Below are 57,319 nucleotides of genomic sequence, written 5' to 3' on the forward strand. Positions count from 1 at the left end.
AGCGAGGGCGGGGGTGGGCCACGGGGGTGGGATTGGCGGTGTCGGGGTGGGGGTGGGGGTGGCTAGCGTCGGTGGCATGGAGCTGGAGCAGGCGCAGAAGTTGTGGCAGCCGGAACCGGGCTGGTTGAACACCGCCACCTACGGGCTGCCGCCCGAGCCGGTGTGGGACGCCGTGCAGCAGGTGCTCGCCGATTGGCGGACCGGGCGGGTGTCGTTCGAGGTGTGGGACGAGTCGGTGGACCGGTCCCGGGCCGCGTTCGCCCGGCTGACCGGTGTGGACGTCGCCGACGTGAGCATCGGTTCCGCCGTGTCGCAGCTGGTCGCGCCGATCGCGGCGAGCCTGCCGGAGGGCGCGACGGTGGTGGTGCCCGAGAGCGAGTTCACCTCGATCCTGTTCCCCTGGCTGGTGCAGCGGGAGCGGGGCGTGCGGGTCCGCACCGTGCCGCTGGACGGCCTGGTCGACGCGATCGACGCCGACACCGACCTGGTGGCGTTCAGCGTGGTGCAGTCCGCCGACGGCACAGTGACCCCGTACGACGAGATCGTCGCGGCGGCCCGGGCGCACGGCGCCGTCGTGGTGGTCGACGCCACGCAGGCGTGCGGGTGGCTGCCGTTCGCCGCGGACCGCGCGGACGCGGTGGTGGTGGGGGCGTACAAGTGGTTGATGGCGCCGCGCGGCTCGGCGTTCGCCTACCTGGCGCCGGAACTGCGCGAGCGGATTCGCCCGGACGCGGCCGGGTGGTACGCCGGCCAGGACCCGCACGCCTCCTACTACGGGACGCCGCTGCGCCTGGCCGACGACGCCCGGCGGTTCGACATCTCCCCGTCCTGGCTGTGCTACGTCGGGGCGGCGCCCGCACTGGAACTGCTCGCCGACCTCGACCCGGAGACGGTGCGCGCGTACGACGTGGGGCTGGCCAACCGGTTCCTGACCGGGCTGGGCCGGCCGCCGGGGGACAGTGCGATCGTCAGCGTGGACGTGCCGGACGCGCAGGAGCGGCTGGCCCGCGCCGGGGTTCGCGCGGCGGTCCGGGCGGGCCGGGTCCGCGCCTCGTTCCACCTCTACACGACCGAGGAGGACGTGGACCGGGCGGTCGAGGCGCTGACCGGCTGACCGCTCAGGCCAGGTGGCCGCCGATCTTCGTATAGCCGCGCAGCAGATCCCGGGAGATGATCAGCCGCTGCATCTCGTCGGTGCCCTCGAAGATCCGGTACAGCCGGACCTGCCGGTACCAGCGTTCGATCGGCAGCTCCCGGGTGTAGCCCATGCCGCCGTGGATCTGGAGCACCCGGTCGACCACCCGGTTGACCATGCCGGCGCCGTAGAGCTTGCCCATCGAGGAGGCATGCCGGGGGTCGAGGCCCTGGTCGACGGTCCAGGCCGAGCGCAGGATCAGCCAGCGGGCCGCCTCCAGCTCGGTCTCCGAGTCGGCGATCATCCACTGGATGGCCTGGTTGGTGGCGATCGGCGCGCCGAACGTCTCGCGCGTGTTGGCGTGGTCGATCGCCATCTGCAGGGCACGCTCGGCGATGCCGATGGCGTGCGACGGGATGGTGTAGCGGCCCTTGCCGATCCACTCCATGCCGAGCATGAAACCCTGCCCGATCTCGCCGAGGATGTTGCGGTGCGGCACCCGTACGCCGTCGAAGATCAGTGAGGCGGGGCCGCCCTCGCCCATGGTCTGGATGAACTCGGAGCGCCAGCCCATCGCGCGGTCCACCAGGAAGGCTGTCGCGCCACCACGGCGGGCGCCCTTCTCCGGGTCGGTCACCGCGACCACGATGGCGAAGTCGGCGTCGTTGCCGTTGGTGATGAACGTCTTCTCGCCGTCGAGGATCCAGTCGTCGCCGTCGCGGCGGGCCCGCAGCTTGATGTTCGCCGCGTCGGAGCCCGCTCCGGGCTCGGTGATGGCGAAGCAGGAGATGCGTTCGCCCTCGATGGTGGGGATCAGGAACTCACGTTTCTGCTCCTCGGTGGCGTGGAACAGGATGTTGTCGGCCTCGCCGCCGAAGCGGAACGGCACGAAGCTGCGGCCCAGCTCGGTCCAGATCAGCGACTGCATGACCGCCGGCAGGTCCATCCCGCCGTACTCCTCCGGCGTGGCCAGCCCCCAGAAGCCGAACTTCTTCGCCTTGAGCTGGAGTTCGCGCAGCTCGGAGCGGTCCAGGCCGGGCTGGTGGGCGCGCTCGCGGCGCAGCACCTCCGCCTCCAGCGGCATCACCTCGCGGGTGACGAACGTGCGGACGGTGTCCCGGATCGCGCGTTCCTCGTCGGACAGTGCGAAGTCCACGGTGCCCCCTCAGGTCGACTGGCTCTAAACTAGCGCTGTAAGTTTTACCGCGTCCAGACCCGATGTCGAAGGGAGGATGATGACCAGGTGCCCCGACCCCGACAGGCCCTGCTCACCCGCGACCGGATCGTCGAGACCGCGCTGGCGCTGATCGACGCCGACGGGCTGGACGCGCTCTCGACCCGGCGGCTCGCCGCCGCGCTCGGTGTCCGCGGCCCGTCGCTCTACAACCACTTCGCCACCAAGGATGAGATCCTCGACGCGGTGGCCGACGGCGTCGCGGCGACAGTCGACATCAGCGTCTTCGACGAGTACGAGTGGCGGGACGCGCTCGGCCGCTGGGCGCGCTCGTACCGGGCCGCGCTGGCCGCGCACCCGAACATCGTGCCGTACCTGGCGCAGGGGCCGGGCCGCCGTCCGGCCGCGCTCGCCATGGCCGACGCGGTCTACGGCGCGCTGGTCCGGGCCGGCTGGCCGCCCGCGCGGGCCACCCACATCGGCGCCGCGATGCGCTACTTCGTGGCCGGGTCCGCGCTCGGCTCGTTCGCCCGCGGCTTCGTCGAGGACCCCTCGCTCTACGCCGCGCACCCGCACCTCAACCAGGCGCACCGGCTCGCCGGGCACCAGCGCAGCGTGGACGAGGGCGCGTTCGCGCTCGGCCTGGACGCGCTGCTGCACGGGCTCGCCGCCGAGTACGCCGCCACCGTCGCCCCGCTGGAACGGGTCGGCGGTCCGGAGTAGCGTCAAAACTCCCACCGCTAGTTTCCGCCGCCCCCGAAGGACGCCATGGATCTCGCCGCCGCCCCTCCCGCCCTGCTGACGCGCCGCCACCTGCACGTCGCCGGTGACTGGGCCGACCCGACCTCGGGCGACACCATCCCGGTGGAGAACCCGGCCACCGAGAGCATCGTCGGCGAGGTGCCCGCCGGCACACCGGCCGACGTGGACCGCGCGGTCGCCGCCGCCCGCGCCGCGTTCCCCGGCTGGGCCGCCACCGCCCCTGCCGAGCGGGCCGCGCACCTGGACCGGCTGCACACCGCGCTCGCCGCCCGCGCCGACGAGATCGCCCGCACCGTGGCGACCGAACTGGGCACGCCGCTCAAGCTCGCCACCCGCGTCCAGGCCGGCCTGCCGCTGACAGTGCTGCGCAGCATGGTCGAGCTGGCCGCCCGCCCCGCCGCCGAGCACACCGTCGGCAACTCCCTCGTCGTCCGGGAGCCGGTCGGCGTGGTCGGCGCGATCACCCCGTGGAACTATCCGCTGCACCAGGTGGTCGCCAAGGTGGCGCCCGCGCTCGCCGCCGGGTGCACAGTGGTGCTCAAGCCCAGCGAGCTGACGCCGCTGACCGCGTACCTCCTGTTCGACGCGATCACCGACGCCGGCCTGCCACCCGGCGTGGTGAACCTGGTGCCCGGCACCGGCTCGGTGGTCGGCGAGGCGCTCGCCGCGCACCCCGGCGTCGACCTGGTCTCGTTCACCGGCTCCACCGCCACCGGCCGCCGCATCGCCCACCTCGCCGCCGAGCGGATCGCCCGGGTGTCGCTGGAACTCGGCGGCAAGTCGGCGAACGTCATCCTGGCCGACGCCGACCTGCCCACCGCGGTCAAGGTCGGCGTCGGCAACGCGCTGCTCAACTCCGGGCAGACCTGCACCGCCTGGACCCGGATGCTCGTGCACCGCGACCGCTACGCCGAGGCGCTGGACCTGGTCGCGGCGGCGGTGGCCGGCTACCGGCTCGGCGACCCCTTCGACCCGGCCACCCGGCTCGGCCCGCTGGCCTCCGCCGCGCAGGCCCAGCGGGTACGCGACCACGTCCACCGGGCGCTCGCCGACGGCGCCCGGCTCGTCGCCGGTGGCCCGGACGCGCCACTGCCGCAGCGGGGGCACTTCGTCGCGCCCACCGTCTTCGCCGACGTGCACCCGGACAGCGCGCTCGCCCAGGAGGAGGTGTTCGGCCCGGTGCTCGCGGTGATCCCGTTCGCCGACACCGACGAGGCGGTCGCCATCGCCAACAACTCCCGGTACGGGCTGGCCGGCGCGGTCTGGTCCGCCGACTCCGACGCGGCGCTGGCAGTGGCCCGGCGGATGCGTACCGGCCAGGTGGACGTCAACGGCGGCGCGTTCAACCCGCTCGCCCCGTTCGGCGGCTACAAGCAGTCCGGCCTCGGCCGGGAACTCGGCGCGTACGGCGTGGAGGAGTTCACCGAGCTGAAGGCGATCCAGCGATGAGGGCGCTCGTGGTACGCGGACGGGGCGCCACCCCGGCGGTCGAGGACGTACGCCTGCCCGCGCCCGGCCCGGGTGAGCTGCGGGTACGCATCCGCGCCGCCGGCATCTGCCACTCCGACCTGGCCATGGTGGACGGCACGCTGGCGCCCGCGTACCCGCTGGTGCTCGGGCACGAGGCGACCGGCGTGGTGGCCGAGGCCGGGCCCGGCACCACGATCGCGGCCGGCACACCCGTGGTGCTGAACTGGGCGCCCGCCTGCCGGGACTGCTGGCACTGCCGGCACGGCGAGCCGTGGCTCTGCGCCGCAAACCCCAACCCGTCCACTCCGCGGGGCGAGACGGCCGCCGGTGAGCCGCTGGAGGTCACGCTCGGGCTCGGGGCGCTCGCCGAGGAGGTGGTGGTGCCGCAGCGCGCCGCCGTACCGGTGCCCGCCGGACTGCCGCCGGAGCAGGCCGCGGTGCTGGGCTGCGCGGTGCTCACCGGCGTCGGCGCGGTCCGCAACACCGCGCGGGTCGCGCCCGGCGAGTCGGTCGCGGTGATCGGGCTCGGCGGGGTGGGCCTGGCCGTGCTGACCGCCGCGCGGCGGGCCGGCGCGTCGCCGATCCTCGCCGTGGACGTGGTGGAGGCCAAGCGGGATCTCGCACTCGCCGCCGGGGCCACCGGCTTCCTGCGCTCCGACGACCGGCTGGGCAAGGAGATCCGGGCCCGCACCGACGGGCGCGGCGTGGACCACGCGTTCGAGTGCGTCGGCCGGTCCGCCACCATCCGCGCCGCCTGGCGGGCGACGCGGCGCGGGGGAGCGGTCACTGTGGTCGGCATGGGCGCCCGCGACGACATGCTCAGCCTCTCCGCGCTGGACATCTTCCACTCCGCGCGCACGCTGCGCTCCTCGGTGTACGGCTCGACCGACCCGGACCGGGAGGTGCCGGAACTGGCCGGCGCGCTCGCCGCCGGTGATTTGGACCTGGGTCCGCTGGTGAGCGGCACGGTGCCGCTGACCGAGGCGCCCGCGGCGCTGGAACGGCTGGCCCGCGGCGAGGGCGCCCGCTGGGTGGTCACGTTCCCGGACTGACGTCCCCCTCGATCCGGGCGGCGGCGCCGGGCAGCCGCCGCCCGGCGTCGAGGACGTCGGTCTTCTCCCACGCGGACGGACCCGACCTGCCGGAGTGCGCCGCCGGCCGGTGACGGTGCCGTGCCACATGTCGACGGCCATCGATCGGACCGGACCCGGTCGGGGGTGACCGACATCTATGGAGGCCAGGTCCGTACCGGCCGGGGTGAATGTGTGGTGGGCCGACATGGCTCGACCACTTCGACTCCTCATAGGTTTCCTGCACGCGACGCCCCTGTGACCCCGGTCACCGACCGGGCCGTCGCGTACGGACCTGCGAAGGGTGAGGCGATGGCCGGGCAAGCGATCCTGTCGGCCCGAGGGCTGACCCGGGACTTCCGGGGCTTCCGGGCCGTCGATCGCGTCGACCTCGACGTGGCGCCGGAGACCGTGCATGCCCTCGTCGGCCCGAACGGCGCCGGCAAGACCACACTGTTCAACCTGCTCACCGGCTTCCTGCCGCCCAGCGAAGGGCGGATCGAGCTGGACGGCCGCGACGTGACCGGGATGCCACCGGAGCGGGTGGCCCGGCTCGGGGTGGCCCGGTCGTTCCAGATCACCAGCCTCTTTCCGCAGCTCGGGGCGCGGGAGCACGTCGAGCTGGCCCTCCAGTCGCATAGCGGGCTGGGCTGGCGGTTCTGGCGGTCGGCGAAGCTGATGCGCCGCTACCGGGACCGGGCCGACGAGCTGCTGGCCATGGTCGGCCTGGCCGACCTCGCCGAGGCGCCGGCCGAGGCACTCGCGTACGGGCGCAAGCGGGCCCTGGAGCTGGCCATCGCGCTCGCCCTCGACCCGAAGGTGCTGCTGCTGGACGAGCCGACGGCCGGGATGGGCCTGGAGGACGTCGACCGCACCGTCGACCTGATCGCCGCTGTCCGCACCGGACGGACCGTGGTCATGGTGGAGCACAACATGAGTGTGGTGGGCCGGCTCGCCGACACGGTCACCGTCCTGCAGGCCGGCAGGGTGCTGGTCGAGGGGCCGTACGAGCAGGTCCGCGCCGACGAGCGGGTCATCACCGCCTACCTGGGAGCCGCGGATGCTGCGCATTGAGAACCTCTCCGCCTGGTACGGCGAGGCCCAGGTGCTGCGGGAGGTGAGCCTGGAGGTGGCCGCCGGCGAGGTGGTCACCCTGGTCGGGCGCAACGGCGCCGGCAAGTCGACGCTGCTGCGCTCGGTGATGGGGCTGCACCCCGGCCAGCGCGGCGCGATCCACCTCGACGGCCGGGACATCACCCGGCTGCCGGCGTACCGGCGGGCGCGGGCCGGGCTCGGCTGGGTTCCCGACGACCGGGGCGCGTACGCCACGCTCACGGTCACCGAGAATCTGACCCTACCGCCCCGGGTCGGCCCCGACCCGTGGCCGCTGGAGCGGGTGTACGAGGCATTCCCGGCCCTGTACGAGCGGCGCGACTCGGCCGCGACCATGCTCTCCGGCGGCGAGCAGCAGATGCTCGCGCTGGCCCGGGTGCTGCGCATGGGCGCCCGGCTGCTGCTCTGCGACGAGCCCACCGAAGGGTTGTCGCCGCTGCTCGTGCAGCAGGTCGGTGACCTGCTGCGGGAGGCCAAGAAGCACGGCGTGACAGTGCTGCTGGTGGAACAGAACCTGCACTTCGCCACCGGCGTCGCCGACCGGCACTACCTGCTGGCCGAGGGACGGATCGCGGAGGCGATGGAGAACGCCGAGGTGCGCTCGCGGGAACGCGAGCTGCTGGCTTATCTCGGCATCTGAATCCGGACGGCTGACCCGCGCGGACCGCGCGGTACGAAGGGGATGAACATGCGCAGGAGCGTGGGTGTGGCCGCCGCCTCGGCGGTGGCGCTGATGGTGGCCGGCTGCGGCGGGGGTGGTCCGCAGTCCGGCGGCGAGGAGAAGCTGACCGGCGACAAGATCGTGCTGGGCGTGCTCAACGACCAGTCGGGCGCCTACTCGGAGCTGTCCGGGCGCAACTCGGTCAAGGCCGTGGAGATGGCCATCGCCGACTTCAAGGCCAAGCACGGCGACGACGCGGTGACCAGGAACATCACCGTGGAGACCGCGGACCACCAGAACAAGCCGGACGTGGCCAACAGCAAGGCCCAGGAGATGGTCGACCGCAAGGGTGTCGACGCCATCCTGGACGTGCCGACCTCCTCGGCCGCCCTGAAGGTCGCCGACGTGGCCAAGGAGAAGAAGAAGCTCTACTTCAACATCGGCGCGGCGACCACCGACCTGACCGGCAAGAGCTGCAACAGGTACACGTTCCACTACGCGTACGACACCTACATGCTGGCCCACGGCACCGGCACGGTGACCACCGAGCAGGTCGGCAAGAACTGGTACATCCTCTACCCGAACTACGCGTTCGGGCAGGACATGGAGAAGAGCTTCACCGCCGCCATCACCGCGGCCGGCGGGCAGGTCGTCGGCTCCGACGGTGCGCCGTTCCCGAACACCAGCGGCGACTACTCGTCGTTCCTGCTCAAGGCGCCGACGCTGAACCCGAAGCCGCAGGTGCTGGGCACCATGCAGGCCGGCGCGGAGCTGGTCAACGTGGTGAAGCAGTACAACGAGTTCAAGCTGCGGGACAAGGGCGTCGGGCTGGCCGTCGGCCTGATGTTCATCACCGACATCCACTCGCTCACCCCGGCCGCGCTGGCCGGCACCACCTACACCGACGCCTGGTACTGGAACTTCGACAAGCAGAACCGGGAGTGGGCCGACCGGTTCCAGTCCGAGACCGGAACCCGTCCGTCGTTCGCTCACGCGGCGAACTACTCCGCCGCCATGCAGTACCTGGAGGCGGTGCAGGCCGCCGGCACCGACGACGCGGACGCCGTGGTCGAGGAGCTGGAGGGTAAGGAGGTCAACGACCTCTTCCTCCGCAACGGCAAGATCCGCGCGGAGGACCACCGGGTCGTGCACGACGCGTACCTGGCCCAGGTGAAGCCGCAGGCCGAGGTCAAGGAGCCGTGGGACTACGTGAAGATCCTCAAGACCATCCCGGCGGCGGAGGCCTTCCGCACCCCGTCCCCGGACTGCAAGCTCTGACATGTCCGGGTTCCTGCAGAACACGTTCAACGGGCTGGTGGGCGGGGCGTTCTACGCCCTGCTCGCCCTCGGGCTCGCGGTCATCTTCGGCATGCTCCGGGTGGTGAACTTCGCCCACGGCGCGTTCTACATGCTCGGCGCGTTCGGGGCGTACGTGCTGCTCGCCGAGGCGGGCGTGCCGTTCTGGGCCGCATTGGTGATCATGCCGCTGGCGCTGGGTCTGCTCGGCATGGTGCTGGAGCGGGCGGTGATCCACCGGCTGACCCGGCTCGACCCGCTCTACAACTTCCTGCTCACCTTCGGCCTGACGCTGATCCTGCAGGACCTGGTCAAGTCCCGGTACGGCGTGCAGTCCAGCCCGTACGCCACCCCCGACGAGCTGAGCGGGACCATCGACTTCGGACTCTTCGACTTCCCGACGTACCGGGTCTTCATCCTCGGCTTCACCGTGCTGCTGTGCGTGGCGGTCTGGTGGGTGCTCGGGCGGACCCGGATCGGCGTGGTGGTCCGGGCCGCCACCGAGCGGCCGGAGCTGACCCGGGCGTTCGGCATCGACGTGGGGAAGTGGGTCACCCCGGTGTTCGGCTTCGGCATCGCCCTGGCCGGGCTGGCCGGGGTGCTCGCCGCCCCGATGCGGGCGGTCAACCCGCTGATGGGCGCCGACCTGATCATCGTGGTCTTCGCGGTGGTGGTGATCGGCGGCCTCGGCTCGATCTTCGGCTCGGTCGCCGCCGGCTTCGGCATCGGCCTGATCCAGGCGTGGGGCGAGGCGTACCTGTCCGACTATCCGCTCGTGTCGCAGACCGTCGTGTTCGTGGTGATGGCCGCCGTCCTGCTCTGGCGGCCGGCCGGCCTGTTCGGCCGAGAGGAGGCACCTGCGTGAACGCGAGGAGTGAGCCGGGCCTGCGAGCCCCGCAGTCGCGAGCCGAGGCGGCGGAGACCACCCCTGTGGACACGGACACCACGCCCGCCCGGCGGCCCGCGCCGCCGTCCGGACTGCTCGCCGTCGCGCGGGCGCCCGGCTGGGTCCGGTACGCGCTGCTCGCCGCCGGCCTGCTCGTCGCGCTGTGGCTGCCGAACGGGCTCTACCCGGCGGTCGCGGTGGACATTCTGTGCTGGGCGCTCTTCGCCGTCTCGGTGGACCTGCTGCTCGGCTTCACCGGGTTGATGTCCTTCGGGCATGCCGCGTTCTGGGGCACCTCGGCGTACCTGACCGGGCTGGTCGCGATCCATGCCGGCCTGCCGTTCCCGGCCGCCGTGCTGGCCGGGGCGCTGGGCGCGGCGCTGCTCGCGCTGCCGATCGGCTACCTGGCGGTGAAGCGCACCGGGATCTACTTCGCCATGGTCACCCTGGCTTTCGCGCAGATGGTCTACTACGTGGCCAACGAGTGGCGTTCGGTCACCCAGGGTGAGAACGGCCTGCAGGGCGTGCCGCGCGAATTCTTCGGCGTCGATCTCACCGACGACTACTACTTCTACTACGCGATCCTGCCGATCGTGCTGCTCGGGCTGCTCGTCGCCTGGCGGATCGTGCACTCGCCGTTCGGCCGGGTGCTGGTCGGCATCCGGGACAACCCGGCCCGGGCCCGCGCGCTCGGCTACCCGGTGCACCGCTACAAGCTGACCGCGTTCGTGCTCTCCGGCTTCCTGGCCGGGCTCGGCGGCGGGCTCTTCGCGGTCGGCCACCGATTCGTCTCGCTGGACGTGCTGCACTGGACCACCTCCGGCAAGGCGGTCATCGTGGTGGTGCTCGGCGGCATCGGCACGCTGTGGGGCGGGGTGCTCGGCGCGGCCCTGGTGGTCCGCCTGGAGGACTGGCTGTCGTTCTCCGGGTTCGAGGCGATCGGGCTGGTCACCGGCGGCATCTTCGTCCTCGTCGTGCTGCTGTTCCGCCGGGGTGTCTGGGGCACTGTCGCCGACCTGGCCCGGCGCCGGGCGGCGACTCGCCGGGACCGGTCCGGCTGATCCGGCGTACGACGGCGTCCGCGGTCGGCTGCCGCCGGGACGCCCCACCGGACCGCGCGCCGGTGTGAGCCGCCCCACCGGCAGGGCCTAGCCGGCGCGTCCCGTCCGGACCGGTCCGCCCCGGGCGCATCCAGGCCGCCCTCTTCCGACGAACCCCCCGGTAGTGACCGTCTACCGAGGGGTGCGTCCGGTGGTGACCGATCCGATCCCGGCCGATGTCGTCGAGTCCGCCCGCAAGCACCTCACGCTCGCGGCCGAGGACCTGGACGGCAACCGGGTCGCCGCGCTGATCGTCGAGGCCGCGGGCCAGTGGGGGGTGGCGCCGGTATGGGAGGCCGTGTGCGCGCCGATGCTGGCCGCGCTGCCCGGCCGCAGCGCCGCCGAGGTGGCCGTGGAGCACGCCTTCTCGGAGGGCCTGCGGTCCGGACTGGACGTGCTGCTGCGTGGGCCGGGGACCCCACCCCCGGCCGGTGGCATCCTGCTCGCCGGGGCGGAGCAGGAGCTGCACTGCCTCGGCCTGCACGCCCTCGCCGCTGCCCTGCGTGAGGCGGGCCTGGGCAGCCTGCTGCTCGGTGCCGCGCTGCCCTGGCCGGCGCTGGCCAGCGCGGTGCGCCGAACCCGCCCGCACACGGTGGTGGTGTGGTCGCAGACGCCGATGACCGGGCGGGCATACCGGGTGGTCCGCTTCGCGCGGGAGTTCCCCTCGGTGCGGGTGCACGGCGCCGGGCCGGGCTGGATCACGCCACCGGCCACGCCGGCCGGACACCTGACCACGCTGTCGGACGCGCTCGCCGTGTGCCGCGAGGCCGCCGGCCACCGGAACGGGGAGCGGTAGGCGGGATCCGTCCGGCCGGGGCACGCGCGGCAGCCGACGGACGGCCGGTCAGCCGGCCCGGAAGCCGCGCAGCAGGGCGGCGACGGCGGACTCCGGATCGAAGTGGTCGTCGGGAGCGGCGAGCTGGTTGCCGAGGAGCCCGTCGACGAGCGCGAGCAGCGCCCGGAAGTGGGCGGGCGGATCGGTCGAGCCGAGCGCGGCGAGCAGCGGCACCCCCCACTCGGCCAGCCGCGCCCGCCCGGCCTCGATGGCGGGGCGCAGCTCGGGCCGCACGGCCGACTCCACGAACAGCGCGTATCGGGCCAGCGTGACCACCCGTTCCTCGTCGGTGAAGCGCCGGATCAGCCGGCCGAGCACGCGGGTGAAGCCGTCGACGTCGCCCGGCGCCAGGTCCGCGGCGAGCCGTTGCCAGGCCGCCGTCTCCACCTCGACCAGCCGGTCGAAGACGCCGGTGACCAGCGCCTCCCGGGTGCGGAACCGGTTGGAGGCGGAGCCCTCGGGCAGGCCCGCCTCGGCATCCACGGCCCGGTGGGTGAGCTGTCGCGGCCCGCCGGTGCCGAGCACCCGGATGGCGGCGTCGAGCAGGAGTCGCCGGCGATCGGTCACCCGGCCAGACTACAGGCGTAGTGCGGGCGACTACATCTGTAGTACGGTGACGGCATGGGCGGACGGGCGGTCGTGGTCGGGGGCGGGATCGGCGGGCTCGCGGCGGGCGTCGGCCTGCGGGCGGCGGGCTGGGACGTGAGCGTCCTGGAACGCTCGGCCGCACTGCCGGATACCGGCACCGGGCTCGGCATCTGGCCCGCCGCGATGCGCGCCCTGGACGCCCTCGGCGTCGGCGACGAGGTGCGCCGCCGGGGCAGCCGTCAGGCCGGCGGGTCGATCCGGCGCCCGGACGGCAGCCGGATCGCCACCATCGACGTCGACCGGCTGGAACGCCGGCACGGCGAGCCGGTGCACCTGGTCACCCGGCCGGTGCTGCTCGCCGTCCTGGCCGGCGCGCTGCCCGGACCGGCACTGCGCCTCGGCGCCCCGGTGACCGACCCGGGGTCGCTGCGCGACGCGTACGACCTGGTGGTCGGCGCGGACGGGATCAACAGCGTGGTGCGCGCGCAGATGTACGGGCGGCGGTACCCGCTGCGGTACGCGGGTGCGGTGGCCTGGCGCGGCGTGGCCGACCTGGATCTGACCGAGGGCGGCGAGACCTGGGGCCGGGGGCGCAAGTTCGGGCTGACCCCGGCCGGGCCGGGCCGCACCAACTGGTACGCCGCCGTGCGGCTGCCCGAGGGGCACCCGGCGCCGGCGGACGACCGTGCCGAGCTGCGCCGCCTCTTCGGCGACTGGCATCCGCCGGTGCCGCGGGTGCTCGACGCGCTCACCCCGGACGGCATCCTGCGGCACGAGATCCACGACCTGACGCCGCTGCCGTCGTACGTGGCCGGCCGGACCGCGCTGCTCGGCGACGCCGCGCACGCGATGACCCCGGACCTCGGGCAGGGCGCCTGCCAGGCACTCATCGACGCGGTCGCGCTCGCGGACTGCGTACGCGAGGCGGGCGATCTGCCGGCCGCGCTGCGCGCGTACGACGGGAGGCGCCGGCGGCCGACGCAGCGGATCGCGGCCGGCGCGCGGTGGGCGGGGCGGCTGTCCGGCGTGCGGCGGCTGCTGCCGGTGCGGGACGCGGTGCTGCGGCTGGCGCTGGCCGCCGGGCCGCCCGCGTGACCTGAGACACATTCGATACGAACCGGTTCCGTATCGAAACCCGCTCACCTACGCTCGGCTCCGTTACGAGTCTGACCCGTATCGTATTCCGACGCGGGGAAACCGGGGGGAGCACGGACGTGGAACCACACGAGAACACCGGACACCCGAGGAGGTGGGCGATCCTCGGGGTGCTGGTGATCAGCCTCCTCGTGGTCGTCCTCGACAACACCATCCTCAACGTCGCGCTGCGCACGCTGGCCGACCCGGTGCACGGCCTCGGCGCCACCCAGGGCGAGCTGGAATGGGCGATCAACTCCTACACGCTCGTCTTCGCCGGGCTGCTGTTCACCTTCGGCGTGCTCGGTGACCGGCTCGGCCGCCGTCGTTTCCTGATCCTCGGGCTGGCGCTGTTCGGCCTGTCCTCACTGCTGTCCGCGTACGCGCAGGACCCGGGCCAGCTGATCGCGGCCCGCGCGCTGATGGGCGTCGGCGGCGCGGCCATCATGCCGGTGACGCTCTCGATCATCTCCAACGTCTTCGACCCGCGCGAGCGCGCCAAGGCGATCGGCGTCTGGGCCGGCGCGGTCGGCCTCGCGGTGGCGATCGGCCCGGTGCTCGGCGGCGCGCTGCTGGAGCACTTCTGGTGGGGCTCGGTCTTCCTGATCAACGTGCCGGTGGTGGTGCTCGGCGTGGTGCTCGTCGCGGCCCTGGTCCCCGAGTCCCGCGACCCCAAGCCCGGCCGGGTCGACCTGCTCGGCGTGCTGCTCTCGGTGGTCGGCCTGGTCGCGCTCACCTACGGCATCATCGACGGCGGCGAGCACGGCTTCGGCCGCCCGCAGGTGTGGGTCGCGGTGCTCGGCGGCCTCGCGGTGCTCGGCTGGTTCGTCGCCCACGAGCTGCGCAGCGACCACCCGTCGCTCGACGTCCGGCTGTTCCGGGTGCCCCGGTTCGCCGCGCCGGTGGCCCTGGTCGGGCTGGTCTTCTTCGCCGCCATGGGCGTGATGTTCTTCGGGGCGTTCTATCTGCAGCTCGTGCGGGGCTACAGCCCGCTGGAGAGCGGCCTGCTGTTCCTGCCGTTCGCCGCGGCCCAGCTGATCTTCGCGCCGCGCAGTGCGGCGATGGTCCGCCGCTACGGCGGCCGGGCGGTCGCGGCCGCCGGGCTGCTGCTCACCACTGTGGCGCTCGCCGCGTTCGTCTTCATCGACGCGGACACCCCGATCTGGATCTTCTCGGCGCTGGGCTTCCTCCAGGGCGCCGGAATGGCGAACATCATGCCGCCGGCCACCGAGTCGATCATGTCGTCGCTGCCCCGGGAGAAGGCCGGCGTCGGTTCCGCGGTGAGCAACACCGTGCGGCAGGTGGCCGGCGCGCTCGGCGTGGCGGTGCTCGGCTCGGTGCTCTCCGCCGTCTACCGCGACCAGGTCGGCCCGGCGGTGGCCGCCCTGCCCGCCCCGGTACGCGACGCGGCCCGCGAGTCGGTGTCCGGGGCGTACGCGGTCGCCGGCCGGCTCGGCCCCGACGGGCCGCGACTGATCGACGCGGCGAACGACTCGTTCGTCTCGGCCATGCACTGGGCGGCGGGCGCCTCCGCGGTGGTGGCCGCGCTCGGCATCGTGATCGTGCTGCGGTGGATGCCGGGCCGGCCGGTCGTCGCCCCCGACGCGCCGCCGGTCACGGACAGGGAGTTGGCCGGTACCGCATAGGTTCGTGGACAATGTCTGACATGACTTCCACGGCGGATGCTCCGCGGTCGCCCGGGCGACCGCGGAGCACCCGCGCGGACGAGGCGATCGTCGACGCCACGCTCGACCTGCTGGCCGAGGGCAGCACCGTCGAGTCGCTGTCCATCGAGGCGATCGCGAACCGCGCCGGAGTCGGCAAGGCCACCATCTATCGCCGCTGGCCGGGCAAGGACGCGCTGCTGCTGGACGCGTTGCGCACGCTCAAGGGGCCCGCGCCGCGCACCGACGGGCGCTCCGTCCGCGACGACCTGGTGGTGCTCGTCGGCGCGGTGGGCCAGCACGCCGACCCCCGCGTCCGCAAGATCATGCCCTGCCTGGTGCCGGAGGTGAACCGCAGTTCGGCGCACCGGCAGGCGTACGAGGCGATCATCGAGCCCCGGCGGGCGGCGATGCGCGAGGTGCTGCTCGGCGCGATCGACCGGGGCGAGCTGCGCGCCGACCTCGACATCGAGGTGGCGATGGCGCTGCTCACCGCGCCGATGCTCACCCAGCGGATGCTGCGCTGGCACCCCGAGCGCGACGAGCGGCTGCTGCCCGAGCGGATCGTGGACGCGGTCCTGGACGGCCTGCGCGTCCGCTGACCCGGGCCGCCTGCCCGGCCGGTCCGCCGCCCGCCGCTCAGCGGGCGGGTGTGCGCAGCCGGTGCAGGCGCAACGCGAGCTGCACCTCCAGCGCCCGCTCCGGCCGCTGCCAGTCCGCGCCGAGCAGGTGACCGACCCGCTCCAGCCGCTGGGTGACCGTGTTGACGTGCACGTGCAGCTGTTCGGCGGCCCGGGCCAGGCTGCCGCCCACCCCGAAGTACGCCTCCAGCGTCTTCACCAGCGCGGTGCCCCGCCGGGCGTCGTAGTCCAGCACCGGTCCCACAGTGGTGGCGAGGAACCGCGCCACGTCCCGGTCCCCGGCGTCACCGACCGCGCCCAGCAGCAGCCCGACGAAACCCAGCTCGGTGGTGCTCGCTCCCTGCCCGGCCCGGCCCAGCGCACCCAGCGCGGACAGGCAGCGCTCCGCCTCGGCGAACGTGACCGCGAGCGACGCCGGGCCGGTGGACGGCCCGCTCGCCCCGGCGGTCACCGGGCGGCCGGTCACCCGGGACAGATCCCGGGCCACCGCGCGGGCCGCGCCGCCCGCGTCCCGGCCGGGCAGCATCAGCACCACCCGCCCGTCACGCGCCGCGGCCAGGCCACCCCGGGTCGAGGCGTACGTGGTGGCCCAGGACAGCACCCGCTGCCGGGCCGAGCCGGTCTCGGCGAACGCGTCGTCACCGACCGCCACCAGCACGTGCGGCGCGTCCAGGTCCACCCCGATGCGGCGGGCCCGAGCCCGGAGCGCGTCGGCGTCGCGCAGCGGGCGGGCGATCAGGTCGTCCAGCAGCTCACCGCGGACCCGTCCCTCCGCCTCGGCCACGGTCCGGCGGAACAGCAGCAGCAACGCGGTCACCAGCGCGGCCCGCTCCAGGATGCGCTGGTCGGCGTCGACCAGCTCGTCGTCCGGGCGCAGCACCAGCGCGCCCAGGTTCTCCGCGCCGGCCACCACCGCGGCGTACCAGAGCGGACCCCGGCGCACGCTGCGCCCCTCGGTACGGGACGCGGCCACCGCCTCCACGATGTCCGCCCGGTCCGGCTCCTCGATCTCACCGACCCGGGCCAGCCGACGGCCCTCGGCGTCCAGCGCCAGCAGCGCGCCGCCGAGCACCTCGGTGACCGCCGCCGCCACGTCCTCCATCCCACCGCCGCGTACCACCAGCGCGGTCATCCGGTCGTGCGCCGCGGCGGCGCGCTCCACCGAGCTGCTGTGCGCCCGGATGGTGCTGTTCGCCGCCGACAGCTCCGCCAGCGCCGCCCGGGTCTCGGCGAGCAGCCGCGCGGTGTCGATCGCCACCGCCGCGTGCGCCGCCAGCGACACCAGCAGCGACACCTCCTCGCGGGCGAACGGCCGGGCCGAGCGGTTGGCCGCGTACAGCACGCCGATCACGCTGGACCCGAGCCGCAGCGGCACGCCGAGGATGGCCACCAGGCCCTCCTCGCCCACGCCGCCGTCGATCTCCCCGGTGTGCCGGAACCGCTCGTCCTCCTGGTAGTTCGAGGTGACGTACGGCGTGCCGGTCTGCGCGACCAGCCCGCCCAGCCCGTCGCCCAGCTCCAGCCGCAGCCGCTGGAACCGGGCCGAGATCGAGCCGTCGGTGACCCGCATGTACGTGTCGCCGCGCTCGTCGTCGTTGAGCGTCATGTACGCCACGTCGGTGCCGAGCAGGATCCGCGCCCGGTGCACGATCGCCCGCAGCACGTCGTCCAGGTCGCGCAGCCCGGCCAGGTCGCTCGCGGTGTCGTACAGGCCGGACAGCTCGGTCTCCCGGCGCCGGCGGCGGGCCAGCAGCGCCCGTACCCGCAGCGCCACCACCTTCGCCTGCTCCAGCTCGGCGAGCCGTTCGGCGGGCAGGCCGGCGGCGCGCGCGGCCACCAGCGGGCCCTCGAACTCGACCGCGGCGGCCTCGCGCGCCAGCAGCTCCAGGAACTCCACCGGCGACGACATGACCGACATTGTGCGCGGGCCCACTAGTTCGCCGTCCAGCCCCCGTCGAGGGCGATCGAGGTGCCGGTGAGGAACGCGGCGGGCGGGGAGCACAGGTACGCCACCAGTTCGGCCACCTCGTCCGGCTCGATCAGCCGCTTGATCGCCGCCCGGGCCAGCATGATCTTCTCGACCACCTCGTCCTCGCCGATGCCGTGGGTGGCCGCCTGGTCGGCGATCTGGCTCTCCACCAGCGCGGTGCGCACGTACGCCGGGTTGATGCAGTTGGCCGTGACGCCGTGCGCGGCGCCCTCCAGCGCGACCACCTTGGACAGGCCCTCCAGCGCGTGCTTGGCCGAGACGTACGCGGCCTTGAACGGCGAGGCGCGCAGCCCGTGCACCGAGGAGATGTTCACGATCCGGCCCCAGCCGTTCGCGTACATCCGGGGCAGCGCGCGGCGGATCAGCAGGAACGGCGCCTCCACCATCACCCGCTGGATGTACTCGAAGCGCTCCACCGGGAAGTCCTGCACCGGCGCGACGTGCTGCAGCCCGGCGTTGTTGACCACGATGTCGGCGTCGACGCCGAGCCGGTCCACCGCCGCCGGGTCGGCCAGGTCGATCCCGACCGCCCGGCCGCCGGCCTCGGCGGCCACCGCCTCGGCCGCCGTCACGTCGCGGTCCAGCACCACGACCGTCGCGCCGGCCGCCGCCAGGCGCAGGGCACAGGCCCGTCCGATGCCGCCGCCACCACCTGTGACCAGCGCGGTGCGACCGGTCAGGTCGACGTGTACGACGTGGGGGACCGCCACGGGTTCTGCCGTCATGGCGCATGAACGTACGAGCCGGTTGCCCCCTGGCACATGGGGCGGCGACACATACTCCACCGCCCGCCTGTGTGGTGCGCCGCGTCACCGCCCGCACCCGGCGTGTCCGGCGGTCCCGGCGTCGGCGGGCACCAGTAGGGTGTGTCGAACACACGTACTGCTGGCGGCTCGGGGAGGAGGCGGCGTGCGCGTGCTGGGCGTCGACCCGGGGCTGACCCGGTGCGGGGTCGGCGTGGTCGAGGGCGTGCCGGGGCGCCCCTGCACGCTCGTGGCCTACTACGTGGTCTACACCGACCCGGAGGACGACCTCGCGCTGCGCCTGCTGCACCTGGACCGCTCGCTCACCGACCTGGTCGCCGAGCACCGGCCGGACGCGGTCGCGGTGGAGCGTGTGTTCAGCCAGCACAACGTCCGCACCGTGATGGGCACCGCGCAGGCCAGCGGTGTCGCGGTGCTCGCCGGGGCCCGGGCCGGGTTGCCGGTGACGACCTACACGCCGAGCGAGGTCAAGGCCGCGGTGACCGGCTCGGGGCAGGCGGACAAGAAACAGATGACCACCATGGTCACCCGGTTGCTGCGGCTGCCCGAGCCGCCGAAGCCGGCCGACGCCGCCGACGCGCTGGCGCTGGCCATCTGTCACGTGTGGCGCGGCGGCACCCGGTCCAAGCTGGCCGAGGCCGCGCGACGGGCCCGACGAGGAGGGACGCGATGATCGCGAGCGTACGCGGCACGGTGACCGCCACCGGCCCGGATCACGCGGTGGTGGAGGTGGGCGGCATCGGCCTGGCCGTGCAGTGCGCCCCCGGCACGATCGCCGACCTGCGCGTCGGCCAGCCCGCCCGGCTCGCCACCAGCCTTGTCGTCCGGGAGGACTCGCTCACCCTCTACGGCTTCGCCGACGACGACGCCAAGCAGTTGTTCGAGCTGCTCCAGACCGCCAGCGGGGTCGGTCCCCGGCTGGCCCAGGCGGTGCTCGCCGTGCACACGCCGGACGCGGTCCGCAAGGCCATCGCCAACGCCGACACCGCGGCGCTGACCCGGGTGCCGGGCATCGGCAAGAAGGGCGCCGAGCGGCTGGTGCTGGAACTGCGCGACCGGGTCGGCCCGGTGCCGGTTGGTGCCGACGGCGCGGCCGGGGTGACCGCGGGCGCCTGGCCGGAGCAGGTCCGCCAGGCCCTCGTCGGCCTCGGCTGGACGGCGGGTCAGGCCGAGCAGGCGGTGGCCGCGGTGGCGGAGACCGTCGACGGCGACACCCCGCCGGTGCCGGTGCTGCTCAAGCAGGCGATCCGCCTCCTGGGCCGCACCCGATGACCGGGGAGAACCTGGTCTCGGCGTACGTCGACGACGCCGAGCGCGACGCGGAGGCGAGCGTCCGGCCGAAGCGGCTGGCCGAGTTCATCGCCCAGGACCGCGTCCGGGACCAGCTCGACCTGCTGTTGCAGGGCGCGATGCGGCGCGGCTCGCCGCCGGACCACATCCTGCTCTCCGGTCCGCCCGGCCTCGGCAAGACCAGCCTGGCCAACATCGTCGCCGCCGAGCTGGGTACCGGGATCCGGGTGACCAGCGGCCCGGCCATCGAGCGTTCGGGCGACCTGGCCGCGATCCTGACCGGCCTCGCCGAGGGCGACGTGCTGTTCATCGACGAGATCCACCGGATCGCCAAGCCAGCCGAGGAACTGCTCTACAGCGCCATGGAGGACTTCCGCGTCGACGTGGTCGTCGGCAAGGGCCCGGGTGCCACGGCCATCCCGCTCGACGTGGAGCCGTTCACGCTCGTCGGCGCCACCACCCGCTCCGGCCTGCTGACCGGCCCGATGCGCGACCGGTTCGGCTTCGTCGCGCACCTCGACTTCTACGCGCCGGCCGACCTGGAGACGCTGCTGCACCGGTCGGCCCGGATCCTCGGCGTGCCGATCACCGCCGACGGCGCGGCGGAGGTCGCCGGCCGGTCCCGGGGCACCCCGCGTATCGCCAACCGGCTGCTGCGCCGGGTCCGCGACTACGCCGAGGTCCGCGCCGACGGCGTGGTCACGCTGGAGACCGCTCGGGCCGCGCTGACCGTCTACGACGTGGACGCGCTCGGCCTGGACCGGCTCGACCGGGCGGTGCTGACCGCGCTCGTCGACTCGTTCCGGGGCGGCCCGGTGGGCCTGTCCACGCTCGCCGTGGCGGTGGGCGAGCAGCCGGACACGGTCGAGGAGGTCTGCGAGCCGTTCCTGGTCCGGGCCGGCCTGCTGGCCCGGACGCCCCGCGGGCGGGTGGCGACCGAGGCCGCCTGGCGCCATCTGGGCCGTACGCCCCCGAATGGTACATTTGGTGCGGATGCCCCACCGGGGCCCGATCTGTTCTCGGTGCAGACCGATCAGCCGTGATCCGTTCGTGATCTGTGCCGCATTCGGTCTTCTCAGGAGCAGGGACTAGACTTCGCCGCGGTTTGTACAGGACGTGAGAATCCGCTTCCACTGCGGCGCCCTCCGGCGCCGGGGCGGACGCCAACCGGAAGGTCTACACCGTGCTTTACGCAGCAGCGAGTGGCGGGGGAGCCGGCAGCCTGACGCCGATCCTCATGATCGCTCTGCTTTTCGTCGTCATGTACTTCATGATGATCCGTCCGCAGCAGAAGCGCCGCCGCGAGGCCGAGCAGATGCAGGCCGCCCTCTCCCCGGGCGACGAGGTGGTCACCATCGGCGGCCTGCACGGCACGGTCACCGCGGTCGAGGACGAGACGGTCCTGCTCGAGGTCGCCCCGGGCGTGCAGACCCGGTACGCCCGCCCCGCCGTCGCGCGGGTGATCAAGCGCGCCGAGGCGCCGGCGGCCGAGACGATCACCGAGGAAGCCGAGCCGGTCAAGGAGTGACCACCCGTCCCGGACGGGGCAGCGGATTCATCCGTACAAGTGGATAGTTGGGGTCGGCGCGCGGCGCCGGCATCCGGCCGGGCCGTGCGGCGCCCCCGCGCCGCGCACCAGCCGGCGTGCCGTCCTCCGGTGCCGACCCGCCGGAGCAGTCGGGCGGACACCCCCGGCCCGACAGTTGTCGCCGCCGTGGAAGCGGCGCGACCGTACAGGGAGACAGGACAGCCGTGGCACCACCTCAGGGACAGATGCGGCCCGGGCGGCAGCTCGCCGTGCTCGGGCTCATCTTCGTCGTCCTCTATCTATTGGTGTTCTTCTCGGGCGGCGCCAGCGGTGGCTGGAAGGACCGGCTGGAGCCCCGGCTCGGCCTGGACCTCGTCGGCGGCACCCGGCTGACGCTCGAGGCCACCAACACGGTGGACGGCAAGCCCCCGACCGCCGACAACCTCGAGGAGGCCCGTCAGATCATCGAGAGCCGGGTCAACGCCTACGGCGTGGCCGAGGCCGAGGTGGTCACCGAGGGCAACCGCAACATCGTCATCTCCCTGCCCGGCCAGAACCGCGACCTGACCGATGTCGGTGAGGCCGCCGAGCTGCGCTTCCGCAAGGTGCTCAAGGCCACCGACGGCAGCGGTGCCGCCGCCGCGCCCGCGCCGGTCCCGAGCGCGACCCCGTCCGGTGCCGCCAGCCCGACGCCGTCGGGCAGCGCGTCGCCGAAGGCGAGCGCCAGCCCCAAGGTGAGCGGCTCGCCGAGCGCCGGCGGCCAGGGCGGCATGGCCCCGGCCTCCCCGTCGGCGACGCCGAGCGCCGCCGCCCCGAGCGCGAGCCCGAGCGCCGCCGCGCCGAGCCCGAGCGCCAGCGCCGAGCCGGTGCCGCAGAGCATCGAACAGCAGCGCAAGGCCGTCGAGCAGAAGGTCGGCGCGGCCGCCTGGGCCGCCGCCTCCGGTCTCCAGGCTCCGGCGGACCTGACCACCGACCCGTCGCTGGCCGACAAGCTCAAGCCGTTCGGCACGCTCACCCCGCAGGAGATCGCCGTCCTGCCGGTGGAGATGCAGTTCAATGTCCCGACCATCACCTGCGCCCAGCTCGACGCGCGGCCCGCCGCCTCGATCAAGGACGAGAAGCAGAAGGCGGTCGCCTGCGAGTCCGGCGCGAAGTACCTGCTGGACGTGGCGAAGGTGCTCGGCACCGACGTCAAGAACGCCTCCGCCCAGCTCGACCAGACCAGCTCCTGGGTGGTCAGCCTGAACTTCACCGGCAGCGGCCAGGAGAAGTGGACCGCGCTGACCCGCGAGGCCTTCACCAACGAGGGCCAGGCCTGCGACCAGACCGCGCTCGGCCAGGACGGCAAGTGCCGGGTCGCCGTGGTGCTGGACAACGAGATCGTCTCGTCCCCGGAGATCCAGGGCGTGCTGACCGGTGACTCGCAGATCACCGGCAGCTTCGACAACAAGGCCGCCAACGCGCTCGCCAGCCAGCTGCGCTACGGCGCGCTGCCGGTGACGTTCGAGCCGCAGGAGCAGCAGAACGTCACCGCGACGCTCGGCGACAGCCACCTCAAGGCGGGTCTGCTGGCCGCCGGCATCGGCATGCTGCTGGTCATCATCTACTCGTTCTTCTACTACCGGCTGCTCGGCTCGGTCATCTTCCTGAGCCTGGTGCTCTCCGCGCTGCTGGTGTTCGGCGCGCTGGTGGTGCTCGGCCGGTCGATCGGCTTCACGCTCACGCTCGCCGGCATCGCCGGCATGATCGTCTCGCTGGGCGTCGCGGCGGACTCGTTCGTCATCTACTTCGAACGATTGAAGGACGAGATCCGCGAGGGCCGCAGTCCACGCAGCGCGGTGCCGCGCGCCTGGATCCGGGCCCGCCGGACGATCATCTCGGCGAACGCCATCACGCTGATGTCGGCGGTGGTGCTCTACATCGTGTCCGTCGGCGCGGTGAAGGGCTTCGCCTTCGCGCTCGGCCTGGCCACCGTGCTCGACCTGGTCGTCGTGTTCCTCTTCCGCCACCCGATCATGACGATGTTCGCCCGGACCCGGGCGTTCCTGTCGCCGCGGGTCAGCGGTCTGGGCCGGGCACTGCCGGCCCGGTCGGCCGAGCCGGGCACCGCCCGCAACCCGCGTGTGAAGGAGGCCTGAGATGGCTAAGAGCGGTCTGGCCGCCCGGCTCTACCGGGGCGAGGCTGATCTCAACATCGTCGGGCGGCGCAAGCTGTGGTTCGGCGTGGCCGGCGTGCTCATGCTGATCGCCGTGCTGAGCTTCGCGATCAGCGGCTTCAAGCTGGGCATCGAGTTCGCGGGCGGCAACTCGTTCCAGGTGCCGGCCAGCGTCGGCACCCTGGACCGCGCCGAGCAGGTCGTCGACGAGGTGCTGGCCGACGAGGCGCCCGGCGTCGAGGTGGTCAGCGCGCAGAAGGTCGGCGGCACCAGCGGCGAGTTCTACGAGATGCGGACCGGCCAGCTCTCCGCGGAGCAGGCCAACGCGGCCAAGACCGCGATGGCGCAGGAGTTCGGCATCCAGGCCGACCAGATCAGCGGCAGCCAGGTCTCCGAGGCCTGGGGCAGCCAGGTCACCTCGCGCGCCTTCCTCGGTCTGGTGATCTTCATCGCGGTGGTGTCGATCTACCTCGTGCTGCGCTTCGAGTGGCGGATGGCGGTCGCCGCGATCGTCTCGCTGCTGACCAACCTGGTCCTCACCGCGGGCATCTACTCGCTGGTCGGCTTCGAGGTCACCCCGTCGACGATCATCGGCTTCCTCACGATCCTGGGCTTCGCGCTCTACGACGTGGTGGTGGTCTTCGACAAGGTGCAGGAGAACACACGCGGCATCACCGCGAACAACAACGTCACCTACGGCGAGGCGTCCAACCTGGCGCTCAACCAGAGCCTCATGCGGTCGCTGAACACCTCGGTCGTGGCGCTGCTGCCGGTCGGCGGTCTGCTCTTCATCGGCGCCGGCCTGCTCGGCGCGGGCACGCTGAAGGACCTCGGCCTGGTGCTGTTCGTCGGTATGGCGGTGGCGTTCCTGACCTCGATCCTGCTGGCCACGCCGCTGCTGGTGCTGCTGAAGAACATGGACCCGCGGATCAGCGCGCACAACAAGCGCGTGCTGTCCCGCCGGGCCGCGATCGCCAAGGGCGAGATCACGCCGAAGGGCCGGCCGGCCACCGCGCCGGCCGCCGACGCGCCGATCGACCCGGAGGCGGCCGCGCTGGCCGGCGCCGCACCCAAGGTGGGTGCCCGGCCCGCGGGCAAGCGCCCCAGTGGCGCCCGCGGCGGCCGTCCCGCCGGGGGCGGCGGCAACCGGCCCGGCGGCAAGCGCCGCTGACCGCAGGGCCGGACGGAATCGGTCCGACGGCGTCCGTCATGCTGTTGTCACGGCATGACGGACGCCGTCGTCGTTTCGAGAGGACATGGGACGCACCGTGACGGAGACCCACACCACAGGGGTACGGGGAGACAGCGGCCCGGAGGTCGCCCAGCTCGTCGCCAGCCGGCTGCTGGACGTGCCGGACTTCCCCAAGCCGGGTGTCGTGTTCAAGGATCTGATGCCCCTGTTCGCCGACGGTGAGGCGTTCCGGGCGGTGATCGACGGGATCATCGCGTACCACGGGCCGGACTCGTTCGACACCGTCGCCGGCATCGAGGCGCGCGGGTTCGTGCTGGCGGCGGCGGTCGCGTACGCCACCGGCGTGGGCGTGGTGCCGGTGCGCAAGGCCGGCAAGCTGCCCCGGGCCACGCACTCCGCCTCTTACGCCTTGGAGTACGGCGAGGCGACGCTGGAGGTGCACCAGGACGCCTTCACCGCGGGGCACCGGGTGCTGGTGCTCGACGACGTGCTCGCCACCGGCGGCACTGCCGAGGCGACGCTCGACCTGGTGGAACGCGCCGGCGGAACGGTCGCCGGCTTCACCGTGCTGCTGGAACTGGGCTTCCTGGAGGGCCGTAAGCGGCTGGCCCAGCGTCCGGTCCATGCCCTGTTGACCGTTTGACCAGGCCGCGCCCGTCGGGCCGGTCGGCGCCGACCGTCCGGGGGAGCGGTGGCGTACCCTGCGTACGGGTAGCATTGCCCTTTGCCCGCCCCGGCCGAGCTGTCCGGGGCGGCGAAGGCGCCGGGGCCCGGCCCCGGTGACCGCGTGGAACAAGACCGGCCTCCGGGCCGGTTGAACCAGACGTCGGCCGGACGGCCGGCGCACCCCGGCGAGCGGTGAGGAGGCCGGTGTCCCACGATGTCGTCCCTCCGGTGGAGGGCACGGTGCACCCGACAGGCGACGCGGACGGCTCGGTGACCGAGCGCAGCGGCAACCCGCCGGCCCGGGCGACCGGCGCCACCGGCGGCGCGTCCGACGCGACGGCCGACGGCGGGGCGGTCGTGGTGCCGTTCCCCACCGAGGGTTCCACCGAATCCACGCCCGGCAGCGGCTTCGCCCTCTCCAACGCGCCGACCGGCCGGCGGGTACGCGCCCGGCTGGCCCGGTTCAACGCGCCCTGGCAGACCTCGCAGGTCAGCGAGGTGCTGGAGCCGCTGATCGCGACGCACCGGGAGAACCACCCCAAGGCCGACGCGCGGCTGCTCCAGCGCGCCTTCGACACGGCCGCGCGGTGGCACTCGGGGCAGTACCGCAAGTCCGGCGACCCCTACATCACGCACCCGCTCGCCGTGGCGACCATCCTGGCGAACCTGGGCATGGACACCACCACGCTGGTCGCGGCGCTGCTGCACGACACCATCGAGGACACCGAGTACACGCTCGACGCGATGCGCGCCGACTTCGGCGGTGAGGTCGCGCTGCTCGTCGACGGCGTCACCAAGCTCGACAAGGTCAAGCTCGGCGACGCGGCCAAGGCCGAGACCATCCGCAAGATGGTCGTCGCGATGGCGAAGGATCCGCGGGTCCTGGTGATCAAGCTGGCCGACCGGCTGCACAACATGCGGACCCTCACCTTCCTGCCCCGCCCGAAGCAGGAGCAGAAGGCCAAGGAGACGCTGGAGATCCTGGCCCCGCTGGCGCACCGCCTCGGTATGAACACGATCAAGTGGGAGCTGGAGGATCTGGCCTTCGGCACGCTGTTCCCGAAGCGGTTCGAGGAGATCAACCGGCTGATCGGGGAGCACCAGCCGCAGCGCGAGGCGCTGCTGCGTCAGGTGACGCAGAAGGTGTCCACCGACCTGAAGGCCGCCAAGATCAAGGCGGAGACGACAGGCCGGCCGAAGCACCTCTACTCGATCTACCAGAAGATGATCGTGCGGGGGCGCGACTTCAACGACATCTACGACCTGGTGGGTGTGCGGATCCTGGTCGACACGGTTCGTGACTGCTACGCGGCGCTGGGGGTCATCCACGCCAACTGGCAGCCGGTGCCGGGCCGGTTCAAGGACTACATCGCCATGCCCAAGTTCAACATGTACCAGTCGTTGCACACGACTGTCATCGGGCCCACCGGCAAGCCGGTGGAGATGCAGATCCGCACGTACGCGATGCACCGCACCGCCGAGTTCGGCATCGCCGCGCACTGGAAGTACAAGGAGCACAAGGGCACCCCGGTGGTGGGCCCGCCGGCGCACATCGACGAGATGACGTGGCTGCGGCAGCTGCTGGACTGGCAGCGTGAGGCGGCCGACCCGAGCGAGTTCCTGGACGCGCTGCGGTTCGACCTGTCCAGCCAGGAGGTGTACGTCTTCACCCCCAAGGGCGACGTCATCCCGCTGCCGACCGGGTCGACGCCTGTCGACTTCGCGTACGCGGTGCACACCGAGGTCGGGCACAAGTGCATCGGCGCGCGGGTGAACGGCAAGCTGGTGCCGCTGGAGTCGACGCTGTCCAACGGCGACGTGATCGAGATCTTCACGTCGAAGTCCGACACGGCCGGGCCGACGCAGGACTGGCTCGGCTTCGTCAAGAGCCCGCGGGCGCGCACGAAGATCCGCCAGTACTTCAACAAGGAGCGGCGCGAGGAGGCGATCGAGGCCGGTAAGGACGCGATCGTCAAGGCGATGCGCAAGCAGGGCATGCCGTTGCAGCGGATGCTCACCTCGGACGCGCTGATGGCGATCGCCCGGGACCTGCACCTCGCCGACGTGGCCTCGCTGTACGCGGCGGTCGGCGACAGCCAGGTCTCCGCGCAGTCGGTCGTGCAGAAGCTGATGGCCTCCTACGGCGGCGAGGAGGGCGCGGCGGAGGACATCGCCGAGACCGCCGTCGCCACCCGGCCGCCGCGCAGCCGGCAGAGCAGCGCCGACCCGGGCGTGGTGGTCCGCGGCGTCAGTGACGTCTGGATCAAGCTGGCCCGCTGCTGCACGCCCGTACCGCCGGACTCGGTGTTCGGGTTCGTCACCCGCTCCGGCGGGGTCAGCGTGCACCGGGACGACTGCGCCAACGCCGAGGACCTGCGCGCCCAGCCCGAGCGGGTGGTCGAGGTGAGCTGGAAGCTCACGTCCGCCTCCACGTTCCTGGTCGCCATCCAGGTCGAGGCGCTGGACCGGCACAAGCTGCTCGCCGACGTGACGAGGGTGCTGTCCGAGGAGCGGGTCAACATCCTCTCCGCGACTGTCACCACCACCCGCGACCGGGTGGCGGTCAGCCGGTTCAGCTTCGAGATGGCCGACCCGAAGCACCTCGGGCACCTGCTGGCCGCGGTCCGCAAGGTCGACGGCGTGTTCGACGCGTACCGGGTCACCTCCGGGGCCTGAGCCACCACGCACGCGAAAGCGCCCGCCGGCTGCGATCAGCCGGCGGGCGCTTCGTCGTCGTGCGGGTGCGGTCAGCCGCCCTCGACCGGGCTCATCGTCACCTTGGTCATGGTGATCTCCTTCTTCGGGTGACCACCGCCGGCCTGCTTGGCGAACGCGCCGTCGTCACCGGCCGCGGCGACCTGCTTCACCACGTCCATGCCACCGGTGATGGTGCCCAGCACCGTGTAGTTCGGGTCGAGCGGCGAGTCGCCGTAAACGATGAAGAACTGGCTGCCCGTGCTGCCCGGCTGGCCGGAGTTGGCCATCGCGATGACACCCTCCGGGTACGGCGGGCGCTTGTCGGTGGGGAGGTTCTCCTCGGCCAGGTTGTACGACGGGCCGCCGGTGCCGTCGGTGTCCCGCCAGCCCTTGCCGGTGGCGCTCGGGTCGCCGCACTGGAGCACCTTGATGCCCTCGGTGACGAGCCGGTGGCACTTGGTGTTGTCGAAGAAGCCCTTGCTCGCCAGGTGCGTGAAGCTGCCGGCGGTGCAGGGCACCTTGGCGCGGTCGATCTTGGCGGTGATCGGGCCCAGGTTGGTGTCGATGGTCATCGTCTGGGTGCCCTTGCCCGACTGCTGGGCCGGCGGCAGGCCGACGTCCTTGATCTGCGCCGGACGGCCCTCCTTGGGCACCTCCGTGTACGCGCACTGGACGGCCCCGGCGGCGGTGGTGGTGCCCTGCTTGTCGTCGTCGTCGCCGAGCGCGGCGACGAGCCAGACCGTGCCTGCCACGACGAGCACCAGCACCGCCGCGGCCCCGACGATCGCCTGGGTCTGCCGGCGCTTACGGGCCCGGCCGGCCCGTTCCGCCATCTCGCGCTCGAGCTTGGCCCGCGCCGCCGCGCGCTGGCGGTCTCTGGTGGACGTCACGGTCACTCCTCACCTGCTGCGTATGGGTTCGGCACGCGCACCGCCGGGTCCAGCCGACGGCCTGCGGCCTGCTCGCCTGTGTTCTCAGCCCGCGCTGGCGCTGGGCGACGGCGCGGGACTGCCGGCCGGCGCCGCACCGGGCTCGCCGACGGTGACGCTCTGGACCAGCACCTGCGTCTTCGGCTTGACCTTGGCGCCGTTGCCATTGTCCACCGTCGGCATGGCGCCGATCTTCTCCACCACGTCGAGCCCGCCGGTGACCTTGCCGACCACCGAGTAGGCCGGCTTGGCCGGGCTGGCGTCCTTGAAGAAGATCAGGAACTGGCTGCCGTTGCTGCCGGGCGGGTTGCCGATCATGGCGACGGTGCCCTTCGGGTACGTCGCCGGCTGCCCGGGCGCCGGGGAGGCCGAGGGGCTAGGCTCCGCCGCGGCCGGGACGTTCTCGTCGTAGAACGAGTAGGTCGGGCCGCCGAGGCCGGTGCCGGTCGGGTCACCGCAGCGCAGCGCGCCCTCGGCGGTGATCTCGTGGCAGGTGGTGTTGTCGAAGAACGACCGGCCGGCCAGATAGCTCAGGCTCGCCGCGCCGCACGGCGCGTCGGTCTGGTCCAGCTCGACGGTGATCGGCCCACCCTGGTTGGTGGTGATCGTCATCGGGCGCGTGCCGGAGGTGGGCAGGCCGGTGGTGGGCGGCTCGCCGACGTCCTTGAGGTTGGTGTTGACCGCGCCGTCCTGCGCGGTCCAGAGGCAGACGTCGTCGGCGGCCTTCTTCTCCGGCTCGGAGTCGAACGCGCCGAGCGCCCAGGCGGAGCCGGCCACGATCAGCACGAGCACCACCGCGGCGCCCACGCCGGCCCGGATCTGCCGGCGCCGCTTCGCGGCCGCCGCCCGCCGGGCGAGCTGCCGGTCGAGCTTGGCGCGCGCCAGTTTGCGCTGCCGGTCCCTGCTGGAAGCCACGCGCGCTCCCCTTCCTCTGCCTGATCGCCGCCGGCGCCGGGCGCCGTCCGCCGTTCCGATCGGGGTGCGCCACGCCACACGCCCGCCAGAGTGTACGGGTAGCGACTGTGAATGTGGTGTACGAGGTCCCGTCGTCTCGCCCCGGCCGGGGCGGACGGGGCCGGTGGCGGACGGAACTCGCTCGCCGCTACGACTAGGCTGCAAGCAGACGACGACCGGACGGAAAGGGGAGCGACGTGCTCGTGGCCGGCTTTCCCGCGGACGCCTTCGGCACCAACTGCTATGTGGTGGCGACCGGGCCGGGGGAGCAGTGCGTGGTGGTCGACCCCGGCATCGGGGTGCTCGACCGGCTCGACGCCGTGCTCGCCGAGCACCGCCTGCACCCGGCCGCCGTGCTGCTCACCCACGGCCACCTGGACCACACCTTCTCCGTCGCCCCGGTCTGCGGCGCGCGGGGCATCCCCGCCTACGTCCACCCGGACGACCGGGAACTGCTGGCCGACCCGAGCAAGGCGCTGTCGATGGACCTGACCCAGCTGTTCGGCGGCCGGCTGCCGTACGCCGAGCCGGACGACGTGGCCGAGCTGACCGACGGCGCGACGCTGTCGCTGGCCGGGTTGGAGATCACCGTCGACCACGCCCCCGGCCATACCGGCGGGTCGGTGCTGTTCCGGTTGCCCGGCGCCGGCTCGCCCTGGGAGGCGGAGCAGATCTGCCTCTCCGGTGACGTGCTGTTCGCCGGCTCGATCGGCCGCACCGACCTGCCGGGCGGCAGCATGCCCCGGATGCTGTCCAGCCTGCGGGAGAAGGTGCTCCCGCTGGCCGACGACACGGTCGTCCTGCCCGGCCACGGCCCCGCGACCACGATCGGCCGTGAGCGCGCCACCAACCCGTACCTCGTCGAGGTGGCGGGCACCGGCGGCGCGCGCCCGGCCGCGCCCACCCGAGGCCTCTAGACCCTCACCCGCGCCCGCGCGGGTTCTCAAGGAGTTCGTGATGAGCAAGCCCACGCCCATCTCCGGCTTCCCGGAGTGGACCCCTGCCCAGCGGATGATCGAGCAGTTCGTTCTCGATCGCATTCGCACCACGTTCGAGCTGTACGGTTTCGCGCCGCTGGAGACCCGCTCGGTCGAGCCGCTGGACCAGCTCCTGCGCAAGGGGGAGACCTCCAAGGAGGTCTACCTGCTGCGCCGGTTGCAGGCCGACGCCGACGGGCCGGCCGGTGACGACGCGCTCGGCCTGCACTTCGACCTGACCGTGCCGTTCGCCCGCTACGTGCTGGAGAACGCCGGCAAGCTGCAGTTCCCGTTCCGCCGTTACCAGATCCAGAAGGTGTGGCGCGGTGAGCGCCCGCAGGAGGGCCGCTACCGCGAGTTCCTCCAGGCCGACATCGACATCGTCGACCGGGACACGCTGCCGGCCCAGTACGAGGCCGAGATGCCGCTGGTCATCGGCGACGCGCTGCGGTCGTTGCCGATCCCGCCGGTGCGGATCCAGGTCAACAACCGCAAGATCTGCGAGGGCTTCTACCGGGGCATCGGGCTGACCGACGCGGAGGCGGCGCTGCGCGCCGTCGACAAGCTCGACAAGATCGGCCCGGCCGGGGTGACGGAGCTGCTGGCGAGCACCGCCGGGGCGAGCGAGGCGCAGGCCGAGGCCGTGCTGTCGCTGGCCGAGATCTCCGCGCCGGACGCCTCCTTCGCCGACGCGGTGCGTGGCCTCGGGGTGAGCGACCCGCTGCTGGACGAGGGCGTCGCGGAGCTGACCGCCGTGGTGGAGACCGCCGCCGCGCACGCGCCCGGCCTCTGCGTGGCCGACCTGCGCATCGCGCGGGGCCTGGACTACTACACGGGTACGGTCTACGAGACCCAGATGATCGGCTACGAGCGGTTCGGCTCGATCTGCTCCGGCGGCCGGTACGACAACCTGGCCAGCTCCGGCAACGTCAGGTTCCCCGGGGTGGGCATCTCGATCGGGGTGACCCGGATGCTCGGCCTGCTGTTCGGCGCCGAGGCGCTGTCGGTGTCCCGTTCGGTGCCGACCTGCGTGCTGGTGGCGGTCACCGCCGAGGAGGACCGGGCGGCCAGCGACGCGGTCGCGGCGGCGCTGCGTTCGCGCGGTGTGCCGACCGAGGTGTCCCCGTCGGCGGCCAAGTTCGGCAAGCAGATCCGGTACGCCGAGCGGCGCGGCATCCCGTACGTCTGGTTCCCCGGCGCGGACGGCGACGAGGTCAAGGACATCCGTTCCGGCGAGCAGGTGCCGGCCGCGGCGGGGGAGTGGACGCCGCCCCGGGCGGACCTGAAGCCGCTGGTCGGCCCGGCCGGCACTGGCGTCTGACGGCGTTTCGACCTACGGTGGCGTAAGTTACGCCACCGTAGGGAGAACGTCGTGACCGTGCTCAGCCAGACCGCTCTGCTCACCGAACTCGAGCCGGTGGTCGAGAAGAACCTCGACCGCCACCTGTCGCTGGCCAAGGAGTGGTTCCCGCACGAGTACGTGCCGTGGAGCGAGGGCCGCACCTTCGACGGCCCGCTGGGCGGCGAGGCCTGGTCGCCGGAGGACTCGACGCTGCCCGAGGTGGCGCGGACCGCGCTGATCGTCAACCTGCTCACCGAGGACAACCTGCCCTCGTACCACCACGAGATCGCCACCCTGTTCGGGCGCGACGGCGCGTGGGGCACCTGGGTGCACCGGTGGACCGCCGAGGAGGGGCGGCACGGCACGGCGATCCGCGACTACCTCACGGTGACCCGGGCGGTGGATCCGGTGGCGCTGGAGCGGGCCCGCATGGTGCACATGTCGGCCGGCTACCAGAACGTCCACGACCAGGAGATGCTGCACTCGCTGGCGTACGTGTCGTTCCAGGAGCTGGCGACCCGCATCTCGCACCGCAACACGGGCCGGGCCACCGGCGACCCGACGTGCGAGGCGCTGCTGGCCCGGGTGGCCGCGGACGAGAACCTGCACATGGTCTTCTACCGCAACCTGCTCGGCGCGGCGTTCGAGCTGGCGCCCTCGCAGGCGATGCGTGCCGTCGCGGACGTGCTCGCCAACTTCCAGATGCCGGGTGTCGGCATCGACGGCTTCGCCCGCAAGTCGGTGGCGATCGCGCTGGCCGGGATCTACGACCTGCGCCAGCACCGTGACGAGGTGGTGATGCCGGTGCTGCGCCAGTGGAACCTGTTCGACGTGACCGGCCTCAACGCCGACGGCGAGGCCGCCCGCGACCAGATCGCCGCCCACCTGGACACCCTGGAGACCCAGGCGTCCCGCTTCGAGGACCGCCGAGCCGCCCGCGTCGCCGCCACCACGGCCTGAACCCCGCCCTCTCCCGGGCGATCTTGCACTCACGGCCCCCGCATTTGCCGCGAAACCGGCGCCGCGGGGGCCGCAACTGCAAGATCGCCGAGGACGGGCGGGGCGAGGGTGATCAGGGGAGGGGGAAGATCAGGCAGGTCGAGGTGGCGTGGGCTACCAGGCGGTTGGCCGGGTCCGTGAGGCGGGCCTCGGCCAGGGCGGTACGGCGGCCGCGCTGCACCACGGTGCCCTCGCAGCGCAGCGTGCCGGTGTCGACTGTCACCGGGCGCAGGAACTTCACGTTGAGGTCCAGCGACGTGTAGCCGACGCCGGCCGGCAGCGTGGTGTGCACGGCGCACGCCGCGGCGGTGTCAAGCAGTGTGGAGAGGACGCCGCCGTGCACGGTGCCGAGCGGGTTGTAGTGGAACTCCTGCGGCAGCAGCTCGACCGCGACCCGTCCCTCCTCGGCCTCCATCCGGGACATGTCGACGAGGTGCATGATCGGCGGCGCGTCCAGCTCGCCGGCGATCATCGCCCGCATCAGCTCCAGGCCGCTGCGCCGGCCCAGGTGCGCGGCGCCGGCCGCCGGGTCGGACCAGGTGAACGTGCGGGTGCGCTCCTGCGTCTGCGTCATGGACTCAGCCTCGCAGCGCGTTGCTGAGTCTGTCAATCAGACCTAGCCTGTCGGCATGAGACCCGCGGCACTGGACTGGTCGGTGGAGAACTGCACCATCGCGCGTGCCATGGAGATCCTCGGCGAGCGGTGGACCCTCGTCGTGCTCCGCGAGGTCTTCAACGGCGTACGCCGCTTCGACGACATGCGGGTGCGCACCGGCATCCCGCGTCAGGTGCTCACCAACCGGCTCGCCATGCTCGTCGAGCGCGGTGTGCTGCGCCGGGAGCCGTACCGGGAACCGGGCAGCCGGCCGCGCCACGAGTACCGGCTCACCGGGATGGGCCTGGACCTCTGGCCGGTGCTCGTCGCGGTGCTCGGCTGGGGCGACCGCTACCTGGCCGACCCGGAGGGCTCGCCGCTGAGCGTCGCGCACCGCGACTGCGGCGCCGAGGTCCGGGTCGCGTTGCGCTGCGCCGAGGGGCACGAGATCGCCGAGGCGCGCGACGTGCTGCCCCGCCCGGGCCCGGGGGCCCGCCGCCGCGACCCCTGACCGGCTCTGACAGATGGTGTCGATGTTGTTGCTCCGGCGTTACATCGGGCGTCGGTGCGAATCCGGGCAAAGTCATGTCTTGTTTACGATCTTAAATGTGTGAATACTTTGGGCACCCGGGCGGTTTCCCCAGGTCGCCCGGGTTGTCCTCGGGCGCGCCCCCATGACAGCGCCCGTTCACCCCCATTCGGAGGTTGTTACATGCGACCCACGAGGTCCACGCTCCGCCGCGCCGCCGCAGTAGCCGTCGCCGGCACCCTGGTCACCGGCTCGCTGCTCGGCGCACCCGCGCAGGCCGCCCCCACGGCCCTCTCGCCGGACGCCGCCGCCACCCTCGTCGAGAAGCTCGGCGCCCGCGCGGCCGGCACGTACGCCGACGCCAGCGGCAAGATGGTCGTCACGGTGACCGACACCGCCACCGCCCGTCAGGTGCGCGCCGCCGGCGCCATCCCGAAGATCGTGGCGCGCGGCGCGGACAAGCTCAACGCCGCCACCAGCGAGCTGGAGCGCTCCGCGAAGATCCCCGGCACCGCCTGGTGGACCGACCCGGCCACGAACCAGGTCGTCGTCTCCGTCGACAGCACCGTCACCGGCGCCAAGCTGGAGCGGGTCAAGGCCGCCGCCGCCCGGCACAACGGCGCGATCCGCATCGAGGCCGAGGCCGGCGTGCTGAGCACCCGGATCTCCGGCGGCCAGGCGATCTACGCCGGCGGCGGTGGCCGCTGCTCGCTCGGGTTCAACGTCCGCAGCGGCTCGACCTACTACTTCCTCACCGCGGGCCACTGCACCAACATCTCGTCGAGCTGGTACAGCAACTCCGCGCAGACCAGCCTGCTCGGCACCCGGGCCGGCACCAGCTTCCCGGGCAACGACTACGGCATCGTCCGGCACAGCAACTCGGCCAACGCGGCCGGCAACGTGTCGCTGTACAACGGCAGCTTCCAGGACATCACCTCGGCGGGCAACGCGTACGTCGGCCAGTCCGTCCGTCGTTCCGGCAGCACCACCGGCCTGCGCAGCGGCAGCGTCAGCGCGCTGAACGCGACCGTGAACTACGCCGAGGGCAGCGTCTCCGGCCTCATCCGCACCAACGTCTGCGCCGAGCCGGGCGACAGCGGCGGCTCGCTGTTCGCCGGCACCGTCGCGCTCGGCCTCACCTCCGGTGGTAGCGGCAACTGCCGTACCGGTGGCACCACCTACTTCCAGCCGGTCACCGAGGCCCTCAGCCGCTACGGCGTGAGCGTCTTCTGATCCACGCACCGCTGTGAACGGGCCGCCGGGAGACCGGCGGCCCGTTCCGCGTACCCATCAGGTGCCTGCCCCGAGACGGCCCGGACCGACCGGCGGGCCGTCCGGGCGCGGCGGCTCCGCCGGCCGGGCCGTCCAGTGCCGGTGGGCCCGCCGCGCGGACAGCACCGCGGCCAGCGGCCAGAGTGTCACCGCGAGCGCGGCCACCCGCTCGGCCAGCCCGGTCCGGGAGCCGCCGGTCACCTCGGCCACCGACCAGCCGAACAACGCCAGCAACACGGCTGTCACGGCCAGCGCCACCGGCCGGCGGAACGCCCACGGCGGCCGGCCCGCCGGGGAGGCGGCCACCTCGCGCGGCACCCTGCGGGGCAGGCGCAGCGCCGTACCGGCCGGCCACAGCGACAGCGCGAGCACCGCCACGGTGGCCACCACGCCGTGCGCCGGGGAGCCACCCACCTGCGGCCGGGGGAACGCGATGAGCGCGACGGTGGACACCCCGCCGACCGCCAGCAGGAAGCGGCTGGGCAGCCCGGCGGCGTGCAGCGCGGCGGCGGTGGCGCAGTAGCAGCAGCCGAGCAGCACCAGTGCGCCGCCCATCAGCCACGGATCGGTGGCACCCTCGCCGGCCAGCTCGCTGATCGTGTCCCGTACCGGGTCGTACCCCGGGCCCTGGCGGGCGCCCGCCACCGTCCAGCCCGCCACCAGCAGCGCGGGCGCGGCGGCCGCGGTGGCCACGGCCCAGCTCGGTACGGCACGCACCCGGTCACGGTAACCGCCGGTGACGCCCTCCACCGGGGTTTGTCGCGCTCCGGGAGAGACCCGGCTCGACGGGTGCCCGGGAGCGGGCCCGCCCGCCCTGACAGAATGCGGGGGAGCAGTGAGTGGACCAGATTGAGGAGACGCCAGCCGTGATCCGTACCCACAATGCCGGAAGCCTGCGCGCCGCGGACGCCGGCTCGACGGTGACGCTCGCCGGGTGGGTGGCCCGCCGGCGCGACCACGGCGGTGTCATCTTCGTCGACCTGCGCGACGCCTCCGGCGTCGTGCAGGTGGTCTTCCGCGAGGAGGACGCGCACGCGCTGCGCAACGAGTTCTGCGTCAAGGTCACCGGCGAGGTGACCCGCCGTCCGGAGGGCAACGAGAACCCGGACCTGCCCACCGGCGAGGTCGAGGTGACCGCGTCCGAGCTGGAGGTGCTCTCCGAGGCCGCCCCGCTGCCGCTGCCGGTGGACGACCAGATCGAGGCCGGCGACGACATCCGGCTCAAGTACCGCTACCTGGACCTGCGCCGGGGCGGCCCGGCCAAGGCCATGCGGCTGCGCTCGCGGGCCAACCAGATCGCCCGCGGCGTGCTGCACGAGCGGGACTTCCTGGAGATCGAGACGCCGACGCTGACCCGCTCCACCCCGGAGGGCGCCCGCGACTTCCTGGTGCCGGTGCGGCTTCAGCCGGGTAGCTGGTACGCGCTGCCGCAGTCGCCGCAGCTGTTCAAGCAGCTACTGATGGTCGGCGGCATGGAGCGGTACTACCAGATCGCCCGCTGCTACCGCGACGAGGACTTCCGCGCCGACCGGCAGCCGGAGTTCACCCAGCTCGACATCGAGATGTCGTTCGTCACCGAGGACGACGTGATCGACCTCGGCGAGGCGATCGTGTCCGCGCTGTGGAAGGACCTCGCCGGCTACGAGATCGCCCGGCCGATCCCGCGCATCACCTGGCACGACGCCATGTCCCGGTACGGCTCGGACAAGCCGGACCTGCGCTACGGCGTGGAGCTGACCGAGCTGACCGACTACCTGCGCGGCACCGAGTTCCGGGTGTTCGCCGGCGCGATCGACGCGGGCGGCTACGTCGGCGCGGTGGTCATGCCCGGCGGCGCGTCGCAGACCCGCAAGGAGCTGGACGGCTGGCAGGACTGGGCCAAGGCGCGCGGCGCGCGCGGCCTGGCGTACGTGGTGCTGGACGCCGAGACCGGCGAGCCGCGCGGCCCGGTGGCGAAGAACCTGTCCGAGGCGCACCTGTCCGGCCTGGCCGACGCGGTCGGCGCGAAGCCCGGCGACGCGATCTTCTTCGCCGCGAGCACGAACACCCGCGAGGCGCAGGAGCTGCTCGGCGCGGCCCGGATCGAGATCGCCAAGCGGGCGAACCTGATCGACGAGAGCGCCTGGGCGTTCTGCTGGGTGGTCGACGCGCCCATGTTCGAGAAGACGGACGAGGGTGGCTGGACCGCCGTGCACCACCCGTTCACCTCGCCGAACGCCGAGTGGGTGGACCGGTTCGAGGAGGCACCGGACCGGGCGCTGGCCTACGCGTACGACATCGTCTGCAACGGCAACGAGATCGGCGGCGGCTCGATCCGTATCCACCGCGGTGACGTGCAGCAGCGGGTGTTCGACCTGCTCGGCATCACCGCCGACGAGGCGCAGGACAAGTTCGGCTTCCTGCTGGAGGCGTTCAAGTACGGCGCCCCGCCGCACGGCGGCATCGCGTTCGGCTGGGACCGGGTCTGCATGCTGCTGGCCGGCGCGGACTCGATCCGCGAGGTCATCGCGTTCCCGAAGACCCGGGGCGGCTTCGACCCGCTGACCGGCGCACCCACCCCGATCACCGGGCAGCAGCGCGCCGAGGCCGGCATCGACGCCAAGCCGAAGGCGCCGACCGGTCCGCACGCCGGCACCGCCGGCCCGGCCGCCCCGGTGGCCGACCCCACCTGATCCTCGCCTCGCCGAAAGGCCCGCGTCATGATGACGCGGGCCTTTTCGATCTTCCAGGGGGACTGATGCGTCTGCTCGTGGTGGGAGCCAGCGGCTTCCTCGGTGCCGAGGTGTGCCGGCAGGCGGTCGCCGCCGGGCACCGGGTGGCCGGCACGTACCACTCGACCGCCGTCGCGGTGCCCGGCGTCGCGCCGCACCGGCTCGACGTGACCGACCGCGCCGCCGTGCGTGAGCTGCTGACCCGGGTACGCCCCGACGCCGTCGTCGCCACCCCCTACCGGTACGACGACTGGGCGGTCACGGCGGACGGGGCGGCCCACATCGCGGTCGCCGCCGCCGAGGTGGACGCCCGGCTGGTGCACCTGTCCAGCGACGCGCTGCACGCCGGGCGTCCGAAGCCGTGCGCGGACGAGGACGTGCCCACGCCGCTGCACCCGTACGGGGCGGCGAAGGCGGCGGCGGAGACGGCGGTGCGGGCGGTGGACCCGGGCGCGGCGCTGGTGCGGACGTCGCTGATCGTGGGGGAGGGCAGCAAGCAGATCCAGCTCTGCCGGCACGCGCTGGCCGGCCGGGCCACGCTGTTCACCGACGAGTTGCGCTGCCCGGTGCACGTGGCCGACCTCGCCGCCGCCGTGCTGGAGCTGGTGCCGGGCGAGTACGCCGGGCTGCTCAACGTGGCCGGGCCGGACGCGGTGAGCCGCGCCGAGATGGGGCTGCTGGTGGCCCGGCACGACGGGGTGGACGCGGGCGGGCTGCGGACGACCACCATCGCCGCCGCCGGGCTGCACCGTCCGGGCGAGGTGGTGCTGGACTCCACCCGCGCCGCGGGGCTGCTGCGGACCCGGCTGCGCGGCATCACCGAGCTGTACGGCTAGTTGCACAGATTCTTTGCAAGCATCTTGTGCATGGAAAGTGTGCACAGATATTGTGCATCACATGCAGGAGAAGAATGAGCGCGCCGTTCGCATCGACCACCGCCAGGTCCGCGCGCTGGCCCAGCCGCTGCGCATGCGGCTGATCGGGGCGCTGCGCGTGGTGGGCCCGTCCACCGCCACCGCCCTGGCCGAGATGCTCGGCACCAACAGCGGCGCGACCAGCTACCACCTGCGCCAGCTCGCCGAGGTCGGCCTCGTGGTCGAGGACCCCGACCTCGGCACCGGCCGGCAGCGCTACTGGCGGGCCGCGCACGACGTCACCAACTGGGAATCCAGCGACTTCGACGACGACCCCGACTCGCGAGCCGCCATCGAGTGGCTGGAGGCCGACTACGTCCGCTTCTTCGCCGGCCACGCCGAACGCTGGTTCGCCCAGCGGCACCAGTGGGGACCGGCCTGGCGCGACGCGTTCGGCATGGGCGACTTCTTCATGCGCATCCCGGTCTCCCGCCTCGAAGCGATCAAGGAGGAGGTCTTCGCGCTCTTCGAGCGGCACCGCGACGAGACCGACCCCGACGACCCCGACGCCGAGACGGTCCAGCTCTACCTCGCCGCTCTCCCGATGGACGCGGCGTTCCCGCGGCCCACCCCGCCGTCCACCGAGGAGAAGCCGTGACCACGCTGTCCGTACGCCAGATCCGGATCCGCTACCTCACGCTGTACGGCCTGCGCTGGCTGCCCAGCGGCCTGCTCATGCCGGTGATGATCCTGCTGATGCAGGAGCGCGGCCTCACGCTCTCCCAGATCGGCCTGGTCGCCACCGCGCAGGGCCTCGTCGTGCTGGCGCTGGAACTGCCCACCGGCGGCTTCGCCGACGCGCTCGGCCGCAAACCGGTGCTGGTCGCCGCCTGGGTGCTCGGCCTGGGCTCGCTGGCGCTGATGGCGGTGGCCGACTCGTTCTGGATGTTCTTCCTGGTCTGGGCCTTGCAGGGCGTCTACCGGGCGCTCGACAGCGGCCCGATGGAATCCTGGTACGTCGACGCCACGCTCGCCGTCGACCCGAAGGCCGAGTACGAGCGCGGCCTCGGCTGGGCCGGCACCGTGATCGGTGTCGCGATCGGCGCGGGCGCGCTGCTCAGCGGCGGCCTGGTCGCGCTCGGCCCGATCGGCCCGGTCAGCGCGCTGGCCCTGCCGGTGATCGTCGCCGCCGTGCTCCAGGCCGTCTCCATCGTGGCGCTGCTCGCGCTGATGGCCGAGCGGCGGCCCGCATCCGGCCCGGCCGCGCTGCGCGCCTCGGTGGTCGACGCGCCCCGCATGGTCGGGCAGGCCGTCGGGCTGCTGCGCCGCAACCGGGTGCTCGCGGCCCTGGTCGCCGTCGAGCTTTTCTGGGGCTTCGGCATGGTCACCTTCGAGTCGCTGCTCCCGGTGCGCCTCGCCGAGGTGCTCGACGACCCGGACCGCGCGGCGGCACTGCTCGGCCCCGCCGGCACGGCGGCCTGGCTCGCCAACGCCGCCGGCGCCGCGCTCACCCCGTTCCTGCTGCGCCACCTCGGCGCCGCCCCGGCCGCCGCGCTGATGCGCATCCTCCAGGGCGTGACTGTGGTCGGCATGGGCCTGCTGGCCGGTCCGGTCGGAATCCTCATCGCGTACCTGGCTTGCTACGCCGTGCACGGCGCGTCGAATCCGCTGCACATGGGACTGCTGCACCGGCAGGTCGACGGTCCGTACCGGACCAGCGTGCTGTCGCTCAACTCGATGGCCGCCCAGCCGGCCGGCGCGCTCGGCGCGGTGACCCTGACCGCGCTGGCCGACGCCACGAGCGTCAGCACCGCAATGATCGTCGGCGGCGTCGTGCTCGCCGTGGCCGCGCCGCTCTACCTGCCGGCCTGGCGCGCCGCCCGCCGCGCCCCGCAGGACGTCACCGTGGAACCGGAGCCGACGGTGGGCGGCCCCGGCCACGCCGGCCCGCCCCTCGACGCGGCCCCCGCGGTAGCCGCGCCCGCTCCCGCCGGCCGCGACTGACCCGACCGCCCCCGGAGACGGACGAGATCTTGGTACGAGAGGGCCCTCACCGGGGCCGTCTCGTACCAAGATCTCGCGTGGTCGGGGGCGCCGCGTGTCAGGCGAGCTTGACGGAGGTGCGGCGTTCGGCGGCGGTGAAGCCGAGCCGGCGGTACAGCCGGATCGCGCCCACGTTGTCCGGGTAGACGCCCAGCGCCACGGCGTCGTACCTGCCGAACAGAGCGCACGTCATCGCGGCGGTCAGCGCCGCGCCCAGCCCTCGGCCGCGATGCCCCGGTGCGACCGTCAGCCCGGCCAGGAAGCCGATGTCGCCGCGGCTGCGATCGGCGCCGCAGGCGAGCAGGCGGTCACCGTCGCGGATGCCGTACCAGTCGGCGATGCCCGGCTCGCCCGGCCGGGAGGTGGTGGCCGGGAACGCCTCCTCGATCAGCGCGGCCAGCGCGGGGTGGTCGGCAGCGGTGAGGCGTACCACCCGCTCCTGCTCCGGCTGGCGCGGCGGCGGCGCGGTGGTCCAGAGGAAGTCCCACTCGATCAGCCGGGCCACCGGCAGTCGCGCGGCCACCTCGTCCGGATCGGCGTGGGACAGGTTGACCGACTGACCGGCCCGCAGCGTCCCGTCCGCCCGGTGGGCGGCGAAGACGTCGAGCGCCGGGCCGGGTGCGCCGACCGCGCCGCCGGCCGACCACTCGCCCGGAGGGAGCAGCCATCCGACCGCGCCGGCGTGCCGCCATCCGCGCGCGGCCTCGTCGCGCCGCAGCGCGTGCCGGGCGTACGGGTGGTGGCCGGCCGCGCCGAGCAGCGCGTCCCGCCCGGTCAGCGCCTCGTCGACCCTGATCATTCCGCCAGCGTACGAGCATCCCCGCTGGTACCGACGGCCGAGGCACCGCCTGTTCCACGGTGGAGATTGACGAACAGACCGATTGGGTACATCCGTCGCCGACCTGCTGGGAACCCCCACCGGAGGAACGACATGCTCGCCATTCTCGCGGCCATCGTGTTCGGTTTCGCGCTGCTGCTCGACTTCATGAACACCGACCTCGGCGCCCCCGATCTGTTCAGCACCTCGACCCTCATGCTCATCGGCTTCCTGCTGCTCTCGCTCTACCTGGCCGGCGTCGGCTCCGGCCCGCGCGGCGGCGGTGGCGGCCGGTGGTACCGGGGTCGGCGGCCGGGTCGCGGCTGACCGGAAAAGACCACCCCGGGCCGGGGCGGCGGCGCGATTCCGGCGTCGTCGGCCCGGCCCGGTACTGTCTTCGTGATGGAATCGGACGCCCTCTTCAGCCTCGGCGAGCCGGCCGGCGCACCCGCGGGCGCGGGCGGCGCCGACGGCTTCACCGACGCCCGGGCGGATTCGCCCCTGCCGGTGCGGATGCGGCCGGCGGGCATCGACGAGCTGGTCGGGCAGGAACACCTGCTCGCGCCGGGAGCGCCGCTGCGTCAGCTGGTCGAGGGCGCGGCGCCGATGTCGGTGATCCTCTGGGGTCCGCCGGGCAGCGGCAAGACCACCATCGCCCACCTCGTGGCCCGTGCCACCGACCGGCGGTTCGTGGCGATGTCCGCGCTGACCGCGGGCGTGAAGGACGTCCGCGCCGTGATCGACACCGCCCGCCGGCAACGCCGGTCCGGCGGCCCGCCGACGGTGCTGTTCATCGACGAGGTGCACCGGTTCAGCAAGACCCAGCAGGACTCGCTTCTCGCCGCGGTCGAGGACCGTACGGTCACGCTGCTGGCGGCGACCACGGAGAACCCGTACTTCTCAGTCATCTCGCCCCTGCTGTCGCGCTGCGTGCTGCTCACCCTCCAGGCCCTCGACGACGACGACGTCCGCGGCCTGCTGCGCCGCGCGGTCGCCGACGAGCGCGGACTCGGCGGCGCGCTGGTCCTGGCCGAGGAGGCGGAGGACCACCTGGTCCGGCTCGCCGGGGGCGACGTGCGCAAGGCGCTCACCGCGCTGGAGGCGGCCGCTGCCACCGCGACCGCGCTCGGCACCGGCCGGATCGACCTGGCGGTGGCCGAACAGGCGGTCGACGTGGCGGCGGTGCGATACGACCGCGACGGCGACGCCCACTACGACGTGACGAGCGCGTTCATCAAGAGCATGCGCGGCTCGGACGTGGACGCGGCACTGCACTGGCTGGCCCGGATGGTGGTGGCCGGTGAGGACGCCCGGTTCATCGCCCGCCGGTTGGTGATCTTCGCCAGTGAGGACGTCGGCATGGCCGATCCCACCGCGCTGACAGTGGCCACCGCGGCCGCCCACGCGGTCGAGTACGTGGGCCTGCCCGAGGCCCAGCTCAACCTGGCCCAGGCGGTCATCCACCTGGCCACCGCGCCGAAGTCGAACTCGGCCACCACAGCGATCGGCGCCGCCGTCGCCGACGTACGCGCGGGCCGGGGCGGTCCGGTGCCGCGCGGGCTGCGCGACGCCCACTACTCCGGCGCGCGGGGCCTCGGCCACGGCGCCGGCTACCGCTACCCGCACGACGACCACCGCGGGGTGGTCACCCAGCAGTACGCTCCGGACGACCTCGTCGGCACCGACTACTACCAGCCCAGCGGGCACGGCGCGGAGCGGGCGGTGGCCACCCGGCTGCCGCTGCTGCGCCGGATCGTACGCGGGCTGCCGGCTCCGGCGACCCGGGCGGAGGCCGGCGCCCCGGCCGCCGCGAACGGGGCCCGGGTGGGGGGCAGCGAGCAGGCCAGCGGGGCGAGTGAGGGCGGCAGCGACGCCGCCGAGGGGGGTCAGTAGTGATGGCGCGTGGTCCGGAGCGGCCGGCGGACGGCCCCGACGAGCGGCGCGACCCGCGGGGCAAGGGTCGCCGGTGGGGACGCGGCCGGGCCGAGCCCGAGCTGGACCCGACCGTCGTCGGCGAGGAACTCGGCTGGATCGACGACCTGCGCACCGCCAAGCACCAGGGCGGTGAACTCGGACCGGACGGTGACGTCCCGGCGCCGCACCCCGGCGCCGACCCGTCGTGGCCGGCCGCCGAACCGCGCCGTCCGGCCGCCGCGCCGGGGTCCGCCCCCGGCATGCCGCCCGCCGGCCGACCGGCTTCGCCGCCCACGGCACCGGGCCCGCAGCCGCCCTCGGCCGGTCAACCGGTTGCGCCGCCGCCCGCAGGCCGGTCCGGTCCGCCGCAGGCTCCCGGCCGGTCCGTGCCGCCGCCGGCAGGGCCGCAGGCTCCCGGCCGTCCCGTTGCGCCGTCGACCGCCGCGCCCCAGGCTTCCGGCCGTCCCGTGCCGCCACCGGCCGGCGCACCGCAGGCCCCAGGCCGTCCCGTGCCGCCATCGGCCGCCGCGCCGCAGGCGCCCGGCCGGCCTCACCCGAACGGGCCCGCTCCGGGCGGCCGCACCGACCCGACGATGCCGCCCGTGACCGGCCGTGCTGGACCGGCGGCGCCGCCGGCCGCGGGCCGTACCGGCGGACCCGGTAGCGACCTCCCTCCGGCCCCGGGCCGTCCGGGCCTCGACACGCCTCCGCCGCGACGGTCCGGTGCGGACATCGCCGCACCTGCCGGCCGGCCCGGCATGGACACGCCCCCGGCCGCCGGGCGTCCGGCGGGGGCGATGCCGCCGGGAGCCCGCCCGCCGGTCGAGGACGCGCCTGCCGGCCGTCCCGGCCCGGAGACGCCGCCCGGCGGCCGTCCCGGTCCACGTCCCCCGGTCATGCGCCGCCCCGACGCGCCCGGTCCCGCCGCGCCGCCGGTACGCCCCGGCGGTCCCGAGCCGGGTGCTCCGCGCCGGGCCGCCGACGGTCCCTGGCCCGGCGGCCCCGAAGCCGCCGCCCCGCGCCGCCCGGTCGACGGTCCGTGGCCCGGTGTGCCCGAGGCGCCGCGTCCGCCGGACGCGCCGTACCGCCGCCGCCCGGACGGACCCACCGGTCAGCAGCCACCGGTCACCGGCACTCGCCCGCCATCCGGCGCGCCGTCGCCCGGCCGCGTACCCGCCGACGTGGGCCGGCCGTCCACTGACGACGGTGACACCCGCGTACCGCCGGCCCCCCGCGGCCGGCACGGCGCCGGGCCCGAGGGCCCGCACCCGGCCGACCCGACGATCCCGCCGCCCGCCGGACGCCGGGCCCGGCCCGACGACACCGCCGGCATCCAGCCGGTCTCCGGCGCCGCCCGCCGAGCCCGCGCCGAGGACACCGGCGCCGTCCCGCAGGTCCCCGGTGGAGCGCGGCGGGCGCGACCCGGCGACATGCCACCCGGTACCCAGCCGGTCTCCGGTGCGGGCCGCCGGGCGCGTGCCGACGGCGTTCCGCCCGGCACCCGGCCCGTCTCCGGTGCCGGCCGCCGCGCCGCGCCGGAAGGCATCGTGCCCGGCGCGGCCGCGCGAGCAGTTCCGGACGCGGCTCCGGTCTCCGGTGGCGGGCGCCGTGCCCGGCACGACGAGCCCACCGGCGGTCACCACCCGCCCGCACCCGGCGCCGAACCCGCAGCCACGCCCGGCCGGCGGGCCGCCCCGGACCGCTCCCCGGTCGTGCCGCGCAGCGGCAACGCACCGGATGTGCCGGGCGCGCCCGTGTCCGGCAGCCCGGCGGCCGGCCCGACCCCGCCCAGCGGCCGTCGCGGCGCACCCGCCGGCCGCGGTGCCACGCCCGACACGGCCGGCGGCCGGAGCGGCGCACCCGACACGGCCGTCGGCCGTCGGCCCGCACCCGAGGTGCCCGGCGCCCGGCGGGCCGCGCCCGACGAGCCCGGTGGCCCCGGTGCCGCCGCCGAGACGCCCGGCCGACGCGCCGCCCGTGACGATGCCGGTGAGCAGCGGCCGCAACGGCCCGAACGGCCCGCCGACTGGCTGCGGCAGGCCGGTCGTTCCCCGCACACCGACCCCGCCATGCCGGTCACCCGCCGTCCGGCCGGCCCACCCGCCGAGGAGCCGCCCGGCCGTTCCGGCGGCCCCGCCGGCCGGGTCGGCGTCGCCGTGCCGCCGGTGCGTCCCGAGCCGGGTACGCCGTCCCGGCGGCAGGGGCAGCCCGGCCCCGATGTGCCGGCGCGCGCCGAACCGGCGGTCCGCCCCGACCAGCCCGGCCCGGGCATGCCCCCGGCCCGGCCTGCGCCGTCCGACCCGCCGCCTGCCCGGTCCGGCCCGGCGCGCGGCGCTGCCCGTCCCGGTGTCGCCGCCGTTCCCGGTGGCGCCCCGGCCGGGCCCGGCCCGCGCGGTGACCTCGATCGCACGGGCGGAACCCCGCTCGGTGGCCGTCCCGGTAGCGCCCCGGTCGAGCCCGGCCCGCGCGGTGACCTCGATCGCACGGGCGGGATCCCGGCTGGCGGCCGTCCCGGTGGTGCACCGGCCGGACCCGGTCCGCGCGGCGACGTGGAGCGCACGGGCGGGATTCCGGTGGGCGGCGCTCGCCCCGGGTCCGGCCCGGCCGGCCCGGCCGGACCCGGTGGCGACGGCCGTGGGGCGGCCCGCCCCGACGACATGTCCCGGCCCGGTGCCGGGCCCCGACCACCGGTGGCCCCCGGCGCCCGAGGTCCGGCGGGCGACGCCCCGGTGCCGCCCGGTGCCCCGGTGACCGCCCGCGCGGCGGCGGGCGTGGCCCGCCCGGTCGCGCCGGACGAGCGGCCCGCCGGGCGCGCGACACCACCCGGACCGGAAACCGACCGGCCCGGACCGGGCGGCCCGGCGACACCGGCGGCGGCCCGGGCGGCTGTGGTCGTACCCCCGGGGGAGCCGGCGGGGCCACGGCCGGGCGGTCCCGGACCGGCCGACAGCGGCGCGGAGGCCGGCGGCCTGCGTGGCGCGCGGTCCGAGCTGCGCCGGCAGATGCGCGAGCGCAGCCGGCTGCGGCTGGGCATCCTCGCCCTGGTCAGCCTCGTGCTGCTGGGTGCGGTGCCGCTCTACTTCGGGATGCGGACGCTCAGCCGCGACCCGGTCTTCGACACCCTCGACGAGCTCGCGGTGCCCACCTGGGCGCAGAGCAACACGGTGGACAACGTCAGCGGCAGCCGCTGGTGCCTGCAGGACTGCCGCCTGCGGGAACGGTCCGTCGAGTCGGAGCAGGGGTGGAAGGAGACCGTCGCGGTCTACGAGAAGGCGCTGGCCGGGGACGGGTGGCGGCGCTGGAAGGTCGACCGTTGCCCGGACGAGAAGGTCCCCGGTAGCTACACCTGCTGGCGCCGGGACGAACTGACGCTCGACCTGTGGGTACGCGACCGCACCTGCACGCCCCCGCCGATCGACGGAGCGCCCGCGCCGTCCACGCCCGCCGAGCCCGCAGCGGCGGCGTGCACCGGCTCGTTGGTGTCGGTGAAGGTGCGCAACGCGATCGACGACGAGCGCACCGGACCGACACCGACCACCGATCCGTCACTCACCGGTGAGGATCCCTACCCGACGCTGACCGACGACCCGCTGGGCGAGGTGACCCCCTCACCGTCGTGAGCCGACTTCCATCACGGACGGTAGGGTCTGGGGCTGGCACGCCCGTCCGTGCCCGGTGACCGGGTCGGCGTGGCGCGAAGTGGGTAGGTACGGTCGCGCGTTCCGGGGCGTCGGGTTCCGGGACACTGCTTGAGGAGGACGTGCGCGTGAACGGTAGCGAGGTCGCTTGGCTGGTTCTGGCCGGCGCGTTCCTGATGCTGGTGCTCGTGCTGGCGGTGCCGATCCTGCGGCTGCGGCACACCGTGGACGCGACGACCCGCATGATCAACGAGCTCAACGACCGCACCGCGCCGCTGCTCGGTGACGTGAACACCACGGTGAAGAACGTCAACGTGGCGCTGGAGCAGGTGCAGACCTCGCTGGACGGGGTGAACCTCCAGCTCGCCAAGGTGGACACCATGACCAGCCACGCACAGAACGTCACCGCGAACGTGGCGAACCTGGCCACCGTGGTCTCCGCCGCCGCCGCGAACCCGCTGGTCAAGGTGGCCGCGTTCGGCTACGGCGTGCGCCGGGCCGCCTCCGCCCGCCGGCACGCCGAGACCGAGCGCGAGGTGCGCGACACCATCAAGCAGCAGCGTCGCGCCGCCAAGCGCGGCAACCGCTGACCCCGACCGGCGTACGCGGGAAGGATGAGAACATGAGGCGGTTGTTCTGGCTGGGCATCGGGCTGGCCGTGGGCGTCCTGGTGGTGCGCAAGGCCACCCGGACCGCGCAGGCGTACACCCCGGCCGGCATCGCCAGCGGGCTGTCCGAGTCCGCCGGCGGTCTGGTCGAGTCGCTCCGGGCGTTCGTGGACGACGTCCGGGTCGGCATGGCCGAGCGTGAGCAGGAGATCCACGAGGCCTTCGCCCGCGGCGAGGTGTACGACGACCAGTTCGCCGAGCTGCGGGAGGACCCGCGGATCGGCGACCGAGAGATTTTCCCGGAGGACCACCAGCGATGAAGACGGCGGAGATCAAGCGGCGGTTCCTCGCCCACTTCGAGGCGAACGGGCACACCGTGGTCCCGTCCGCTCCGCTGCCCGCCATCAGCGACCCGAACCTGCTGTTCATCAACGCGGGCATGGTGCAGTTCGTGCCCTACTTCCTGGGCCAGCAGGCCCCGCCGTACGCGCGGGCGACGAGCGTGCAGAAGTGCATCCGGACGCCTGATATCGACGAGGTCGGCAAGACCAGCCGGCACGGCACGTTCTTCCAGATGAACGGCAACTTCTCCTTCGGTGACTACTTCAAGTCCGGGGCGATCCCGCTCGCCTGGGATCTGGCCACCAAGCCGGTCGAGGCGGGCGGCTTCGGGCTGGACCCGGAGCGGATCTGGGCCACCGTCTACCTGGACGACGACGAGGCGTACGACATCTGGCGCGCCACCGGCGTGCCGGCCGAGCGGATCGTGCGCCGCGGCAAGGCCGACAACTTCTGGTCGATGGGCATCCCCGGCCCGTGCGGTCCGTGCTCCGAGCTGTACTACGACCGCGGCCCGGCCTACGGCCGCGAGGGCGGCCCGGAGGTCGACGAGGACCGCTACCTGGAGTTCTGGAACCTCGTCTTCATGCAGTTCGAGCGCGGCCCGGGCACCGGCAAGGAGGACTTCCCGATCCTCGGTGACCTGCCGGCGAAGAACATCGACACCGGCATGGGCCTGGAGCGGATGGCCTCGCTGCTGCAGGGCGTGGACAACCTCTACGAGATCGACGAGGTCAAGCCGATCCTCGACAAGGCCGCCGAGCTGACCGGCAAGCGCTACGGCGTGCACTCGGGTCACGCGGCCAACGAGTCGCACCCGGACGACGTACGGCTGCGGGTCATCGCCGACCACGTGCGCACCTCGCTGATGCTCATCGGCGACGGCGTGACCCCGTCGAACGAGGGCCGGGGTTACGTGCTGCGGCGGATCATGCGCCGGGCGATCCGGGCGGTGCGGCTGCTCGGCTACGCCGACCGGGCGCTGCCGGAGCTGCTGCCGGTGGCCCGCGACTGCATGGCGCCGTCGTACCCGGAGCTGGCCGAGGACTTCGGCCGGATCTCCCAGTACGCGTACGCCGAGGAGGACGCGTTCCTGGCCACGCTGCGCGCCGGCACCACGATCCTGGACACCGCCATCGCCGAGACCAAGTCGGCCGGCAGGGCGGCGCTCTCCGGTGACAAGGCGTTCCAGCTGCACGACACGTACGGCTTCCCGATCGACCTGACCCTGGAGATCGCGGCTGAGCAGGGGCTGCAGGTCGACGCGGAGGGCTTCCGCCGGCTGATGGCCGACCAGCGCAGCCGGGCCAAGGCCGACGCGCAGGCGCGCAAGACCGGGCACACCGACGTGTCGGCGTACCGGTCGGTGCTCGACGGCGGCGGGCCGGTGGAGTTCACCGGCTACACCGAGCTGAGCCGGGAGTCGCGGGTCCGCGCGCTGCTGTCCGGCGGCGCCGCGATCTCCGCGGCGGTCGAGGGCGACACGGTCGAGCTGGTGCTCGACACCACCCCGTTCTACGCCGAGGGCGGCGGCCAGCAGCCCGACCAGGGGCTCATCACTGTGGGCGGCGGCCAGGTCGAGGTCTTCGACGTGCAGCAGCCGGTGCCCGGCCTGATCGTGCACCGGGCCAAGGTGGTGCGCGGCGAGGTTCGCTCCGGGGAGACCGGGTACGCCGAGATCGACGTGTCCCGCCGCCGGGCGATCTCTCGCTCGCACACCGCCACGCACCTGGTGCACCAGACGATGCGTAACTTCCTCGGTGAGTCGGCGACCCAGGCGGGTTCGCTCAACGCGCCGGGCCGGCTGCGGTTCGACTTCAACACCCCGACGGGTGTGGCGCCGAGCGTGCTGCACGACGTCGAGCAGCAGGTGAACGAGGTGCTGCTGGCCGACCTTGAGGTGCACGCGTTCGTTACCAGCCAGGAGGAGGCCCGCCGGATCGGGGCGATGGCCCTGTTCGGCGAGAAGTACGGCGAGCGGGTCCGGGTCGTCGAGGTCGGCGACTACGCCCGCGAGCTGTGCGGTGGCACGCACGTGGCCCGCTCCGCCCAGCTCGGCCTCGTGAAGATCCTCTCCGAGGCTTCTGTGGGTTCCGGAGTACGCCGGATCGAGGCGCTCGTCGGCATGGACGCGTTCGGCTTCCTGGCCCGCGAGCACCTGCTGGTGTCCCGGCTGGCCGAGCTGTTCCGGGTGCCCGGCGAGCAGGTGGCCGACCGGGTGGAGCAGACCGTCACCCAGCTGCGCGACGCGGAGAAGGAACTGGAGAAGCTGCGCGCCCAGCTCGTGCTCGGCGGGGCCGGTGCCCTGGCGGCGCAGGCGAAGGACGTGCGCGGCGTCGCGTACGTCGGCACCGAGGCGCCGGAGGGCGCGGCGGCGAACGACGTGCGGACCCTCGCCCAGGAGATCCGGGGCCGGATCGACGCGGCCCGCCCGGCGGTGGTCGCGGTGGCCGCCCGGGCCAACGGCAAGGCGTCGCTCGTGGTGGCCGTCAACCAGGCCGCCCGGGGGCGGAACCTGAGCGCGAAAGACCTGGTCAAGGCGGCGTTCTCCGGCCGGGGCGGCGGTAGCGACGACCTGGCCCAGGGCGGCGGCCTGCCCGCGACGGAGGCGCCGAACCTGCTGGTCACCGTCGAGCGGGCGGTCGCCGGCACGGCATGAGCGAACGCACCGAGCGGAGCGAGGGCCGTGAGGGCATGCCCGGTCGGCACGGCATGAGCGAACGCACCGAGCGGAGCGAGGGCCGTGAGGGCATGCCCGGTCGGCACGGCATGAGCGAACGCACCGAGCGGAGCGAGGGCCGTGAGGGCATGCCCGGTCGGCACGGCATGAGCGAACGCACCGAGCGGAGCGAGGGCCGTGAGGGCATGCCCAGTCGGCACGGCATGAGCGCAACGATCGACGCCAGGGCGGACCACCCGGTCCGCCCTGGCCCGTACCGGCGGGGAGGTGTCCGCTCGTGAGCGAGCTGTCCCGTGGCGTCCGGCTGGGCGTCGACGTCGGCCAGGTCCGGGTGGGGGTGGCCCGCTGTGATCCGCACGGCATCCTCGCCACGCCCCTGGTGACGCTGGCCCGTGATCTGACCGCCGAACCGGACGCGGTGCCCGGCGACATGGCCGAGCTGGTCCGGCTCGCCGCCGAGCACGAGGCGGTGGGGATCGTGGTCGGGCTGCCTGTCAACCTGGCCGGAAAGCACGGCCCGGCGGCGGCGAACGTATCAGCATATGCCAGCCGATTGGCTGATGTAATGAGGCCGATTCCGGTGACGCTGACGGACGAGAGGATGTCTACCGTCGTCGCGAGTCGTAGGCTGGCCGAACGGGGCGTCCGGGGAAAGCGCCAACGAGCGGTGGTCGACCAGGCCGCCGCGGTGGAGATTCTGCAGAGCTGGCTGGACGCACAGCGGAGGCGGACGCAATGATCGACGATCTTGATCTGGGGTTCGACGAGCCGGACAGGGGGGAGAAGGGCAGGCACCGGCGCGGCGCGGTGCGCCGACGCCAGGGCAAGTCCGGCGGCAGCCGGGGCAAGACCCTTCTCGCCCTCGCGCTCGCGCTGGTCCTGCTCGGCGGCATCGGCGGCGGTGCGTTCTACGGCTTCGACCGGGTCCAGAACTACTTCGTCACACCCGACTACGACGGCTCCGGCACCGGCGAGGTGACCGTCGAGATCAAGCAGGGCGCGTTGATCGCCGACATGGCCGACGCGCTCGTCGCGGCCGACGTGGTGAAGAGCACCAAGGCGTTCATCGAGGCCGCCGAGGAGAACTCGCGCAGCAAGAACATCCAGCCCGGCACGTACAAGCTGCGCAAGCAGATGAGCGGTGACGCGGCGGTCGTGGCGCTGCTGGACCTCAAGAACAAGATCGTCAACGGGATCACCATTCCCGAGGGTCTCACCGCGAAGACGGTCTACAAGCGGCTCTCCGAGAAGACCGACATCCCGGTCAAGGACTTCGAGGCGGCGGCGAAGGACCCGGAGGCGCTCGGCGTACCGGACTGGTGGTTCAAGCGCTCCGACGGCAAGAAGGTCAAGCCGTCGATCGAGGGCTTCTTGTTCCCCGACACCTACGAGATCCCGCCGAAGGCCACCGCCGAGACGGTGCTCAAGCTGATGGTGGACAACTTCCTCACCGTCACCGGGAACCTGAAGTTCGCCGAGAACGTGCAGGCGAACCGTGGCGGCATCAGCCCATACGAGGTGCTGGTCGTGGCGTCGCTCTCGCAGGCGGAAGCGGGCAACAAGGACGACCTCGGCAAGATCGCCCGCGTCGCCTACAACCGGGTCTACAGCGGCAACTTCCCCTGCAACTGTCTGCAGTTCGACGTGTCGGTCAACTACTACTGGGAGCTGACCGGCAAGCCGACAAAGGCGTCGAAGGACATGCGCAGAGAGGAGCTGTACGACGAGAAGAACCCGTACAGCACCCATGCCCGCCCGGGTCTGCCCCCGACTCCCATCAACAACCCGGGGAAGCAGGCCCTGGAGGGGGCGCTGAGCCCACCGGACGGCAAGTGGCTCTTCTTCGTCGCCATCGACAAGCAGGGACACTCGGCCTTCGCGACGACGAACGCCGAGCACGAGCGCAACATCGAGAAGGCCAAGGAGAACGGCGTTCTCTAGGCACGACGGCGCGATCTCGCTCAGCGCAATGCTTGCGGAGATCGACTGTGGTCACTACGCTCGGTGTCTGCATTCGACATCGAGACGCGGGGGTGCCTCATGATGCGTGGTTTGTGGTCGCGGCGAGTCGGCGTGGTGGGAACTGGCGCCGCGATGCTGTTGGGATTTGCTGCTGTGCCGGCACAGGCGGCGACGATCACCCGGAGTACGACCGGAGCGGCTGGAAGAGCCGTTTACCTGGGGAATGCCAACTGGGAGCTGTTCGCTCGCGACACGCTGTCGGACGGGCACTGTGCGCGTTGGCAGGTGCGCGCACCCGGGGGAACCTCGTGGTCGTGGCAGGGCGATTCCGTATGCACCTCGACGGAGAAGTCCGCGACGTTCGGTGTGTCGGACTACTCCTACCGGATCTGCCGAACCGGGATCGGCAACTGCTCGTCCGCGGCTACGCTACCCTGATCCGTTCATGACCTGGGGGGAGAGGCAGTGCAGTTCTCGAGCCCCCGTCGTGCCGCGGTGGTCGGCAAGCCGATCGCCCACTCGCTCTCTCCGGCGATCCACTCCGCCGGGTACGCGGCGGCCGGGCTGACCGGCTGGTCGTACACCGGGATCGAAGCCGGTGCCGACGAGCTGCCCGGCCTGGTCGCGGGCCTCGGCCCGGAGTGGGCCGGGCTGTCGGTGACCATGCCGGGCAAGGAGGCGGCGCTCGCGCTGGCCGACGAGGTCTCGCCGGTCGCCGCCGCCGTCGGTGCCGCCAACACGCTGGTACGCCGACCCGACGGCACCTGGTACGCGGACAACACCGACGTCACCGGCATGGTCGAGGTGCTCACCGGTGCCGGCTGCGTGGCCGGGGCGGTCGTCACAGTGCTCGGCGCGGGTGGCACCGCCCGGGCCGCGATCGCGGCGGCGGCCCGGATCGGGGCGGCCGAGGTGACAGTGGTGGCACGCCGGCCCGAGGCGGTCGACGAGCTGCGCCCGGTCGCGGCGGCGGCCGGGGTGCCGCTCGCCGGCGCCGAGTGGGACGGCGCACCCTCCCACGCCCGCGCCGACGTGGTGATCTCCACGGTGCCCAAGGGCGTCGCCGACGCGCTCGCGGACAACTTCGACTGGCGGCCGGAGTCGGTCTTCTTCGACGTCGTCTACGACCCGTGGCCGACGCCGCTCGCGGCGGCGGCGCTGGCCGCCGGGTGCCGAGTGGTCTCCGGGCTGGACCTGCTGCTGGCCCAGGCGTTCGGCCAGTTCGAGCAGTTCACCGGCGTCACCGCCCCACGCACCGCGATGCGCGCCGCGCTGCCGGTGTAAGGAAGGGCCCCTTCTTAACGCCTCCGGTAGAGGAAGGGTCCCCTGTTAACACCTCACCGACCGCGCGGGAGACCAGCGCGCGGAGGTGGCCTGTCCGCAGGGCGGGATGCGGCGGGCGGCGTACGCCGGTGACCACCGGGCGTGACAGACTGACCGTCGTGTTGCGCTGGCTGACTGCAGGTGAATCGCACGGACCCGCCCTCGTCGCGATGCTGGAGGGCGTACCCGCCGGCATCGAGGTGACCACCGGGGAGATCTCCGGCGAGCTGGCCCGGCGCCGGCTCGGCTACGGCCGGGGTGCCCGGATGTCGTTCGAGCAGGACGAGGTCGAGATCATCGGCGGGCTCCGGCACGGGGTGACGCTCGGCAGCCCGGTGGCGATCCGGGTCGGCAACTCCGAGTGGCCCAAGTGGCGCACCGTGATGGCCGCCGACCCGGTCGACCCGGAGGAGCTGGCGAGCCAGGCCCGCAACGCACCCCTGACCCGTCCCCGCCCGGGTCACGCCGACCTGGCCGGCATGCAGAAGTACGGCCACACCGACGCCCGGCCGATCCTGGAGCGCGCCAGCGCCCGGGAGACCGCCGCCCGGGTCGCGGTGGGCACCGTCGCCAAGGCGCTCGTCCGTCAGGCGCTCGGCGTCGAGATCGTCTCGCACGTGGTCGAGCTGGGCCCGGTGGCGGTCAAGCCGGGTCTGCGCCCCACGCCGGAGGACGCCGCGCGCATCGACGCCGACCCGCTGCGCTGCCTCGACGCCGAGGCCAGCGCCCGGATGGTCGCCGAGGTCGACGCCGCGAAGAAGGCCGCCGACACGCTCGGCGGCGTGGTCGAGGTGCTCGCGTACGGGGTGCCGCCGGGCCTGGGCAGCCACGTGCAGTGGGACCGCAAGCTCGACGCCCGCCTCGCCACCGCGCTCATGTCGATCCAGGCGATCAAGGGCGTGGAGATCGGCGACGGCTGGCAGCAGGCCCGCTCGCGTGGCTCGGAGGCGCACGACGAGATCGTGCCCACCGCCACCGGCGTGCGGCGGATCACCGACCGGGCCGGTGGCCTGGAGGGCGGCATCACCACCGGTGAGCCGCTGCGGGTGAAGGCGGCCATGAAGCCGATCTCCTCGCTGAACCGGGCCCTCGCGACGATCGACGTGACCACGGGTGAGCCGGCCACCGCGATCAACCAGCGTTCCGACGTGTGCGCGGTGCCGGCCGCGGCGGTGGTGGCCGAGGCGATGGTCGCGCTGGTGCTGGCCGAGGCGGCGGTGGAGAAGTTCGGCGGCGACTCGATCGCCGAGATGCGCCGCAACCTGACCGGTTACCTCGACGGGCTGGTCGTCAAGTGAGCACCCGGCCGGTCTGCGTGCTGGTCGGGGCGCCCGGCTCCGGCAAGACCACAGTCGGAACGGCGCTCGCCGAGGCGCTCGGGGTCGGCTTCCGGGACACCGACGCCGACATCGAGGATCTCGCCGGCAAGCCCATCCCGGAGATCTTCGTGGACGAGGGGGAGGAGCACTTCCGTACCCTCGAACGGGCCGCCGTGGCGGCGGCGCTCGCGTCACACGCGGGCGTGCTCGCGGTCGGCGGCGGCGCGGTCCTGGCCGAGGAGAACCGGGCCGCGTTGATCGGCCACACGGTGGTGCACCTGTCGGTGGAGCTGCCCGACGCGGTCAAGCGGGTCGGTCTGGGCGCCGGGCGGCCGCTGCTCGCGCTGAACCCGCGTGCCACGCTCAAGCACCTGATGGACCAGCGCCGACCGCTCTACGCCGAGGTGGCGACCGCGACGGTGGTCACCGACGGGCGTACGCCGCAGGAGCTGGCCGCGGAGATCGCCGCCCTGCTCAAGCCCTGACACTCGCCTCGCCGCGCTGTGTCCGGCTCCCTCGGTGGAACGCGGTGGGTGTCTCCGGGGCGTTGTGGCACCCGTGGTGTTCCAGTCGGCGTGCATGACGTCGGTGGGTGGAACGCCATGGGCGGGTGAGAAGGCGCGCCGGTCAGGCGTTGGCCGCGGCGGTCCCGGCCGTCCGGCGTCCGGCGCGGCCGCGCCGGGCCGGCTCGGGTCGCCAGGTGGCGAGCAGCGCGAGCGCCAGCGCGATCTCGGCCAGGTCACCCAGGTAGTACATGAGCGTGGCCCCGGCCCGCAGCTCGGCGGCGGTGGCCGGCACGTCCACGAACAGCCCGGCGTAGAGCAGTTGGGCGATGGTGGCGTGCGCCGCCACCCCGACCCCGATCACCACCAGCCGCACCGGTACGCGCGGGCGGTGCGGTCCCGGATCGGGGCCGGCGATCGACCAGGCGAACAGGCAGCCGCTGAGCAGGAAGTGCAGGTTCACCAGCGTGTGCAGGGCCGGGCTGTCCAGCGTGGCCCGGTACAGCGGGGTGAGGTAGAGCAGCCACAGCCCGCCCGCGGTGAGCAGCAGGCCGGTCACCGGGTGGCCGAGCACCCGCGCGACCGGGTGCCGCAGCAGGTGGACCAGGGCCCGGCTGGTGCGCCGGTCCAGCGTGCGCAGCAGCAGCGTGACCGGGGCGCCGAGCACCAGTGCCAGCGGCGCGAGCATGCCGATCAGCAGGTGCTGCCACATGTGCCCGACGAAGTCGCCGGTCGGCCACAGCAGCCCGGTCACCAGCAGCAGCGCGCCCAGCCCGAAGCTCGCCGTGCGAGCGTGCGGCCAGCCCGGCCCGCCCGGGTCGCGCAGTCGCAGCGCGGCGGCCAGGTACGCCCAGAACAGCGCCACCGGGACCAGCGCGGTCACCGGGAAGCCGCCGTCGGCGTGCCCGGCGTGGGCCAGGGCCACTGTCACCGGCGCTCGGGCGCGCAGAGGTCCACGGCCCGGGCCCGGCGCTGGATCACCCAGCCCACGGCGATCAGCACCACCCCGAGGGCCAGGAACCCGAGGTCCCACCAGAGCTGGTTCGGGCCGCCGCGGACGTGGTGGATACCGAGCAGGTGGTGGTCGATGACGCCTTCGACCAGGTTGAACAGGCCCCAGCCGATCAGCGCCCAGCCCCGCAGCATCGGCGAGCGCCACAGCCGGCCCCGGGAGTGTGTGACCCGGGAGTAGAGCAGGG

Annotated in this window: 53 protein-coding genes (1 of these 53 running past the window's edge); 42 read left to right on the plus strand and 11 right to left on the minus strand. The window is 73.6% G+C overall.

The window, feature by feature from the left end:
* Positions 1-76 precede the first annotated feature (76 nt).
* On the plus strand, positions 77-1,114 hold the full coding sequence (locus tag NMK34_RS11960; RefSeq protein ID WP_318333434.1) for an aminotransferase class V-fold PLP-dependent enzyme: 1,038 nt from the start codon (positions 77-79) through the stop codon (positions 1,112-1,114).
* Positions 1,115-1,118: 4 nt separating this feature from the next.
* Here NMK34_RS11960 and NMK34_RS11965 read toward each other — a convergent pair whose 3' ends face one another.
* A complete protein-coding gene (locus tag NMK34_RS11965) occupies positions 1,119-2,291 on the minus strand; it encodes an acyl-CoA dehydrogenase family protein (protein ID WP_318333435.1) in 1,173 nt (390 codons plus the stop codon).
* Positions 2,292-2,378: 87 nt separating this feature from the next.
* Here NMK34_RS11965 and NMK34_RS11970 point away from each other — a divergent pair, with 87 nt between their 5' ends.
* From NMK34_RS11970 to NMK34_RS12010, 9 genes are all read left to right on the plus strand, one after another.
* Positions 2,379-3,032, plus strand: a complete 654-nt coding sequence (locus tag NMK34_RS11970) for a TetR/AcrR family transcriptional regulator (protein WP_318333436.1) — start codon at positions 2,379-2,381, stop codon at positions 3,030-3,032.
* A 45-nt stretch (positions 3,033-3,077) separates the two neighbouring features.
* Positions 3,078-4,520, plus strand: a complete 1,443-nt coding sequence (locus NMK34_RS11975) for an aldehyde dehydrogenase family protein (protein ID WP_318333437.1) — start codon at positions 3,078-3,080, stop codon at positions 4,518-4,520.
* Positions 4,517-5,593: an alcohol dehydrogenase catalytic domain-containing protein gene (locus NMK34_RS11980; RefSeq protein WP_318333438.1), complete on the plus strand. Its 1,077-nt coding sequence runs from the start codon at positions 4,517-4,519 to the stop codon at positions 5,591-5,593. Before NMK34_RS11975 ends, NMK34_RS11980 begins: the two co-directional genes overlap by 4 nt.
* A 330-nt stretch (positions 5,594-5,923) precedes the next feature.
* Positions 5,924-6,685 (plus strand): ABC transporter ATP-binding protein, encoded by a 762-nt coding sequence (locus NMK34_RS11985; protein ID WP_318333439.1) that lies wholly within the window; start codon positions 5,924-5,926, stop codon positions 6,683-6,685.
* Positions 6,672-7,364: an ABC transporter ATP-binding protein gene (locus NMK34_RS11990; RefSeq protein WP_318333440.1), complete on the plus strand. Its 693-nt coding sequence runs from the start codon at positions 6,672-6,674 to the stop codon at positions 7,362-7,364. The genes NMK34_RS11985 and NMK34_RS11990 overlap by 14 nt, the downstream gene beginning before the upstream one ends.
* Before the next feature lie 42 nt (positions 7,365-7,406).
* On the plus strand, positions 7,407-8,663 hold the full coding sequence (locus tag NMK34_RS11995) for an ABC transporter substrate-binding protein (RefSeq protein ID WP_318333441.1): 1,257 nt from the start codon (positions 7,407-7,409) through the stop codon (positions 8,661-8,663).
* Between the two features lies 1 nt (position 8,664).
* Entirely contained in the window at positions 8,665-9,546 is an 882-nt protein-coding gene (locus tag NMK34_RS12000; protein WP_318333442.1) for a branched-chain amino acid ABC transporter permease, read from the plus strand.
* Between the two features lie 65 nt (positions 9,547-9,611).
* Positions 9,612-10,628, plus strand: coding sequence for a branched-chain amino acid ABC transporter permease (locus NMK34_RS12005; protein ID WP_412098949.1), 1,017 nt, complete (start codon positions 9,612-9,614; stop codon positions 10,626-10,628).
* A gap of 193 nt (positions 10,629-10,821) precedes the next feature.
* Entirely contained in the window at positions 10,822-11,463 is a 642-nt protein-coding gene (locus NMK34_RS12010) for a transcriptional regulator (RefSeq protein ID WP_318333443.1), read from the plus strand.
* A gap of 48 nt (positions 11,464-11,511) precedes the next feature.
* Here the strand turns inward: NMK34_RS12010 and NMK34_RS12015 are convergent, their stop codons facing one another.
* Positions 11,512-12,069 carry a TetR/AcrR family transcriptional regulator gene (locus tag NMK34_RS12015; protein WP_318333444.1) on the minus strand — a complete coding sequence of 186 codons (558 nt, stop codon included), beginning with the start codon at positions 12,067-12,069 and terminating at the stop codon, positions 11,512-11,514.
* 54 nt (positions 12,070-12,123) lie between these two features.
* On the opposite strand from NMK34_RS12015, the gene NMK34_RS12020 reads away from it, so the two are divergent.
* The 3 genes from NMK34_RS12020 (at position 12,124) to NMK34_RS12030 (ending at position 15,490) form a co-directional block, all read left to right on the plus strand.
* On the plus strand, positions 12,124-13,185 hold the full coding sequence (locus NMK34_RS12020) for an FAD-dependent monooxygenase (protein WP_318333445.1): 1,062 nt from the start codon (positions 12,124-12,126) through the stop codon (positions 13,183-13,185).
* 119 nt (positions 13,186-13,304) lie between these two features.
* Positions 13,305-14,870, plus strand: a complete 1,566-nt coding sequence (locus NMK34_RS12025; protein ID WP_318333446.1) for an MFS transporter — start codon at positions 13,305-13,307, stop codon at positions 14,868-14,870.
* Between the two features lie 11 nt (positions 14,871-14,881).
* The gene (locus NMK34_RS12030; protein WP_318333447.1) at positions 14,882-15,490 is read left to right on the plus strand and encodes a TetR/AcrR family transcriptional regulator; all 609 of its coding nucleotides are present in this window, start codon (positions 14,882-14,884) and stop codon (positions 15,488-15,490) included.
* A 37-nt stretch (positions 15,491-15,527) separates the two neighbouring features.
* On the opposite strand, the gene NMK34_RS12035 is transcribed toward NMK34_RS12030, so the two are convergent.
* Positions 15,528-17,447, minus strand: coding sequence for a helix-turn-helix domain-containing protein (locus NMK34_RS12035; RefSeq protein ID WP_318333448.1), 1,920 nt, complete (start codon positions 17,445-17,447; stop codon positions 15,528-15,530).
* A gap of 14 nt (positions 17,448-17,461) precedes the next feature.
* Positions 17,462-18,244 (minus strand): 3-hydroxybutyrate dehydrogenase, encoded by a 783-nt coding sequence (locus NMK34_RS12040; RefSeq protein ID WP_318333449.1) that lies wholly within the window; start codon positions 18,242-18,244, stop codon positions 17,462-17,464.
* Positions 18,245-18,428: 184 nt separating this feature from the next.
* Between NMK34_RS12040 and ruvC the strand changes: the two genes are divergently transcribed.
* The 8 genes from ruvC to NMK34_RS12080 all read left to right on the plus strand — a co-directional run bounded on the left by ruvC (position 18,429) and on the right by NMK34_RS12080 (position 27,791).
* A complete protein-coding gene (gene ruvC / locus NMK34_RS12045) occupies positions 18,429-18,956 on the plus strand; it encodes a crossover junction endodeoxyribonuclease RuvC (RefSeq protein ID WP_318333450.1) in 528 nt (175 codons plus the stop codon).
* Complete coding sequence (gene ruvA, locus NMK34_RS12050; RefSeq protein WP_318333451.1) at positions 18,953-19,555, plus strand: Holliday junction branch migration protein RuvA; 603 nt, start codon at positions 18,953-18,955, stop codon at positions 19,553-19,555. The genes ruvC and ruvA overlap by 4 nt, the downstream gene beginning before the upstream one ends.
* Positions 19,552-20,616: a Holliday junction branch migration DNA helicase RuvB gene (ruvB, locus tag NMK34_RS12055; protein WP_318333452.1), complete on the plus strand. Its 1,065-nt coding sequence runs from the start codon at positions 19,552-19,554 to the stop codon at positions 20,614-20,616. The genes ruvA and ruvB overlap by 4 nt, the downstream gene beginning before the upstream one ends.
* Before the next feature lie 140 nt (positions 20,617-20,756).
* A complete protein-coding gene (gene yajC, locus NMK34_RS12060) occupies positions 20,757-21,101 on the plus strand; it encodes a preprotein translocase subunit YajC (RefSeq protein WP_135239395.1) in 345 nt (114 codons plus the stop codon).
* Positions 21,102-21,325: 224 nt separating this feature from the next.
* Positions 21,326-23,239 (plus strand): protein translocase subunit SecD, encoded by a 1,914-nt coding sequence (secD, locus tag NMK34_RS12065; RefSeq protein ID WP_318333453.1) that lies wholly within the window; start codon positions 21,326-21,328, stop codon positions 23,237-23,239.
* A gap of 1 nt (position 23,240) precedes the next feature.
* Positions 23,241-24,428, plus strand: coding sequence for a protein translocase subunit SecF (gene secF, locus NMK34_RS12070; RefSeq protein ID WP_135239396.1), 1,188 nt, complete (start codon positions 23,241-23,243; stop codon positions 24,426-24,428).
* A gap of 97 nt (positions 24,429-24,525) precedes the next feature.
* Complete coding sequence (locus tag NMK34_RS12075) at positions 24,526-25,092, plus strand: adenine phosphoribosyltransferase (RefSeq protein ID WP_135239397.1); 567 nt, start codon at positions 24,526-24,528, stop codon at positions 25,090-25,092.
* A gap of 227 nt (positions 25,093-25,319) precedes the next feature.
* Positions 25,320-27,791, plus strand: a complete 2,472-nt coding sequence (locus tag NMK34_RS12080) for a RelA/SpoT family protein (RefSeq protein ID WP_370585018.1) — start codon at positions 25,320-25,322, stop codon at positions 27,789-27,791.
* 71 nt (positions 27,792-27,862) lie between these two features.
* Here NMK34_RS12080 and NMK34_RS12085 read toward each other — a convergent pair whose 3' ends face one another.
* Positions 27,863-28,702 carry a peptidylprolyl isomerase gene (locus NMK34_RS12085; protein WP_318333454.1) on the minus strand — a complete coding sequence of 280 codons (840 nt, stop codon included), beginning with the start codon at positions 28,700-28,702 and terminating at the stop codon, positions 27,863-27,865.
* Between the two features lie 84 nt (positions 28,703-28,786).
* Positions 28,787-29,656 (minus strand): peptidylprolyl isomerase, encoded by an 870-nt coding sequence (locus NMK34_RS12090; protein WP_318333455.1) that lies wholly within the window; start codon positions 29,654-29,656, stop codon positions 28,787-28,789.
* 236 nt (positions 29,657-29,892) lie between these two features.
* Between NMK34_RS12090 and NMK34_RS12095 the strand changes: the two genes are divergently transcribed.
* The 3 genes from NMK34_RS12095 to NMK34_RS12105 are packed head-to-tail and all read left to right on the plus strand — an operon-like array spanning position 29,893 to position 32,974.
* A complete protein-coding gene (locus NMK34_RS12095; protein WP_047892832.1) occupies positions 29,893-30,612 on the plus strand; it encodes an MBL fold metallo-hydrolase in 720 nt (239 codons plus the stop codon).
* Between the two features lie 40 nt (positions 30,613-30,652).
* A complete protein-coding gene (gene hisS, locus NMK34_RS12100; RefSeq protein ID WP_318333456.1) occupies positions 30,653-31,993 on the plus strand; it encodes a histidine--tRNA ligase in 1,341 nt (446 codons plus the stop codon).
* A gap of 51 nt (positions 31,994-32,044) precedes the next feature.
* The gene (locus tag NMK34_RS12105; protein WP_318333457.1) at positions 32,045-32,974 is read left to right on the plus strand and encodes an acyl-ACP desaturase; all 930 of its coding nucleotides are present in this window, start codon (positions 32,045-32,047) and stop codon (positions 32,972-32,974) included.
* Between the two features lie 112 nt (positions 32,975-33,086).
* On the opposite strand, the gene NMK34_RS12110 is transcribed toward NMK34_RS12105, so the two are convergent.
* Positions 33,087-33,587, minus strand: a complete 501-nt coding sequence (locus NMK34_RS12110; RefSeq protein ID WP_318333458.1) for a PaaI family thioesterase — start codon at positions 33,585-33,587, stop codon at positions 33,087-33,089.
* Positions 33,588-33,642: 55 nt separating this feature from the next.
* Between NMK34_RS12110 and NMK34_RS12115 the strand changes: the two genes are divergently transcribed.
* Together NMK34_RS12115 and NMK34_RS12120 are read left to right on the plus strand one after the other, a co-directional pair.
* Positions 33,643-34,119 (plus strand): helix-turn-helix domain-containing protein, encoded by a 477-nt coding sequence (locus tag NMK34_RS12115; protein ID WP_318333459.1) that lies wholly within the window; start codon positions 33,643-33,645, stop codon positions 34,117-34,119.
* Between the two features lie 201 nt (positions 34,120-34,320).
* On the plus strand, positions 34,321-35,370 hold the full coding sequence (locus NMK34_RS12120; protein WP_318333460.1) for a S1 family peptidase: 1,050 nt from the start codon (positions 34,321-34,323) through the stop codon (positions 35,368-35,370).
* Positions 35,371-35,427: 57 nt separating this feature from the next.
* Here the strand turns inward: NMK34_RS12120 and NMK34_RS12125 are convergent, their stop codons facing one another.
* The gene (locus tag NMK34_RS12125) at positions 35,428-36,126 is read right to left on the minus strand and encodes a DUF998 domain-containing protein (protein WP_318333461.1); all 699 of its coding nucleotides are present in this window, start codon (positions 36,124-36,126) and stop codon (positions 35,428-35,430) included.
* A 149-nt stretch (positions 36,127-36,275) separates the two neighbouring features.
* On the opposite strand from NMK34_RS12125, the gene aspS reads away from it, so the two are divergent.
* From aspS to NMK34_RS12145, 4 genes are all read left to right on the plus strand, one after another.
* The gene (gene aspS / locus NMK34_RS12130; RefSeq protein WP_318336329.1) at positions 36,276-38,081 is read left to right on the plus strand and encodes an aspartate--tRNA ligase; all 1,806 of its coding nucleotides are present in this window, start codon (positions 36,276-36,278) and stop codon (positions 38,079-38,081) included.
* A 65-nt stretch (positions 38,082-38,146) separates the two neighbouring features.
* Positions 38,147-38,956 (plus strand): sugar nucleotide-binding protein, encoded by an 810-nt coding sequence (locus NMK34_RS12135; protein ID WP_318333462.1) that lies wholly within the window; start codon positions 38,147-38,149, stop codon positions 38,954-38,956.
* Positions 38,957-39,017: 61 nt separating this feature from the next.
* Positions 39,018-39,632, plus strand: a complete 615-nt coding sequence (locus tag NMK34_RS12140; protein ID WP_318333463.1) for an ArsR/SmtB family transcription factor — start codon at positions 39,018-39,020, stop codon at positions 39,630-39,632.
* Entirely contained in the window at positions 39,629-40,978 is a 1,350-nt protein-coding gene (locus NMK34_RS12145; protein WP_318333464.1) for an MFS transporter, read from the plus strand. Before NMK34_RS12140 ends, NMK34_RS12145 begins: the two co-directional genes overlap by 4 nt.
* A gap of 97 nt (positions 40,979-41,075) precedes the next feature.
* On the opposite strand, the gene NMK34_RS12150 is transcribed toward NMK34_RS12145, so the two are convergent.
* The gene (locus tag NMK34_RS12150; RefSeq protein ID WP_318333465.1) at positions 41,076-41,816 is read right to left on the minus strand and encodes an N-acetyltransferase; all 741 of its coding nucleotides are present in this window, start codon (positions 41,814-41,816) and stop codon (positions 41,076-41,078) included.
* Positions 41,817-41,948: 132 nt separating this feature from the next.
* On the opposite strand from NMK34_RS12150, the gene NMK34_RS12155 reads away from it, so the two are divergent.
* The 12 genes from NMK34_RS12155 (at position 41,949) to NMK34_RS12210 (ending at position 56,102) form a co-directional block, all read left to right on the plus strand.
* On the plus strand, positions 41,949-42,161 hold the full coding sequence (locus NMK34_RS12155; RefSeq protein WP_018785054.1) for a hypothetical protein: 213 nt from the start codon (positions 41,949-41,951) through the stop codon (positions 42,159-42,161).
* A gap of 75 nt (positions 42,162-42,236) precedes the next feature.
* Positions 42,237-43,727, plus strand: a complete 1,491-nt coding sequence (locus NMK34_RS12160) for a replication-associated recombination protein A (RefSeq protein ID WP_318333466.1) — start codon at positions 42,237-42,239, stop codon at positions 43,725-43,727.
* A 3,023-nt stretch (positions 43,728-46,750) separates the two neighbouring features.
* Positions 46,751-47,368, plus strand: coding sequence for a hypothetical protein (locus NMK34_RS12165; RefSeq protein WP_318336330.1), 618 nt, complete (start codon positions 46,751-46,753; stop codon positions 47,366-47,368).
* A gap of 146 nt (positions 47,369-47,514) precedes the next feature.
* The gene (locus NMK34_RS12170) at positions 47,515-47,976 is read left to right on the plus strand and encodes a DUF948 domain-containing protein (protein WP_043324962.1); all 462 of its coding nucleotides are present in this window, start codon (positions 47,515-47,517) and stop codon (positions 47,974-47,976) included.
* Positions 47,977-48,008: 32 nt separating this feature from the next.
* Entirely contained in the window at positions 48,009-48,314 is a 306-nt protein-coding gene (locus NMK34_RS12175) for a hypothetical protein (protein WP_013285491.1), read from the plus strand.
* Positions 48,311-50,992, plus strand: a complete 2,682-nt coding sequence (gene alaS / locus NMK34_RS12180) for an alanine--tRNA ligase (protein WP_318333467.1) — start codon at positions 48,311-48,313, stop codon at positions 50,990-50,992. The genes NMK34_RS12175 and alaS overlap by 4 nt, the downstream gene beginning before the upstream one ends.
* The gene (locus NMK34_RS12185; RefSeq protein WP_318333468.1) at positions 50,989-51,294 is read left to right on the plus strand and encodes a hypothetical protein; all 306 of its coding nucleotides are present in this window, start codon (positions 50,989-50,991) and stop codon (positions 51,292-51,294) included. The genes alaS and NMK34_RS12185 overlap by 4 nt, the downstream gene beginning before the upstream one ends.
* The gene (gene ruvX, locus NMK34_RS12190; protein WP_262015736.1) at positions 51,291-51,752 is read left to right on the plus strand and encodes a Holliday junction resolvase RuvX; all 462 of its coding nucleotides are present in this window, start codon (positions 51,291-51,293) and stop codon (positions 51,750-51,752) included. Before NMK34_RS12185 ends, ruvX begins: the two co-directional genes overlap by 4 nt.
* Positions 51,749-52,954: an endolytic transglycosylase MltG gene (gene mltG / locus NMK34_RS12195; protein WP_318333469.1), complete on the plus strand. Its 1,206-nt coding sequence runs from the start codon at positions 51,749-51,751 to the stop codon at positions 52,952-52,954. The genes ruvX and mltG overlap by 4 nt, the downstream gene beginning before the upstream one ends.
* 486 nt (positions 52,955-53,440) lie before the next feature.
* Positions 53,441-54,259, plus strand: a complete 819-nt coding sequence (locus tag NMK34_RS12200; RefSeq protein ID WP_318333470.1) for a shikimate dehydrogenase — start codon at positions 53,441-53,443, stop codon at positions 54,257-54,259.
* Between the two features lie 158 nt (positions 54,260-54,417).
* Positions 54,418-55,596: a chorismate synthase gene (gene aroC / locus NMK34_RS12205; protein ID WP_318333471.1), complete on the plus strand. Its 1,179-nt coding sequence runs from the start codon at positions 54,418-54,420 to the stop codon at positions 55,594-55,596.
* Entirely contained in the window at positions 55,593-56,102 is a 510-nt protein-coding gene (locus NMK34_RS12210; protein ID WP_318333472.1) for a shikimate kinase, read from the plus strand. Before aroC ends, NMK34_RS12210 begins: the two co-directional genes overlap by 4 nt.
* A gap of 142 nt (positions 56,103-56,244) precedes the next feature.
* Here the strand turns inward: NMK34_RS12210 and NMK34_RS12215 are convergent, their stop codons facing one another.
* Positions 56,245-57,051, minus strand: coding sequence for a cytochrome c oxidase assembly protein (locus tag NMK34_RS12215; RefSeq protein ID WP_318333473.1), 807 nt, complete (start codon positions 57,049-57,051; stop codon positions 56,245-56,247).
* Positions 57,048-57,319 carry the 3' portion of a DUF2243 domain-containing protein gene (locus NMK34_RS12220; protein WP_318333474.1) on the minus strand. The gene runs 271 nt beyond the window's last position, so the window shows 272 of its 543 coding nt (coding positions 272-543); its start codon lies beyond the right edge, outside the window; the stop codon is at positions 57,048-57,050. Before NMK34_RS12220 ends, NMK34_RS12215 begins: the two co-directional genes overlap by 4 nt.

Origin of the sequence: Micromonospora sp. BRA006-A, assembly GCF_033433935.1 — a bacterium.
Lineage (GTDB): Bacteria > Actinomycetota > Actinomycetes > Mycobacteriales > Micromonosporaceae > Micromonospora > Micromonospora aurantiaca.

What these genes read in the sequence shown, in the direction of transcription:
- NMK34_RS11960 (WP_318333434.1), top strand. Translation starts at nt 77, where the DNA reads ATGGAGCTGGAGCAGGCGCAGAAGTTGTGGCAGCCGGAACCGGGCTGG.
- NMK34_RS11975 (WP_318333437.1), top strand. Translation starts at nt 3,078, where the DNA reads ATGGATCTCGCCGCCGCCCCTCCCGCCCTGCTGACGCGCCGCCACCTG.
- NMK34_RS11980 (WP_318333438.1), top strand. Translation starts at nt 4,517, where the DNA reads ATGAGGGCGCTCGTGGTACGCGGACGGGGCGCCACCCCGGCGGTCGAG.
- NMK34_RS11985 (WP_318333439.1), top strand. Translation starts at nt 5,924, where the DNA reads ATGGCCGGGCAAGCGATCCTGTCGGCCCGAGGGCTGACCCGGGACTTC.
- NMK34_RS11990 (WP_318333440.1), top strand. Translation starts at nt 6,672, where the DNA reads ATGCTGCGCATTGAGAACCTCTCCGCCTGGTACGGCGAGGCCCAGGTG.
- NMK34_RS11995 (WP_318333441.1), top strand. Translation starts at nt 7,407, where the DNA reads ATGAACATGCGCAGGAGCGTGGGTGTGGCCGCCGCCTCGGCGGTGGCG.
- NMK34_RS12000 (WP_318333442.1), top strand. Translation starts at nt 8,665, where the DNA reads ATGTCCGGGTTCCTGCAGAACACGTTCAACGGGCTGGTGGGCGGGGCG.
- NMK34_RS12020 (WP_318333445.1), top strand. Translation starts at nt 12,124, where the DNA reads ATGGGCGGACGGGCGGTCGTGGTCGGGGGCGGGATCGGCGGGCTCGCG.
- NMK34_RS12030 (WP_318333447.1), top strand. Translation starts at nt 14,882, where the DNA reads ATGTCTGACATGACTTCCACGGCGGATGCTCCGCGGTCGCCCGGGCGA.
- NMK34_RS12035 (WP_318333448.1), bottom strand. Translation starts at nt 17,447, where the DNA reads ATGTCGGTCATGTCGTCGCCGGTGGAGTTCCTGGAGCTGCTGGCGCGC.
- NMK34_RS12040 (WP_318333449.1), bottom strand. Translation starts at nt 18,244, where the DNA reads ATGACGGCAGAACCCGTGGCGGTCCCCCACGTCGTACACGTCGACCTG.
- ruvA (WP_318333451.1), top strand. Translation starts at nt 18,953, where the DNA reads ATGATCGCGAGCGTACGCGGCACGGTGACCGCCACCGGCCCGGATCAC.
- ruvB (WP_318333452.1), top strand. Translation starts at nt 19,552, where the DNA reads ATGACCGGGGAGAACCTGGTCTCGGCGTACGTCGACGACGCCGAGCGC.
- secF (WP_135239396.1), top strand. Translation starts at nt 23,241, where the DNA reads ATGGCTAAGAGCGGTCTGGCCGCCCGGCTCTACCGGGGCGAGGCTGAT.
- hisS (WP_318333456.1), top strand. Translation starts at nt 30,653, where the DNA reads ATGAGCAAGCCCACGCCCATCTCCGGCTTCCCGGAGTGGACCCCTGCC.
- NMK34_RS12110 (WP_318333458.1), bottom strand. Translation starts at nt 33,587, where the DNA reads ATGACGCAGACGCAGGAGCGCACCCGCACGTTCACCTGGTCCGACCCG.
- NMK34_RS12115 (WP_318333459.1), top strand. Translation starts at nt 33,643, where the DNA reads ATGAGACCCGCGGCACTGGACTGGTCGGTGGAGAACTGCACCATCGCG.
- NMK34_RS12120 (WP_318333460.1), top strand. Translation starts at nt 34,321, where the DNA reads ATGCGACCCACGAGGTCCACGCTCCGCCGCGCCGCCGCAGTAGCCGTC.
- NMK34_RS12135 (WP_318333462.1), top strand. Translation starts at nt 38,147, where the DNA reads ATGCGTCTGCTCGTGGTGGGAGCCAGCGGCTTCCTCGGTGCCGAGGTG.
- NMK34_RS12140 (WP_318333463.1), top strand. Translation starts at nt 39,018, where the DNA reads ATGCAGGAGAAGAATGAGCGCGCCGTTCGCATCGACCACCGCCAGGTC.
- NMK34_RS12150 (WP_318333465.1), bottom strand. Translation starts at nt 41,816, where the DNA reads ATGATCAGGGTCGACGAGGCGCTGACCGGGCGGGACGCGCTGCTCGGC.
- NMK34_RS12155 (WP_018785054.1), top strand. Translation starts at nt 41,949, where the DNA reads ATGCTCGCCATTCTCGCGGCCATCGTGTTCGGTTTCGCGCTGCTGCTC.
- NMK34_RS12160 (WP_318333466.1), top strand. Translation starts at nt 42,237, where the DNA reads ATGGAATCGGACGCCCTCTTCAGCCTCGGCGAGCCGGCCGGCGCACCC.
- NMK34_RS12165 (WP_318336330.1), top strand. Translation starts at nt 46,751, where the DNA reads ATGCGCGAGCGCAGCCGGCTGCGGCTGGGCATCCTCGCCCTGGTCAGC.
- NMK34_RS12175 (WP_013285491.1), top strand. Translation starts at nt 48,009, where the DNA reads ATGAGGCGGTTGTTCTGGCTGGGCATCGGGCTGGCCGTGGGCGTCCTG.
- alaS (WP_318333467.1), top strand. Translation starts at nt 48,311, where the DNA reads ATGAAGACGGCGGAGATCAAGCGGCGGTTCCTCGCCCACTTCGAGGCG.
- NMK34_RS12185 (WP_318333468.1), top strand. Translation starts at nt 50,989, where the DNA reads ATGAGCGAACGCACCGAGCGGAGCGAGGGCCGTGAGGGCATGCCCGGT.
- mltG (WP_318333469.1), top strand. Translation starts at nt 51,749, where the DNA reads ATGATCGACGATCTTGATCTGGGGTTCGACGAGCCGGACAGGGGGGAG.